Here is a 41,261-nt window from a genome sequence, read left to right as displayed (position 1 = left end):
GGAGGGGCTGATTTCCAGCCCCTCCGGCGTTTGAGGAGCGGGGGTTCGGGGGCTGGCCCCCGACGGGGTCTGGGGCGGAGCCCCAGAGGATGGGACGGGTAGGGGCGGCGGGGGCGAGGAATCCCTGCTCAGCCCGGACGAACGTCCTGCCACACCAGCCGATGATCCGACGTCGGAACAACCGTGCCGCCACCGACGAGCCGATACAGCGGATCATCCGACGTCGGCCAGAAGACCCCGTTCGCGACCGACACGAGCCCACGCGAAGGAATCACATGGTCGACCCGCAGATTCCCAGGCGCGACGTCACCGAAGTCCGCCGTGTCGAACGCGGCATCCCCGACGTGGGAGGCATTGGCCCCACCCTGAAGACGAGCCGCCTCAACCCCACCGGCACTCGAAGGAGGCGTCGAGGGCAACCGCACCCCCGCGTGGTCGAGCAGCTGACGGATCGCGTGGTCGTAGCTGTCACCGTCGTACGGATCGGCGTTCAGGTCACCCGCGATCACGAACCGCGCCCCGCCCCGCAGCCCGCCACGTACACCCCGGTCGTCGTACAGATAAGAGCCACCACGCCGCCCACCGATGTAGTCGGCCCACAACCGGATCTCGTCGTGATTGCGACGGCCGTTGCGGTCCTCGGCCCCGTCGAAGGTGGGCGGAGTGGGATGCGAGACGAGGAAGTGCACGACGGACGAGGAACCCCGGCCGAGCCGGACCGGCAGATCCCAGTGGCTCTTGGAGGAGAGCCGCAGAACAGCCTCCGCCTCCGCGCTGTAGTACCCGTCCGGCATGACGTTGCCGGGCATGTCCTTCCACAGGAACTTCTGGAAGGTGCGGGCCGCGCGGACGTCGATCGGGTACTTGGAGAGCACGACCATGCCGTACTGGCCCGGGAACCAGCCGTACCCGAACGCGTCCTGCCCGTACGCGTCGGAGCCCGGCGTGGTGACGGCACCGTTCCGTCCGTCGAGGTCCACTCCGGAGGCGACGCCCGTGTTGACGGGAGCGGTGAAGCGGTACGGGTAGCGGACCGGTTTCGCGCCGCTCTGGCCCACGGCCAGGTAGTTGCGCAGGAACAGCCGGACCGCGGTGCCGTCCTCGTCGTAGTCGAACTCGTTGATCAGCAGGACGTCGGGGTCGACTCGCTGGATGGTCTCGGCGACGTTCCGCGCCTGCTGGTTGTCCGGCGTGGAGAGGTCCGTGACGAGGGCGCCCCGGGTGCCGCGGTTCAGGGATGCGTTGAACGTGGCGAACCGGACGGCGCGTCGCGGCGTGCTCGCGGAGGCGCCGGCCGCCGTCGTGCCGGTCAGCGCGGCTCCGGCGAGACCGGCGAGCGCGGCACGGCGCGAGAACGGCGGGTGATGCGGTCTGGAGTGGTTCATCGGGGCTCCGGAAGGCGAGGGGAACACGCGAACTCCCGTAGTCTGCGCGCGTAGACGCGGGTGGCACAAGGGCCTTCCGGGGACTCGCGGGCAGGGGTGAAGCGGGCCTGTCGGGCGGTCGACGCCAGGGTGTACGCAGGCGGTCGATCAGGGCGTGCCCACCTGAAGCCGGCACTCTTTCCCGGAAACCCTCCGAGCCCTCTGGGACCTCTGAGGCCTCTGAATCCTTTCCCTGAACTCGCTCCTCCTTCCCCGAACTCCCTCCTCCCACTCATCGGTTCACGCGATGGTGCGATCATGCGCCGCCGTACGGATGCCCCCGCGGAACCGCGGGTAGGGCCCGGCCATGACGCAGCCGTTCGAACTGCCGCACTTCTACATGCCGTATCCCGCGCGGCTGAACCCGCATCTCGATGAGGCCCGTGCCCACTCGGCCGAGTGGGCACGCGAGATGGGCATGCTGGAGGGCTCCGGCATCTGGGAGCAGTCCGACCTCGACGCGCACGACTACGGACTGTTGTGCGCGTACACCCACCCGGAATGCGACGGGCCGGCCCTCTCCCTCATCACCGACTGGTACGTGTGGGTCTTCTTCTTCGACGACCACTTCCTGGAAACCTTCAAGCGCACCCAGGACCGGGCCGGCGGCAAGGCCTACCTGGACCGCCTGCCGCTCTTCATGCCGCTGGACCTCTCCGACACCGTCCCGGAGCCGCGGAATCCGGTCGAGGCGGGACTCGCCGACCTGTGGGCGCGCACGGTGCCCTCGATGTCCCTGGGCTGGCGCAGGCGGTTCGCCGAGTCCACCGAGCATCTGCTCAACGAGTCGATGTGGGAGCTGTCCAACATCAACGAGGGGCGGATCGCCAACCCCGTCGAGTACATCGAGATGCGCCGCAAGGTGGGCGGCGCCCCCTGGTCGGCCGGACTCGTCGAGTACGCGACCGCCGAGGTCCCCGAACAGGTCGCGGGTACCCGGCCGTTGCGCGTGCTGATGGAGACGTTCTCCGACGCCGTGCACCTGCGCAACGACCTGTTCTCCTACCAGCGGGAGGTCGAGGACGAGGGCGAGCTGAGCAACGGCGTGCTCGTCCTGGAGACCTTCTTCGGCTGTACGACCCAGCAGGCCGCCGACACCGTCAACGACATCCTCACCTCACGCCTGCACCAGTTCGAGCACACGGCACTCACCGAAGTGCCCGCGCTGGCCCTGGAGAAGGGCCTCACCCCGGACGAGGTCGGCGCCGTCGCCGCGTACACCCAGGGGCTGCAGGACTGGCAGTCGGGCGGCCACGAGTGGCACCTGCGGTCGAGCCGCTACATGAACGAGGGGGCCCGCCCGACCTCTCCCCTGGACGGGCTCACCGGTCCCGGCACCTCCGCCGCGGACGTCGGGGCGCTGCTCGCCGCCGCCGGTGCCGAGCGGCTGCGCGCGTACACGCACGTGCCCTTCCAGAAGGTGGGCCCCTCCCGGATCCCCGACATCTACATGCCGTTCCAGCTCCGGCTGAACGCGGGTCTCGACGGGGCACGGCAGCGCATCACTCCGTGGGCCCACAGCATGGGCATCCTGGCGGAGGGCGTCTGGGACGAGGACAAGCTCGCCGCCTACGACCTGCCGCTGTGCTCGGCGGGCCTCGACCCGGACGGCACCCCGGAGGCCCTGGACCTCAGCTCGCAGTGGCTCGTGTGGGGGACGTACGGGGACGACTACTACCCGATGGTCTTCGGGCACCGCCGCGACTTCGCCGCGGCGAAGCTGTGCACCGCGCGGCTCTCGGCCTGCATGCCCGTCGACGGCGAGGAGATCCCGCCCCCGGCGAACGCCATGGAGCGCGCCCTCGCCGACCTGTGGCAGCGCACGACGGCCGCGATGACCCCGGACGCGCGCCGCACCCTGCGGGCCGCGATCGACGTGATGACGGAGGGCTGGGTGTGGGAGCTGGCCAACCAGGCGCAGCACCGCATCCCCGACCCCGTCGACTACCTGGAGATGCGCCGCGCCACCTTCGGGTCCGAACTCACCATGAGTCTGTGCCGCCTGGGCCACGGCCCGAAGGTGCCGCCGGAGGTCTACCGCAGCGGTCCCGTCCGGTCGTTGGAGAACGCCGCCATGGACTACGCGATGCTTCTCAACGACGTTTTTTCCTATCAGAAGGAGATCGAATACGAAGGTGAGGTGCACAACGGGATCCTGGTCGTGCAGAACTTCTTCGGCTGCGACTATCCGACGGCTCTCGGCGTCATCAACGACCTCATGACCCAGCGTATGCAGCAGTTCGAGCATGTCGCCGCACATGAATTCCCCGTCCTGTACGAGGATTTCGCGCTCTCGGACGAGGCCCGCGAGATCATGGAGGGTTATGTGGTCGAACTGCAGAACTGGATGGCCGGCATCCTGAACTGGCACAGCGGCTGCCGTCGCTACGGAGCCGCCGACCTGGCCCGCCGCGCCCACGGCTTCGTACCTGGTCAGATCCCGTCACTGCCCTTCACCACCCGGCACGGAGCCCCGATCGCGGCTCTCTGAACCGGCCGGCCGGGCCCAGCGCACACGGAGGCTGGGCCCCGCCACGCAAAAGGAGTCCGCACACAAAAGGACTTTCACCTTCCATATCCGGTTTCCGAAACTTCTCGTCCGGAATGGGGCATTCAGGGAACTTCGATGCGATGCGAGGAGTCTTTTGAGGTAAGAGAACGCATTACGGAACACGGGGGTGTTCGAGCCTTGTCAGACATCATTGAAAGGATCACCGAGGAGCTCACGAGCGAGGTCGACGCGGTACGGGCGCCGGGGGAACTGGAGCCGTACGTAAGCCCGTTACCGGTACCGCCGGTGCTCCGGCCCGACACGAGCGACGCGCTCCGGGAGACCGAGATCGCGCTGCGGCCGACATGGGTGCGACTGCACCCGCAGCTGCCGCCGACCCTGATGTGGGGGTACGAGGGCCAGGTGCCGGGCCCGACCATCGAGGTGCGCCGCGGGCAGCGGGTCCGCATCGCCTGGACCAACCGCATTCCCAGGGAGAGCGAGTACCCGGTCACCGCCGTCGAGGTGCCCGTCCGCGCGCCGGGCACACCGCCCGCCACGACGGAGCCCGGCCGCGAGGGCGTCGAGCCCAACAAGGACGTGGCCGCGCTGCCCGCCTGGTCGGTGACCCACCTGCACGGCGCCCAGACGGGCGGCGGCAACGACGGCTGGGCCGACAACGCCGTGGGCTTCGGCGACGCCCAGCTCTCCGAGTACCCGAACGACCACCAGGCGGTGCAGTGGTGGTACCACGACCACGCGATGAACATCACGCGGTGGAACGTGCTGGCGGGGCTGTACGGAACCTACCTCGTCCGTGACGACGAGGAGGACGCCCTCCATCTCCCCTGCGGGGAGCGGGAGATACCGCTGCTGCTCGCCGACCGGAACCTGGACACGGACGAGGACGGCCGTCTCAACGGCCGGCTGCTGCACAAGACCGTGGTCGTGAACCCGGCGGACCCGGAGACGGGCAAGCCGGTCACCACGCCGTTCACCGGCCCGTACACCACGGTCAACGGCCGCATCTGGCCGTACGCCGACGTGGACGACGGCTGGTACCGCTTCCGGCTGGTCAACGCGTCCAACGCGCGCATCTACAACCTCGTCCTGGTCGACGAGGACAACAACCCGGTCCCGGGAGTCATCCACCAGATCGGCAGTGACGGCGGGCTGCTGCCGCGTGCCGTCCCGATCGACTTCGACGACGCGCTGCCCACGCTGACCGCGGCCCCGGCCGAGCGCTTCGACCTGCTCGTCGACTTCCGCGGCCTCGCGGGCCGCAGGCTCCGGCTGGTCGACAAGGGCCGCGCCCAGCCGCCGGGCGTGCCCGACCCGGTGAACGACGTGCCGTATCCGGCGGTGCTGGAGTTCCGGGTGTGCGGTAGCGGCCACGAGGACACCTTCGAACTGCCCGAGGTGCTCTCCGGCTCCTTCCGCCGGCTCACGCACGACATCGGACACGGGCACCGGCTGATCGTGCTCACCCCGCCCGGCATCTCGGGCAGCGGGGGACACCCGGAGATGTGGGAGATGACGGAGGTCGAGGACCCGAGCGGCATCGAGTTCCCCACGCACGGCGTCATCCAGCTGACCGGCCCGGACGGCACGACCAAGACCTACCGGCGTACGTCACGGACGTTCAACGACGGGCTCGGCTTCACCATCGCCGAGGGCAGCCACGAGCAGTGGAGTTTCCTCAACCTGTCGGGCATCGTCCACCCCATGCACATCCACCTGGCCGACTTCCAGCTGCTCGGCCGGGACGCGTACGACGTCTCGGGCTTCAAGCCCGAGGAGGGCGGCACGCTCACCCCGGTCGCGTACAACCCGGGCACGTCGATACCGCTGGCGCCCAACGAGCTCGGTCACAAGGACGTCTTCCGGGTTCCCGGACGTCAGATGCTGCGTGTCATGGGCAGGTTCGACGGCGCGTACGGCCGGTTCATGTACCACTGCCACCTCCTCGAACACGAGGACATGGGCATGATGCGGCCCTTCGTCGTCATGCCGAAGGAGGCGCTGAAGTTCGACCACGGCACCGGGCACGGCGGCCACGGGGACCACACGGCCTGAGCCCACGCCCTGCGGCAGCTTCACCATGGCTCGCGCCATCGCCCGCCCACACGATCGGGCGCGGCGCGAGCCGTCGCCGCGCCCGCGCTGAACGGGAACGGGCCGGACGGGAGCGACCCGAGCGGAAATTACTCGAACGGGAACGACTCGAACGGGAATGAAGCGCATCACTCGTTCGGGGATCGTCGTGCGCCGCTGCGGAGGGTAGAGCTCTGGCCGGAGGCGATCCATGGAACAGACTGCGCTGCGTCCCAAGCCGATGCCGGGTCAGGAGCCGGGCGGCGGCCCCAAGTCCGGTACGGTCCGTCGACCGCACGCCGCACGTAGGCGCGGGCGACGGCTCATGACCTTGCTTTTCGGCCTTTTCGTCGGCACGGTCCTCGTGCTGTCGGGGGTCGGACTCGGCACCGTGGGGGCCACGGTGATCGGGATGAGCAAGCTCGCCGACCTCCAGAAGCAGGCGAGTGCTTCCGGGGCGTCCGCCCTGTCTCCGGGGCCCAGCGGCGCAAAGCCGGCCCCGAGTGCGGGGAGTTCGGCCTCACCCCGGGACCGGGCACAGCACCGGCCCAAGAGCCTGCCCAAGGAGCGGCCGTCCCTGGGTGTGGAGGCCGTGGACGCCACCGGCGGTCCCGGCGCGCTCCTGGTCGGCGTGCACGTCCCCGGGCCCGCCCACACCGCGGGCCTCGTACGGGGCGATGTGCTGCTCGTCGTCGGCGGAACCCGTATCGACTCGGCCGCCGACCTCGCGCGGGCCGTCGCCACCGCACGCCCCGGCAGGACGGTGACCCTCACGGTGCGGCACGCGAGCGGCGGCTACCAGCAGCTGACCGCGACCCCCGGCGTCATCACGTGACACGACCGTCCGTACCGACCGCCGAGACGAACGTCCGCCGACACGACCGTCCTCAGACAGCCACCCTGAAGTGGCTCGTCAACCGCCCCTCGTCGTCCAGCACATGAAACGCGAACCCGGGAGGCGCGTCCCGGTCCGCCGCGCCCTCGCCCTCCCACGGCAGCCGCAGCGTCCAGGTCACCCCCGGGCCGACGACCAGCGGCCGCCCGGCGAACGTCGTGGCCGCCGGCGTGTGCGCGTGTCCCGTGATGATCCCGGCGATCTCGCTCCTGCGCTCCAACAGGGCGGCCAGCGCCGGGGCCCGACGCAGTTGGTAGGCGTCCGGCAGGGGGTGGTGCAGGGCGACGGGAGGGTGGTGGAAGGCGAGCAGTGCCGGCATCGCGCCGTCGAGTTCGCCGAGCGTCGCCTCGATCCAGGCGTACGTCTCCTCGTCCAGCTCGCCTTCGTCACTGCCCGGGACGCTGGAGTCGCACATCAGGACGGCCGCGTCGTCGAAGACCTGGACGCTGTTGACCGGCCCGTCGCCGGCCGGTTCGCCGAGCAGCGCCTTGCGGTAGGGGGCGCGGCTGTCGTGGTTGCCGGGACAGGTCAGCACGGGGAAGGGCGTGGCCGGGTCCCGCAGTCCCAGGATGCGTGCGGCCTCCTCGTACTCGGCCTCCGTCCCGTGGTCCGCGATGTCCCCGGTGACCAGCAGGGCGTCCACCCGCCCCGGCAGCTGCCACAGCCGGTCCCGCACCCGCTCGGCACGCTCCGTCGCCCGCTCGGTTCCGTCGAGATGCAGGTCGCTGATGTGGGCCAGCACGAGCATGGTTTTCCGCCTCCCCTGGATGGCCGTTTAATGCCGTGAGCGCATCTAAGCATTAGTTCTAATGCTTGAGCAATCTTCATTCATTAGGGATGAGCTGAGGGAAAAGTATTGGCCACGCCCGCCGCCGCGGGCCACGATGGGCCCATGCTGAGCACCCTCCTCGCCTTCCTCGGCGCCTGCACGCTGATCGCCGCCTCGCCCGGTCCGAGCACCGTGCTGATCATCAAGCGGTCGTTGCACAGCAGGCGCGCCGGGTTCCTGACGGTGCTCGGCAACGAGACCGGCGTCTTCGTGTGGGGAGTCGTCGCCGCGTTCGGCCTGACCGCGCTGCTCGCCGCCTCCGAAGTGGCGTACGACGTGATGCGGGTCGTCGGTGCCGTCGTACTCGTCGTCTTCGGCGTACAGATGCTGTGGCAGGCACGACACGCCAAGGGCACGGTGGACGACGACGGAGGGCGGGACGGCGAGAAGAGCGGCTGGATCGCCTACCGGGGCGGGCTGCTGATCAATCTCGCCAATCCCAAGGCGGCGATCTTCGCGATGTCCTTCCTCCCGCAGTTCGTGCCGGAGGGCGCGCCGCACCTGCCCACCATGGTCGGGCTCGCCGCCCTCTGGGCGGTCTACGAGATCGGCTACTACAGCGTGTACGTGTGGTTCGTCGGCCGGATGAGGACGGTGCTGTCCCGGGCCGGAGTGCGGCGCAGGCTGGAGCAGGTCTCCGGAGGGGTGCTGCTCCTCCTGGGCGCCCGCCTCGCCCTGGAGAGCTGATGCGACGCCATGAGAAGCCGCTCGTCCGAACATCAGAAACAAGCGGCGACCGGCTCGCGCCGCCCCCGCTGTCCGGGCAGGATGCTGCCCGTAGCCCTTTTTGACCTACGGAGGCCCGGATGACCGGCACGCCCGCGCCCTTCACCGCCGACGACTACCAGGCGCGGATGGCGCGCGCCGCGCGGGCGGCCGCCGACGCCGGGCTCGCCGGGGTGCTGGTCGCGCCGGGACCCGACCTCGTGTGGCTCACCGGCTACGCGCCGCCCGCGGCCACCGAGCGGCTCACCCTGCTGGTCCTCGCCGCCGGACAGGACCCCGTCCTGGTCGTGCCCACCCTGGAGGCCCCGGACGCCGAGAAGGCCGCCGGCGCGCCCGCGCTGACGCTGCGCGACTGGACCGACGGCAAGGACCCGTACGCGGTGACGGCCCCGCTCCTCGACACCTCGGGCCGGTTCGGCGTCAGCGACAACGCCTGGGCGCTGCACCTGCTGGGCCTCCAGAAGGAACTGCCCGGCGCCTCGTACGTCTCCCTCACCGAGGGACTGCCGATGCTGCGGGCCGTCAAGGACGCCGCCGAACTGGAGCGCCTGGCCGCCGCGGGCGCGGCCGCGGACGAGACGTACGAGGAGATCCTGAACGTTCCCTTCGCGGGCCGCCGTGAGACGGACGTCGCCGGTGATCTGGCCGGCCTGCTGCGGCGGTTCGGGCACACGCAGGTGGACTTCACGGTCGTCGGCTCAGGACCGAACGGCGCCAGCCCGCACCACGAGGCCGGCGAGCGCGTCATCGAGCGCGGCGACATGGTCGTCCTCGACTTCGGCGGACTGAAGCACGGCTACGGCTCCGACACCTCCCGCACGGTGCACGTGGGCGAGCCGACCGACGAGGAGCGACGGGTCCACGACATCGTCCGCGAGGCCCAGGAGGCCGCGTTCCGGGCCGTGCGCCCCGGAATCGCCTGCCAGGACGTCGACCGGGTGGCCCGCGCGCACATCACCGAGGCCGGGTACGGCGACCACTTCATCCACCGCACCGGGCACGGCATCGGCGTCACCACCCACGAACCGCCCTACATGATCGAGGGCGAGAGGCAGCCGCTCGTACCCGGGATGTGCTTCTCCGTAGAGCCCGGAATCTATCTGCCGGGCCGTTTCGGAGTACGTATCGAGGACATCGTGACGGTCACGGAGGACGGCGGACGCCGCCTCAACAACACCCCCCGAGAGATGGCCGTCGTCCACTGACCGACCCTCAGGAGACCCCGGCCCCGGAACGGCGGACGGCGCGACCATGACCCAGGCAGCGACACCCACCGCGGACACCGTGCGACGCCTCGTCCGCGCCCTGCTCCCGGACGGCCCCCCGGATGGCGACGGACTCGAGATCCGGCCCGTCGCCCAGGGCGGCGAGCGCTCCACCTGGTTCGTCGGCGCACGCCATGTGCTGCGGCTCGCCCCGGACCGCGAGGCCTCCCGGCGGCAGCGCCGCGAACTGCGGCTGCGCGACCTGGTGCGCCCGCACATCGGGGTCGCCGTCCCGGTCAGCATCGCGCACGGCGAGTGGGCGAGCGGTCTCACGTACACGCTCGACACCCTGATCCCGGGCGGCTCCGGCGAGCACCAGGACGTCTCCGCCGTGGGCGAGGCCGACCTGGCCGGACTTCTCACCGGACTGCGCGAGGTACCCGCACGCCAGGCCGAGACACTCGGCGTGCCCCGCGTCGCGCCCCGGTCCCTCGAAGCGCTCAGGGCCGCCGCCGCGCGCGCCGCCGAACAGCTCGGCGCGGCCGACGAGTTCGACCCCGCCCGGCTCCACCAGCTCACCGCGCCCGCCGCCGTCCAACTCGCCGCACAGTCCGGCGCCGTCGTCCTCGTCCACCACGACCTCAGGGGCGAGCACCTGGTGGTGAGCGCCGACGGGCGGGTACGCGGCGTCCTCGGCTGGACCGACGCGGTGGTCGGCGATCCCGCCGAGGACATCGCAGGCCTGGCCCTCGCCGTCGGAGCCCCCGCCGCCGTCCGCGCGGCCACCCTCGCCGGCTACGGCGCCCGCCCCTGCCTGCGCGGCCTGTGGCTCGCCCGCTGCGACACCCTGACCCGCCTCGCCGACCGCCTCCGGAACCACGACAACAGCCCGTTGCCGCTGCTCCGTGCCCAACTGGTGCGCTCCTGGGAGGCGATCCTGCTGGAGCGGGTCACGGAGTTCCGGGACGGGACGGGCGATACGTTTCAGGAATGAGGGAGGGACGAGCCGCACCGGACGGGTGACCCGCCCCCACCCCGGGTCCCCGGTCACGCCCCGTCACGTCTGCAGGAGCACCACGCACGACTCGCCCGGCAGGCCCAACAACCCGTCCGCCCCCGGCAGTTCCACCTGATCCGGCTCCCACGCGGCCAGCACGCGCGCGTGCCGGGTGCCGAGGGGGATCGCCGCGCGCTCCTTGCCGAGGTTCACCGCCACCCGGACGTCACCGCGGCGGAAGGCGAGCCAGCGGGCGTTCTCGTCGTAGGCGACCTTGACGTCCGAGAGGTCGGGGTCCGAGAGGTCAGGCTGGGCGTGCCGGAGCGCGACGAGTTCGCGGTACCAGGCCAGCACGCGCGCGTGGAGCCCGTCTGCCGGCTCGGACCAGTCGAGGCAGGAGCGGTCGCGGGTGGCCGGGTCCTGCGGGTCCGGGATGTCCTCCTCGGCCCACCCGTGCGACGCGAACTCCCGTCGCCTGCCCCGGCGTACGGCCTCCGCGAGCTCGGGGTCCGTGTGGTCCGTGAAGAACTGCCAGGGCGTGCCCGCCGCCCACTCCTCGCCCATGAACAGCATCGGGGTGAACGGCCCGGTCAGCGTCAGCGCGGCCGCGCAGGCCAGCAGGCCGGGGGAGAGGGAGGCAGCCAGCCGGTCGCCCTGGGCGCGGTTGCCGATCTGGTCGTGGGTCTGCGTGTAGCCCAGGAGGCGGTGCGCGGCGATCCGCGCGAGGTCCAGCGGGCGGCCGTGCCTGCGGCCGCGGAAGGTCGAGTACGTGCCGTCGTGGAAGAAACCGGCGGTCAGCGTCTTCGCGACCGCCGCCATCGGAGCCCGGGCGAAGTCCGCGTAGTAGCCCTGCCCTTCACCGGTCAGCGCGGTGTGCAGCGCGTGATGGAAGTCGTCGTTCCACTGCGCGTGCAGCCCGAGCCCGTTCTCCTTGCGGGGGGTGATGAGCCGCGGGTCGGCCAGGTCCGACTCGGCGACGAGGAAGAGCGGGCGGCCCTGCTCCCCGGAGAGCGTGTCCACGGCGGCCGACAGCTCCTCCAGGAAGTGGCACGCGCGCGTGTCGTGCAGCGCGTGCACGGCGTCAAGACGCAGCCCGTCGATCCGGTAGTCCCGCAGCCACGCCAGAGCGCTGCCGAGCAGAAACTCGCGCACCTCGTCCGAACCGGGCGCGTCCAGGTTCACGGCCGAACCCCAGGGCGTGTGATGCGTCTCCGTGAAGTACGGCCCGAAGGCGGGCAGGTAGTTGCCGGAAGGACCCAGATGGTTGTGCACGACGTCCAGGACGACACCGAGCCCGAGTCCGTGCGCCCGGTCGACAAAGCGCTTCAGCGCCTCGGGACCGCCGTACGGTTCGTGCACGGCCCACAGCGACACACCCTCGTACCCCCAGCCGTGCCGCCCCGGGAACGGGCACAGCGGCATCAACTCGACGTGTGTGACGCCCAGTTCCACGAGATGCCCGAGCCGCTCGGCGGCCGCGTCCAGGGTGCCCTCACGGGTGTACGTCCCCACGTGCAGCTCGTACAGCACCGCGCCCGGCAGCCCGCGTCCCGCCCACTCGGCACGCCACTCGTACCGCTCGTGGTCGACCACCGAGCTCAGCCCGTCGGGCCCGCTCGGCTGGCGGCGCGAACGGGGATCGGGCAGCACAGGGCCGTCGTCCACCGCGAACCCGTACAACGTCCCGTCGTCCGCCTCGGCCTGCCCCGTCCACCACCCCGCCCGGTCCGGATCGGGCTCCAGCGCGCGCGTGGTGTCCGCGCAGTGGAGCGTCATGCGGTCGGCCTGTGGTGCCCACACCTCGAACTGCACGGACGGTTCTCCCTCGTCTGCTCACCGTGACGTCGCCGGTCCCATGGTGCGCCACACGAGATCAATCCACCGTCGAATCCTCCCGATCGGAGGACTGAAAACGACCGAACCGGACGGGGTACTCCTCTGAAGTGCTGCGTTTCCTGGACACTCCGGCCGTGCTGCCAGACAATCACCTGCGTGACGTCGTCCTCCGAGTTCCACACCTATCCCGCGCGGTTGTCGGACGCCGAGCGTGACAGGGCGCTGAAAGCGCTCCGGGAAGGCGCTGCCCTGGGGCGGATCTCGCACGACACGTTCGTCCTGCGGATGGAGCTCGCGTTCGCCGCCCGTTCCGCCGCCGAACTCGCCGCGCTCACCGCCGACCTGCGGACCGAGAGCCGCTGGTCGCGGCTGCTGTTCGGCACGGTCGAGGCGGTCTCCGGCTTCCCCGTGCGGCTGCGCAGGGCCTGGCAGGCCGAGCGGCTCCCCAAGCTGCTGCTGCCCCGCCCCGACAGCCGCTATCCGCTGCGCATCGGCCGTGACCCGGCCAGCGGCCTCAGGCTCAGTCACGAGACGGTGTCCCGGGTGCACGCCGAACTCACCCTGCAGGGCGGCCTGTGGGTGCTGCGCGACTTGGGCTCGACCAACGGCACGTCAGTGAACGGGCGGCGCGTGATCGGTGCCGCCGTGGTCCAGGTCGGCGATCAGGTCAGCTTCGGCCGGATGGCGTTCCGGCTCGCGGCGGACCGGTGACCGTCGCCATGTCGGATTGCCGTCGGCGAGCCCGGTCGGACAGGAAACCCGCATGCTGAGGGGCAACAAGGTCGGGCTCAGGGCCCGGCACGAAGACGACATCCCGGTCCTGCAGGAGGAGCTCCACGACGACGTGGTGAACGCCTCGCGGGCCCAAGGCAGGCCGTGGCGGCCGATCACGCCCGGCTCCAAGGTCTCGCAGTTCGTGGTGGACGACACGGAGCAGGGGCATGTCCCGTTCTCCGTGGTGGAGCTGGACGGCGGCACGCTGGTCGGCACCGCGTCGCTGTGGGGCATCGACAACCACAGCCGGTCCGCGCACATCGGCCTCGGACTGCTGCCGTCCTGCCGCGGCAAGGGCTACGGCACCGACGTCGTCGCGGTGCTGTGCCACTACGGCTTCGTCGTGCGCGGCCTGCAACGGCTGCAGATCGAGACGCTCTCGGACAACGCCGCGATGCTGCGCTCCGCCGAGCGCAACGGCTTCGTCCGGGAGGGCGTGCTGCGCTCCTCGGCCTGGGTGCTGGGCGAGTTCATGGACGAGGTGCTGCTCGGGCTCCTCGTCCAGGAATGGAAGCCGGACTCGAAGGTCTAGCCGGACTCGAAGCTCCAGCCGGGGCCACACCCGACCGGGACCACCCCGACCCGACGGAACCGCGGCCTCCGCCGAGCGCTCACCCTGCGGGCGAAGTTCCTGTACACGCAGCGGTGTTGACGTACCTCCAAAGCCATGACTCACTGTGTACACCCCATACACACCAAGTGAACCCACGGGCCACTCGCAGCGGAGGTAAGACCCTGCCCGCACTCCTCCGTTACCCGTCCGTGGACGAGCTCGGCGTCCGGGCGGCCGCGCTCGTCGGCCGCCGCCCACGGGACGCCCGACTGCGCCAGGTGGGCACGTCACGGGCCGGGCTCCCGCTGTGGCTGCTGTCCGTCGGACACGGCAGCCGGCAGGCCCTCGTCGTCGCCGGCCCGCATGCCAACGAGCCCGTGGGCGGCGCCACCGCCCTGCGGCTGGCGGAACGGCTGCTCGCCGACCCCCGGCTGTGCGACGGCGCCGACGTGACGTGGAACCTGCTGCTCTGCGTCGACCCCGACGGCTCGCGCCGCAACGAGGGCTGGCTGTCGGGCCCGTACAGCCTCGGCCACTACTTCCGGAACTTCTTCCGCCCCGGCTTCCTGGAACAGCCCGAGTGGCTGCCCGACGGCGCGGACGGGGCCCAACTGCCGGAGACCCGCGCCCTGCTCGCCCTCCAGGAGGAACTGCGGCCCTTCTTCCAGTGCTCCCTGCACGGCGTCGACGTGGGCGGCGGCTTCGTCGAGCTGACCCGCGACGTGCCAGGACTCGCGCCCCGCCTCGCGCACATCGCGGCGCGTCTGGAGATCCCGCTCGAACTCGGGCCGTACGACACGCTGTACTGGCCCACCCTGGGGCCCGCGGTCTACCGCATCCCGCCCCCGCGGCGGGGCGATCTGGTCGCGGCCATAACGGAGGCGGCGGTCGAGTCCACCTGGTTCCACCCGCACCGGTACGGCACGGTGACGGCGGTCGTCGAGGCGCCCATGTGGGGCGTGGCGGCCGTGGCGGACGGCTCGGCGCCCGCGGACGCCGACGGGGTCCTCCGGGCGGTCAGCCGCACACTGCGGCGCGACACGGAGCTGCTGGAGGGTCTGCTGGCGCGTATCCGCCCCGGCCTGGCGGCGATCCCGGACGTGGACCGCCTCCTCGCACCCGTGGACGACTATTTACTGGTCTGCCCCGGCCTCGCCGACTCCTGGGACCCCGACACGGCCCCGGACACGGACGCCGACGGCGGCCCGCGCCCGCTGCCGCCGCTCAACACCGCCCGGTTGGCCGCCCTGCGCATCTCCGGGCGGCGGATAGCGCTGCGCACGGCCGGGCTGCTGCACCAGCTGGTGACCGGCGCCGGTCACGACCCGTCCGGCGCGGCGGCGGACCTCGACCGGCTGATCGACGAGTGGTGCGCGGACTACCACGAAGGGCACGAGGCGCGCTGGATCCCGGTCGCCAGGCAGGTCGAGTACCAGGCGCGGGTGGTGCTGGCCGCCTTCGAACTGGTGCTGCGGCAGGCGCCCGCACCGCTCTCCGGCGCGCGTCCGGTCGGCACGCCCCCGGTGCGGGCCGAAGTGCCGTTCGAGTGAGTCCGGTGGGTTTCCGGCCTCTCCGTGCCGATGCATGGGGAATGACGAAAACCACCAAAGCGGTACGCGACGTTCTGCTGACGGCGTGCGCCCTGCTCGCCGCGGCAGCGGTCCCGGTCCAGGCTCAGGCCCTGGCCGCACCCCACGGGGAGATCCCGGGCAACTGGCTCTACGTCACGGTCACCCGTGGCGACGCCCGCTCCAGCGACACACGCGGGACGCTGCTGCTGTGCGACCCGCCCCAGGGACACGCGCACGCGGTACGTGCCTGCGAGGAGCTCCGCGCCGCGAACGGTGACGTCGGGCGTATCCCGCCCAAGGACGTCTTCTGCCCGATGATCTACGCACCGGTGACCGCCTCGGCGCGCGGCGAGTGGGGCGGCCGACCGGTCACCTACAAGGACACCTTCTCCAACTCCTGTGTGATGGCGGCGCGGACGGGAGCGGTCTTCGCACTGTCCGGCTGAGTGTCACGCCGCCCGGTCCCGCGCGTGCCGCGCCGCCGCGACCACCGTGCGGCTCTGGTGCTCGACCTGGTGCTCCAGAGGCACCCAGCGGGCCCGGAAGCGTTCGGCGAAGGCCTCGCTCCAGGACGCGACCAGGCGTTCCAGATGGGGCGCGGCCCGGTCGTCGGCCTCCCTCAGGACCCGCAGGAGCATCGCCGCCGCCCGCAGCGGGAGCCGGCGGCCGAACGCGTCCACGCTGCCGACGTACGCCATCGTCGTGTCCGCGGGCGGCGTCCGGGCCCAGTCGACGGCCAGCCCCGGCACCAGCTCCAGAGCCCACTTGGCGGCGCGCATCAGGGGGCCGTCGGGCCCGGGAAGGCGTGGCAGCACCTCGGCGAGGACGCGCTCCACCAGGAGCGCGTCCCGCAGGAGCCGGCGTGCCAGCCGTCGCATCGCGGCCGCCGGGGCGGGATGCGGCGCGGGGTCGTCCACCAGGTCGCTCGCCCACATCGGCACCTCGACGACCGCGGTCAGACCGCCGTACCGGTGGGCGTGGTACCAGGTGCTGTGCCGGGCGTCGTCCGGCATGCTCGGGCACGCCGCGTCCGAGCCGGGCGCGGGCATCACATGCACACCCGGCCCGGAGGCCGGCCAGCCGGCGGCGTCCGAGGCACCCGTCTCGACCGGGATGCGCAGCTCCGCCGCGGACTTGGCGAACGGTTCGGCGAGACCCGGGATGTCCTTCGTCAGCTGCACCCAGCTGCCGCCCAGATCGGTCCCGTGCAGGGTCACCTGGAGATAGGGGCGGAGCTCGTCGATGACCCGGGTGAGGGCCCGCGTCTCGGGCGGCAGCCGGTCGGGCGGCAGCACGGACGGGGACCACTCGGGCTGTTCGGGGCCCGCCGGGCGGAAGAAGCCGAGGTGGTAGTCGAGCAGGGTGCGCGGCGCCGGCGTCACATGGAGACTGGCGCCGTCCGGGTCCGCGCAGAGCAGGAAGTGCCAGGAGGTGTCGGTCCGCAACCGCCGGTCGCGCAGGACCCGTTCGGCCAGCGACAACAGCGTGGAGCCACCGGTGGGCTCGTTGGCGTGGGCGCCCGCGACGACCAGTACCGAGCGCTCGGCGTGGCCCACGGAGAGCAGGTGCAGGGGCCGGCCGGCGCGCGAGGTGCCGACCTGCCGGAGGGAGCACAGGCCCGGCCGGTGAGCGGCCAGCGCCCGGGCGGAGGAGACGATTTCGGTCACACTGGGGTAGCGCAGCTCCGGCAGGAGACTCACCCCCGTCTTGGTCCTTCCCGGCGTCGCATCCGCAGTACTCCACGGTCTCGTTGCACTGTCAAGGATGTGAAGGGGCGCCTCCGGGGGGCGCCCAGCAGCATTTACCGCCAGCCGTAGGACATTTCAGGCCGCTCGGTCCGCTTCAGTGCTCGGTGTCGTCACCGACCCGCTCCAGGAGCGCCACGGGCAGCCGCTCGAAAAGCGTCTCCACGCGCGCGTGCCCCGTGAACTCCCGTCCCGGAGTGAGCAGATCGGCCCACCGCCCGGCGGGCAGCGGCAGCGCCGTGTCGTGCCAGCCACCCGCCTCGGCCAGGCGCAGCGACAGCCGCGTGACGGCCGTGATCACCTCTCCGGAGCGGACGAACGCCACACAGTGCGCGGCGCCCCGACCCTCCGCGAGGACGGGCGCGTACGCGGCCGCCTCGCCGAACAGGGCGGGCCGCCGCCGACGCAGCCGCAGCGCGGCCGTGGTGAGCGCGGCCTTCTCGGCGGACAGGCCGGCCGGGTCCTCCGGGTCCTCCGGGGCCTTCGGCGGGAAGTGCGCGAGCCGCCGGTTGTCCGGGTCCACCAGGGCCCGGTACTCGACCTCCGTGCCCTGGTAGAGGTCCGGCACGCCCGGCATCGTGAGGTGGACGAGCGCGGCCCCCAGGACGTTCGCGCGCACGTACGGCTCCAGGGAGCTCCTGAACTCGGCCACGCGCTGTCCCGGCGCCCCGCACGGCCCCGCCTTCAGGAAGGCCGCCACAGAGGCCTCGTACGCGGGATCCTGCTCGGTCCACGCCGTGGCCAGACCGGCCTCCCTGACATGCTTCAGCAACGCGCCCTGGAGCCGTTCCCCGGTGGCGGGACCGAGTCCGACCGCGGTCTGCCACGCGGCCCAGGCCACCTGCGGATCGGGCGCCGCCACCCCGTCGACCGCGGTCCGTCCGGTCACCTCGGCCAGCAGGTCGGCCCAGCGCCGCGGGACCTCCGTGAGCACCGAGACCGCCGCCCGTACGTCGGCGCTGCGTTTCGTGTCGTGCGTGGACAGGACGGTGCCGGTGGCCGGCCAGTCGCGCTGCACGCGCGCGCAGTACGCGTGGAAGTCCTCCGGGGACACGGCCGGGGACCCCGGTTCGCCGCCCACTTCGTTCGCCGACAGCAGCGGCACGTACCGGTAGAACGCCGTGTCCTCCACGGACTTGGCCCGCAGCGCCGACGAGGTCTGTGCGAACCGGGCGCGGAACCCCTCGTACTCGGGTCCGTCGCCGGCCCGGCCGAGCACCAGGTCCCGTACGAGATCCACCGCGCGGGCCTCCTCGGGCACCCGGAAGGCCTGCCGGGCCTCGTCCGCGGCCTCCTCGGTGACGACCGACGCGGCGTCGGTGGAGGCGTAGGGCCGGTAGACCTCCAGGCGGACCAGGAGTTCCCGCAGCGCGGTGCGCAGCGCCCAGGGGGCGAGGTCGCGCAGCGCCGGGTCCGGCGCCGTGCGGCACAGCCGGTCCGCCTCGCGCGTGAGGCGGTCGACCTCGGCGGCCAGCTCGTGATGGACCACCTTGTACGCGGCTCGCCGCACGGTCGCCTCCCAGACGCCCCCGCGGTCGGCCTGCGGGGCCGCGAACCGCCGGTACTGGCCGAGGAGTTCCCCGGCGCCCGCCGGGTCCGTGAAGAGGCCGTCCACGTGCCGCAGCGCGTCGTAGCCGGTGGTGCCCGCGACCGGCCACGCGGCGGGCAGTGGTTCGCCGTCCGCGAGGATCTTCTCGACCACCGTCCAGCGGCCGCCCGTCGCCTCGTGGAGGCGGCGGAGGTACGTGTCCGGGTCGGCGAGGCCGTCCGGGTGGTCGATCCGCAGCCCGTCGAGCACGCCTTCGTCGAGCAGCTCCAGGATCTTCGCGTGGGTGGCCGTGAACACCTCCGGGTCCTCGACGCGCACCCCGATGAGCTCCGAAATGCTGAAGAAACGGCGGTAGTTGAGCTCCGTACGGGCCAGCCGCCACCACGCCAGGCGGTACCACTGCGCGTCCAGCAGCTCGGGCAGGGGCAGCCGCTCGGTGCCGGCCCGCAGCGGGAACGCGTGGTCGTAGTAGCGCAGGACGTCGCCGTCGACCTCCAGGGCGCCGATCTCCGTACCGAGCGGCCCGCCGAGCACCGGTAGCAGCAGCCGCCCGTCCTGGGCCCGCCAGTCGATGTCGAACCAGCGCGCGTACGGCGAGTCCGGGCCCTCGCGCAGTACCTCCCACAGCGGGCGGTTGTGACGCGGGGCCATCGCCATGTGGTTCGGGACGATGTCCACCACCAGGCCCAGACCGTGCTCCCGCGCGGTGCGCGACAGGGACCGCAGCCCCGTCTCGCCGCCCAGTTCGTCCCGCACGCGCGCGTGGTCCACGACGTCGTAGCCGTGCCCCGACCCCGGCACGGCCTCCAGGACCGGCGACAGATGCAGATGCGAGACCCCGAGCGAGGCCAGATACGGCACGGCCGCCTCGGCGGCCCCGAACGGGAACTCCGGCCGCAGCTGAAGCCGGTACGTGGCGGTGGGCGCGGCCGGGGCCACCGGGTCGGGACGCTCAGGTGTCATGGGAACCTACGTACCCGCCCGGCGGCCTTTCGTGTCACCGACACGCCCGCCGGTGCGACAGGGGCCTAGGCCGGCCGTTGCAGCACCATCATGCTCCGGTCCACCAGGGACAGCCGGTCGCCTGCCTTCACCTTCGGGGCCGTGGTGGGGTCCAGCCCTTCCGAGCGGGCCGTGTCGACCACCACCTGCCACTGACGTCCGTGGTTGACCGGCACCACGAACTCGGTCGTCTTCGCCGAGGCGTTGAACATCAGCAGGAACGAGTCGTCGCTGATGCGCTCGCCGCGCGGGCCCGGCTCGGAGATCGCGTTGCCGTTGAGGAACACGGACAGCGCGCGCGCCTGGGTGGAGTTCCAGTCGCGCTGGGTCATCTCCTCACCCCCGGGGGTGAACCAGGCGATGTCCGACAGCTCGTCGTGGGTGCCCTGCACGGGCCGGCCGTGGAAGAACCGCCGCCGCCGGAACACCGGGTGCTCGCGGCGCAGCCGCACCATCGCGCGCGTGAACTCCAGCAGCTCGCTGCCGTCCTCGGGCCAGGGCACCCAGGCCAGCTCGTTGTCCTGGCAGTACGCGTTGTTGTTGCCGCCCTGCGTGCGCGCGAACTCGTCGCCGTGGCTGAGCATCGGCACGCCCTGGGAGAGCAGCAGCGTCGCGGTGAAGTTCCGCCTCTGACGCGCCCGCAACTCCAGGATGTCGGGATCGTCCGTCTCGCCCTCGGCCCCGCAGTTCCACGACCGGTTGTGGCTCTCGCCGTCGCGGTTGTCCTCGCCGTTCGCCGAGTTGCGCTTCTCGTTGTACGACACCAGGTCGTTCAGCGTGAACCCGTCATGGCAGGTCACGAAGTTGATCGAGGCCAGCGGGCGCCGCCCGTCGTCCTGGTAGAGGTCCGAGGACCCCGTCAGCCGGGACGCGAACTCCGCGAGCGTGCGCGGTTCGCCCCGCCACAGGTCCCGTACGGTGTCGCGGTACTTCCCGTTCCACTCGGTCCACAGCGGCGGGAAGTTGCCCACCTGGTAGCCGCCCTCGCCGACGTCCCAGGGCTCGGCGATCAGCTTCACCTGGGAGACCACCGGGTCCTGCTGCACCAGGTCGAAGAACGACGACAGCCGGTCCACCTCGTGGAACTGGCGGGCCAGCGTCGCCGCGAGGTCGAAGCGGAACCCGTCCACATGCATCTCGGTGACCCAGTAGCGCAGCGAGTCCATGATCAGCTGGAGCACGTGCGGGGAGCGCATGAGCAGCGAGTTGCCCGTCCCCGTGGTGTCCATGTAGTAGCGGGGATCGTCGGTGAGCCGGTAGTAGGAGGCGTTGTCGAGGCCCCTGAAGGACAGCGTCGGCCCCAGGTGGTTGCCCTCGGCCGTGTGGTTGTAGACGACGTCCAGGATGACCTCGATACCGGCCTCGTGCAGCGCCCGGACGGCCGACTTGAACTCCAGGACCTGCTGTCCGCGGTCGCCCCAGGAGGCGTACGCGTTGTGCGGTGCGAAGAAACCGATGGTGTTGTAGCCCCAGTAGTTGTTGAGGCCCATGTCCACCAGACGGTGGTCGTTCACGAACTGGTGAACGGGCATCAGCTCCAGTGCCGTGACGCCCAGTTCCGTCAGGTGGTCGATGATCGCCGGATGGGCGAGCGCCGCGTACGTGCCGCGCAGCTCGTCGGGCAGCCCCGGGTGCCGCATCGTCAGACCCTTCACATGGGCCTCGTAGAGCAGCGTGTGGTGGTACTCCGTGCGCGGGCGCCGGTCGTCGCCCCAGTCGAAGTACGGGTTGACGACCACCGAAGTCATCGTGTGGGGCGCCGAGTCCAGGTCGTTGCGCTTGTTCGGCGTCCCGAAGTGATAGCCGTACACCTCCTCGCCCCACTCGATGGAACCGCTTATGGCGCGCGCGTACGGGTCGAGCAGCAGCTTCGCGGAGTTGCAGCGCTGGCCGCGCTCCGGCGCGTACGGGCCGTGTACGCGGAAGCCGTACCGCTGGCCCGGCATGATGCCGGGCAGGTACGCGTGCCGTACGAACGCGTCGCTCTCGCGCAGCTCTATGGCCGTCTCGGAGCCGTCGTCGTGCAGCAGACACAGCTCGATTCGGTCCGCGGCCTCCGAGAAGACCGCGAAGTTGGTACCGGCGCCGTCGTATGTGGCACCGAGTGGGTACGCCTGTCCAGGCCAGACCTGCATGGATGCAACTCTTCCAGTTGTGCGATGCCGCGTGGGGCGACTCCCGCCCGAGTCTCCCCGAAACTGATGGAACCACCTATGACTTACCTCCCTCTTACCGGGAGACCAGTGCATACGCGGTATGCCGAACCAGCGGGATCCAAGCGACTCCTGGGGCTATGGGAGGAGTAGGGGGAGAATGTGCGCAAGATAGTGCACCGCCATTTGGGCAAGGTCGTGGCGGGGGCGGGCATCGCGGTGGCGGGGACCGCCGTGATGGTCGCGATCACTCTGCCGGGGTCGGCGGGCGCCGACGACTCGGGCAGTGGCCAGGCGGCCGGCCAGACCTCGCAGCAGGCGGGGCAGGACCAGGGCCAAGGTCAGGGCAAGGGGCAGGGCCAGGCCGCGGTACAGCCGGGCGTCGTCGAGCGGGCTCCGGCCGACGGCGACACGGGCAAGGGGCGCGACCCGCTCACCGACGACGAGACGAAGCGCGTCGAGCAGCTAGCCCTGGACCAGCAGCTCTTCCGTACCAGCCAGGACGTCGAGGGGGACCGGGGCCCGCAGCGGATCACCGTCGACCTCGCCGAGCCCGAGGTGGACGAGCTGGACGACCCGGACGCGCCGCGCCGCGCCGACGTGTCGTTCTACGACTACAAGGACGACTCGCTCGTCACCAAGACCGTCAACCTGGACACCGGCAAGGTCGAGCAGACCGGCACCCAGCAGGGCGTGCAGCCGCCGCTCAGCCGCGCCGAGACCGTCGAGGCCGCGCAGCTCCTGATCGCCGACCCGCTCGGCGCCGGCCTGAAGGCGGACTACAAGGACGCCACCGGCAAGGAGCTCACGACTCCGGACCAGCTGCTGCTCAACGGCATGATCTTCCGCGCGAGCCCGGGTGGGCCCGCCGCGGTCGCCGACTGCGGTGAACACCGCTGCACACGGCTCTTCGTGAAGGTCAAGAACGGGTCCTGGATCGACAGCCGTGACGTGGTGATCGACCTGAGCGCCCGCAAGGTCGCCAAGCTCGGCTGAGCCGCTCCGCGCTCAGAGACCTCGCTTCACCGGCATCAGTTCGCTTTCCCAACTCATGCTCCTCCGTAAGGGAGTCATTTCTTCATGCGTGTGAACAGCATCAGCCGCGCCCGCAGGCTGACGGCGGTGGGCCTCTCGGTGGCCGCGCTGACCGTCGGCGCGACGACGGTCGCCGGACCGGCCGGCGCCCAGTCGAAGGCCGCACCGAAGGCGGCCCCCGCGGCGGCCGCCGACTGCAGCGCGGCCTACCGGATCGAGCAGAAGCTCTCCACCGGCACCACCTGGAAGATGTGCTGGCACTACGAGAGCGAGGCCGGGCTCGTCCTGGAGAACATCTCGTACCAGCCCAAGGGCGAGACCAAGCCCATACGCGTGCTGACCAGCGCCAAGCTCGGCCAGATACATGTCCCGTACGACGACGGCTCGGTCGAGTACGACGACCTCACCGGCTTCGGCTTCGGCCAGGGCCTGATGAACATGGCTCCGGGCGAGTGCCCCGGCGGCACCATCAAGACCGTCAAGGTCCCGGACGCCTGGGACCCGGCGCACCCGAACGTCAAGGGCCTGTGCACCACGACCCGTTCGCGCGGTCACGCCTACCGGATGCAGGGCAACTCGGCGAACAAGGTCTACCAGGCCCAGGGCAAGGACCTGCTCGTCTACACGGTCAACCAGGTCGGCTGGTACGAGTACATGACCGAGTGGCGCTTCCAGGACGACGGCACCATCAACATGAACGTCGGCGCCACCGGCAGCCTCGCCCCCGAGGACTACGACGCCGGTGACGGCCGCGGCTGGCCGATCGGCAAGGGTGCCAAGGACTACGCCACCAGCCACAGCCACAACGTCTTCTGGCGGCTCAACTTCGGCCTCGACGGCTCCTCCAAGAGCAAGGTCGAGCAGTACGACTCCGTCGTCAGCCCGCCCGCGCAGGGTGGCCAGGCCCCGCGCAACAAGACCACCCGCACGCAGATCACCAAGGAACTCGCGGGCGACGCCAAGAACATGCGCTGGTGGCGCATGGTCAGCACGGCCGGCAAGAACAAGGACGGCCACGCCCGTTCGTACGAGTTCGTCCCGGGGGCCTCCAGCAAGTACCCGGGCCGCGGCTACACCAAGCACGACATCTACTTCACCCAGTACAAGAAGTGCGAGCAGTTCGCCAGCCACAACCTGCGCAACTGCGGTACCGGAGCCGGCAAGTCCGTCGACAAGTGGGTCAACGGACAGACCCTCACGCACCCCGTGGCCTGGGTCAACGTGGGCTTCCACCACATCGCCCGGGACGAGGACCAGCAGCCCATGCCGGTCCACTGGCAGGGCTTCTCGATCGCCCCGCGGGACGTCACCGCTATGAATCCGCTCACTCCGGCGGAGCTCGCCAACCAGAACGGCCATGTAGAAAACGGTAGTTGAGAAACTACCTGTCCATCCGGCTGCACCGCCGACCGCTCCCGGAGTACCCTTCCTTGATCGTTGGCTGGGGGAGTGCTCGGGGGAGCGGAAGGCGGTGCGCGGGTGGGGTCCGGAGGGCTGGAGTTGCCCCCTGGTGACGGAGGTCACGAGGGGAACTCCTCGGATGCCCCGCCCGGAGCGGTGTCCCTGGCACGCCCGATGGAGATCGGAGCGGAGCTGGACTGGGGCGCCGACGCCTGGCGCGAGGTGCGCACACGCGCCCAGCGCGCCGGGCGGGCCTACATCTGGCTGAACCTGGTCGAACAGCGGCTGCGCGCCGTCGTGGCCGCTGTTCTGCGCCCGATCTACGAACCGGTCCACGGCGAGGACGACTGGGTCGTCGCCGCCGCCGGACCCGCCGGCCAGGAGTGGGTGCAGCGCGCCGTCGCGGTACGCGAGGTCAGCCGCCGCAAGGGCTACTTGCTGGACCCCGCCGACGACAACGTGCTCAGCTTCCTCACCCTGCCCCAGCTGCGCGAGCTCATGGTGCAGCACTGGCCCTGCTTCGAGCCGTACTTCGACGAGCGCCGGGACGTCGAACTCGCCCTGGACGAACTGGAAGTCACCCGGAACGTCGTCTCACGCAACAGGGCCCTCTCCGAGGCCGTCCTTGCCCAGGCCGAGCGTGCCTCGGCGAAGCTGCTGGAGATACTCGGCGCGGGCAGCGATGTGCCGTCCGCGCGGCGGCTGCCCGTCGACGCCGTCGAGAACCTGGTCGGCGACCGGTACGCGGACGTGGTGGCCGTGCACTCGGACCGGGTGCGGCTGATGCGGCAGTTCCCCGCCGAGGACCTCTTCGGCGGCGCCCGCCGCCTCGACGCCATCGGCATCGGCCTGAACCTCCTCGTGCAGAACTTCTCCGGACGGCGGCTCGTGCGGCTGGCCGAGTCCGGCTGCCGGGTGCGGCTGCTGTTCCTGAACCCCGCCTCCAGCGCGGTGAAGCGCCGCGAGCGTGAACTCGGCATAAAACGGGGCGAGTTGAGCCGTTCCGTCGAGATGAACATCCTGCACATGCGCCGGGTCCGCGCCCGGCTGCGCGATCCCGGCGCCTTCGAGATCCAGGTCTACGACGAGACGCCCCGCTTCACCGCGTACCTGGTCGACGGGGACGGTTCGGACGGCATAGCGGTCGTCCAGTCCTATCTGCGCCGGACCCGCGGGATGGAGGCGCCGGTGCTCGTGCTGCGCGGCGGCGGCCGGGTGCTCAAGCCGGACGACGCCGGTGAGGAAGGGCTCTTCGGGACGTACCGCGAGGAGTTCGAGGTGGCTTGGGCCGATTCACGGCCTGTGTCCTGAGGGCTCCCGCGGCTTCTCCCCTCACCGCCAAGCGGAATGCGGTCCTCGGATTGTCAGTGGCTCATGGGATCGTGGTGGTCACTGGGGGAACGCACCATGAAGAAGGGGGCCGGCATGGGCTGGCACGGGGAGCTGCTGATCGGCTTCGACCTGGAGACGACCGGGACGGATCCGCGCGAGGCGCGCATCGTCACGGCGGCGGTGATCGAGGTCAGGGGCGGAGAGCCGGCCGGGCACCGCGAGTGGCTGGCCGATCCGGGAGTCGAGATCCCGGCGGACGCGGTGGCGGTGCACGGGATCAGCAACGAACGGGCGACGGCCGACGGCAGGCCCGCCGACGAGGTGGCCGACGCGATCGCCTCGGTCCTCGTCTCGTACTGGCAGACGGGCGTGCCGGTCGTCGCCTACAACGCGACCTTCGACCTGACCCTGCTCTCCGCGGAACTGCTGCGGTACGGACTGCCGTCGCTGCGTGAGCGGCTCGGCGGCCTGGACCCCGCGCCGGTCATCGATCCGTACACGATCGACCGCTCGGTGGACCGCTACCGCCGCGGAAAGCGGAACCTCGAAGCGGTCTGCGCGGAGTACGGGGTCGCGCTCGACGCCGCCCACGACGCCTCGGCGGACGCCCTGGCCGCGGCCCGCCTCGCCCACGCTATAGCCGGCCGCCACCCCAAGATCGCGGCGCTCGGCCCGGCGGAGCTGCACCGCCGCCAGATCGAGTGGTACGCGGAATGGGCCGCCGACTTCCAGAGTTTCCTGCGCCGCAAGGGCGACCCGGCCGCGGTGGTGGACGGGACCTGGCCGGTACGGGACTTGGCGGACGAGCGGGTCTGAGCCCGTCCCCGTCGGTCAGGCCGAGACGGGACTCGGGCTCCGGCTCGAACCTGGACCGGAGTCCGGGCTCGCGATGCGCTCGACGCGGGGTTGGGCGAGCCGGGCGTAGTCGGGGCCCGAGATGACCAGCGAGCGGTCGAGGCGGGCGGCGTTGAAGTAGAGGCGCGGCCGGCCGACGACGTCCGGGTCGGCGACGAGTTCCAGACCGGGATCGAAGCTGAACGGGAGGACGGTGCCGGGTACGGCACGGGCGAGCCGCTCGGCGGTGGCCGCGTCCGTGAATCCGGCGTAGCGGGCGCTGTAGAGCGTGCGGATGGCGTCGAGGTCCACGCGCCGGTCCCCGGGGACCACCGCGAGGACGTGGCGCGTGGTCTTCCGGTCGACCTTGACCCTGAGCACGATGCACTTCGCGGCCTCGGACTCCGGGTGGCCGCGGAGCGCGGAGACCGCTTCGGTACCGCCTTCGGGCTCGTGGTCGATGAGTTCGTAGGGGATGGAGGCGGTGTCCAGGAGGGTGATCAGACGGCCGTAGGTGTCGTGGTCGGCGGTGTCGTGGTCGTGGTCGTGGTCGTAAGCGGCGTGGTCGGCGGTGTCCTGCTCGGGCATGCGGGGTCCTCTTCGTCCTTTTCGGGGTGCTGCGGGTTGTCCGGGCTCTTCAACGGGTCGCGGTGGGCACGGTGGGCGCGCTCGATGGCCTGGCCCCAGTACGTTCCGGCGACCATCAGGGCCGCGCCGAGACCGGTGAGCACGGTGAGGCGTTCGCCGGCGATGCCGATGCCGATCAGCACGGCCCAGACCGGTTCGGTGCCCAGCAGGAGGCTGGCCCGGCTGGCCGAGGTGCGCTGGACGGCCCAGGTCTGGGCGAGGAAGGCGAACACGCTGCAGAACAGGGCGAGATAGAGCAGCTGCGCCCAGCCCGCGGCGCCGACATGGGCGAGGGTCGGCAGGTCGCCGGCGGCGGGCCCGACGAACAGCGCCGAGCCGACGAGGGTCTGCACGGTGGTCAGCCGCAGCGGGCGGATCGCGCGGCCCGCGGTGAGGCGGCCGACGAGAGCGACGTGCACCGCCCGTACCAGCGCGGCGACGAGCATCAGCAGGTCGCCGAGGCGGGGAGCGTGGAAGCCGTTGCCCGACATGAGGAGTCCGACGGCCAGCAGGCACACGCCCGCGGCCGCGTAGAAGGAGAGGGGCAGACCGCCGCGGTGTCCCGTGCGGTCGAGGAGGGGGGTGAGCACGATGGTCAGGCTGATGATCAGGCCCGCGTTGGCGGCGCTCGTGTGGGCGACGCCGTACGTCTCCACGAGCAGGACGGCCGCCTGCGTGACCCCGAGAGGCACGCCGACCCGGATCTCGTCACGGGTCCACCTGCCGGAGCCCCGGCCCGACCGCCCCCGGCCCGCGGCGACCAGGCCGAGACACGCGAGCGCGGACAGGGCGTACCGGGCGAAGAGCACCACCAGCACGGGGAGCACAGCGGTGGCCGTCTGGGCGGAGAGATAGCTGGAGCCCCACACGAGGGCGACGAGGAGAAGTACCGCATCGGTACGGCGGGCATCAGGCACGCGCCCACCCTGCCCTCTTCCCATCCCTGAAGCCCAGTGCCAGCTTCTTAAGCAACCATGTAGCTTCCCTACATCGACCTCTAGGCTGAGGGCATGGACGAACGGCAGCTGCGCATCCTCCGTGAGCTGGGCGACCTGGGCAGCGTCACGGCGGTCGCCGAGGCGCTGCTGGTGACGCCCTCGGCGATTTCCCAGCAGCTGCGGCTGCTGCAACGCGCGATTCCCGTCCCGCTCACCGAGCGCCAGGGGCGGCGGCTGGTGCTCACCGACGCCGGGCAGGCGCTGGCCGGCGCGGCGATCGAGGTGGAGACGGCACTGGAGCGGGCGCGGCACACCGTCGCCGAGTTCGTCGACCGGCCGGACGGCGAGGTGTCGGTGGCGGCCTTCCACAGCGCGGGTTCGGCGTTCTTTCCCTTGTTGCTACGGGGGCTGGCCGCGTCCGGCGGGCCTCGGCTGGCCCTCGCCGACGAGGATGTCGCGCAGGACGACTTCCCGCCCTTGACCCGGGAGTACGACCTCGTGCTGGCCCACCGCCTGGAACACGCCCCGCCGTGGCCGCGGACTGTGACCGCCACCACGCTCCTGCGTGAACCGCTCGATGTGGCCATGCCCGCCGGCCACCCCCTGGCGGCCAAGCGGCGGCTCGTACCACGTGATGTGGCCGACGAGCCCTGGATCACCGTGCACGACGGCTTTCCCCTGATGGCGACCATCGAGGCCATCGCCACCGCGGCGGGCCGCAGGCTCCATCTCGCCCACCGCATCAACGAGTTCGCCGTGGTCGCCGAGGCCGTGGCCGCCGGTGGGGGCGTTGCCCTGATGCCCCGTTGGACCACCCGCCCGCATCCCGCGCTGGTCCTCAAACCGCTCAGCGGCGTCCAGGCCCGACGGCACATCGACGCGCTCCACCGCCCCGAGCGCACGGCGCGCAGGGCCGTACGCACGGTTCTCGCGGAGCTGCACCGGGCGGCCGGGACGATTCGGGGGCGAGGCTGACCGCTCCGCGGGAAGCGCGGTTCGATGACTGCGGGCCGTCCGTGGCTGGTCGCGCAGTTCCCCGCGCCCCTTACGGGGCACCGGTTGCGCTCAGAACGGATACCAGCGAACCGTTTCGTCGCCGTCCCGCAAAGATGCCACCCGGCGCTTGAACTCCGCCAGTGCCTTCGGGTTGCTGGGCGCGTGCTGGGCGACCCAGGCGCAGCTGGCCGTCTCGCGCGCTCCGCGCAGCACACCGCAGCCGTCCCACTCGCGCACATCCCAGCCGTACGTCTCCGTGAACGCGTCGTAGGCCTCGGCCGGCAGCCCGTACCGGTCGCGGGACAGTGCCATGACCACCAGGTCGTGCTCGCGCAGGTCGGCGGAGAAGGTCTCCAGGTCGACCAGGACCGGTCCGCCGGGGCCGACATGGACGTTGCGGGGCAGGGCGTCGCCATGGATCGGGCCGGGCGGAAGGTGCGGGGTCAGCGCGGCGGCGGCCACCGCGAAACCGTCCCGGCGCTCGCGCAGATACGCGGCGTCCGCCGGGTCGACCGTGTCGCCCGCGAGCCGCAGCCAGCGCTCGACACCGTTCAGCAGTTCGCGGGGCGGCAACGCGAAGGGAGGAGGCGCGAGCGCGTGCACCGCCCGCAGGAGTTCGGCCAAATCGCGCGGTTCGGCGGGGCGTACGGGATCGGGCAGCCGGTGCCACACCGTCACCGGGTGACCGTTCACCAACAGTGGCTCGGGTTCGGAGGCCCGCACGGCGGGAACATCGGCGTCGGCGAGCCAGAGCGCGATGTCCAGCTCCCGGCGCGCGCGGTCGAGGAGTTCGGCGCTGCGGCCCACCTTGACCACCAGGTCACCGGCGGCGAACACCGCGTTCTCGCCCAGGGCGAGGAGCTGTGCGTCCCGGGCCGGACCGGGCAGCGCACCCGCCACGGCCAGCACGTCCCGCGCCTGTGCCTCGTCCATCCTTCGCCTCCGTGTCTCGCGCGTACGGCGCGCTAACGGCGTCGTGTTCACGCCATCCGTCGGCCAGTGTCGCATTCGCACAGGTCGGACCGTGTGCGCGGTGCCTTGACGAGGTAGTCCGGCTTCACGACCATGACGGGGGCCGCCGGGACGGCCGGACCCCCACGCGCCGCCCGAAGGAGCCGATTCCGTGACATTGGCGACCGCGAGGACGCGGTCAAGGAAGCGCGCGCCGGGATCCGGTGCCGCCGGAGCGGGCGGCCGTCCCGTCGACCACGGTGCCTGGTTCCTGGTGCTGCCTGCGCTGATCCCGATCCTGGTGCTCAGCGTGGGGCCGCTCCTCTACGGGATCTCGTTGGCGTTCACCGACTCCCAGTCGGGCCGCACCGAGCCCACGGAGTGGATCGGCACCCTCAACTTCCAGGACCTGCTGCACGACACGCTGTTCTGGGACTCGTTCCGGATCGGTCTGCTGTGGGCGGTGGGTGTCACCGTCCCCCAGTTCCTGCTCGCCCTCGGGCTCGCGCTCCTGCTCAACCAGGAGTTGAAGCTGCGCTGGCTCGCACGGGCACTGGCGATCATCCCGTGGGCCATGCCCGAGGTCGTCGTCGGCATCATGTGGCGGCTCGTCTACAACGCGGACGCGGGCATCCTCAACGAGACGATCCGCGACCTGGGCCTCGGTGACGGCCGTGACTGGCTGAGCGGGCTGGCCACGGCACTGCCCGCGGTGATCGTCGTCGGCGTCTGGGCGGGCATGCCCCAGACGACGGTCGCCCTGCTCGCCGGACTGCAGAACACCCCGCGCGAACTCCACGAGGCGGCCGCGATGGACGGCGCCGGCGCCTGGCGCCGCTTCCGCACGGTCACCTGGCCCGCCCTCAAACCGGTCGCGCTCGCCATCACCGCGCTCAACTTCATCTGGAACTTCAATTCATTCGCCCTGGTCTACGTGCTGACCAACGGCGGTCCCGGCGGCCGCACCCGGCTGCCGATGCTGTTCGCGTACGAAGAGGCGTTCCGCTACGGCCAGTTCGGCTACGCGGCGGCGATGGGCTGTGTGATGGTCGCGGTGATCTCGGTGATCCTGGCCTTCTACCTGGTCGGCCGGCTGAAGGGCGGCGAGGACGCGTGAAGACAGGAAAAGCGGCCCGTACGGGTCAGTACCTCGCCCTCCTCGGGTATCTCGTCTTCCTGGCCTTCCCCTTCCTCTGGCTGATCTCCACCGCCTTCAAGCCGCCGCGCGAACTGGGCAGCCTGCACCCCACCTGGATCCCCAAGGACCCCACCTTCGCCAACTTCCGGCAGGCCTTCGACGAGCAGCCGCTCCTGGACGCCGCGCTCAACTCCCTGATCGCGGCGCTCGGCGCGGCCGTGATCGCCGTACTGATCGCGACCCCGATGGCGTTCGTCATGGCCCGGCACCGCACCCGGCTCGCGAAGGCGGCGACGGGATGGGTCGTGGTCAGCCAGGCGTTTCCGTTCGTGCTGGTGATCATTCCGCTGTTCCTGGTCCTGAAGAACCTCCGGCTGATCAACTCCGTACCGGGACTGGTGATGGTGTACGTGGTGTGGGCGCTGCCGTTCGCGCTGTGGATGCTCGTGGGGTACGTACGGGCCGTGCCGGCCGAGCTGGAGGAGGCCGCGGCGGTGGACGGCGCGGGCAAGGTGCGCACGCTCGTCTCCATCACCGCGCCGCTGCTCGTGCCCGGCATCGTGGCCACGGCACTGTTCGCGTTCATCAGTGCGTGGAACGAGTTCTTCTTCGCCCTCGTGCTGCTCAAGACGCCGGAGAAACAGACCTTGCCGGTCGTACTCACCCACTTCCTCGGCGCGGAGGGCGTCGCGGACCTCGGACCGCTGGCCGCGGCCGCGTTCCTGGCGACCCTGCCGTCGCTGGTCGTCTTCGCGATCATCCAGAAGCGGATCACGGGCGGGATGCTCGCCGGGGCGGTGAAGAGCTGATGCGGACGAGGATGGTGCACACGAGGCTGATGCGTACGAGGTTGTTCAGCGTGCTGGTCGTGGGGCTCCTGCTCACCGGCGGCTGTACGGGCGACGACAGCGGTTCGGAGGACGGCCGTGTCACCCTCCGCTTCCAGTCCCTGGCCTGGCAGGAGGAGTCCGTCGATGTCAACAAGGAGCTGGTGAAGGAGTGGAACGCCCGCCATCCGGACGTGCGGGTCGAGTACGTACAAGGGAGTTGGGACAGCGTCCACGACCAGCTGCTGACCTCCTTTGAAGGTGGAGAGGCGCCGGACATCATCCATGACGCGTCCGACGACCTCGCGGACTTCGCGTACGGCGGCTATCTCGCGGACCTCCGCGACCTGCTGCCCGGGCGGCTCAAGTCCGATATCCCGCAGCGGAGTTGGGAGACAGCGACGTTCGGGGACGGGATCTACGGGGTGCCGTTCCTCCAGGAGCCGCGCGTCCTGATCGCCAACGCCAGCTGGCTCAAGGAGTCCGGGGTGCGCGTGCCGACGCCCGAAAAGCCGTGGAGTTGGGGCGAGTTCAGGAGGATCACCGGTGAACTGAGCGGCGGGGACGGGAAATACGGCGTTGCCTGGCCGCTCAAGGACCCCGTCTCGGCCACGCTCAACCTGTCGATGTCGACCGGCGGGCAGCTGTTCCACCGGAGCGCGGACGGCAAGGTGAGGATCCGCTTCGACAAGACGGACGAGGTGGTGCCGCGCACCATCCACGACCAGGTCAACACCGATGGGAGCGCGTCGGGTTCGACCCTCGGAAGTGGTGGCTCCGACACGCTGCCCGGCTTCTTCGGCGGGAAGTACGCGATGATCCCGCTCGGGTTCTCCTACCGGCAGCAGATCGTGCAGCAGGCGCCCAAGGGGTTCGACTGGCAGGTGCTGCCCGCGCCGGCCGGCGCCGACGGGCTCACTCAGGGCGTGAGTCCGCAGACACTGTCCGTCGCGGAGGACAGCCCGCACAAGAAGGAGGCCGTCGAGTTCATCGACTTCCTGCTCCGGCCGGAGAACATGGTGCGGCTCGCGCTCGGCGACTGGATGCTGCCCACCGGCACCGAGGCCCTCAGGGACCCGGCACTCCACACGGACGAGAACGACTGGGCGACCGGCACCGCCCTCGCCGAGCATCTGCGGTCGGCGCCCGCACAGTCCGTACGGGGCTATCCGGAGTGGAAGGACAAGGTGGCGACACCCGCGCTCCAGGAGTACTACAGCGGGGCGATCGGGCTTGACGAACTACGCGAACGCCTCGTGGAGGACGGGAACTTGGTGCTGGCCCGCTACCAGCGCTGAGAGCCGCCTGCCCTGGGTGCCCCTGCCCGACATCCGGATGACTGTCGCCGAAATTAGGTTGCACGAGACGTCTCGTCTCGTCTAGGGTCAACGTCATGACCACACCACGCCCCGCCCACATCGCCATGTTCTCCATCGCCGCCCACGGGCATGTGAACCCGAGCATCGAGGTGATCCGGGAACTCGTCGCCCGCGGTCACCGGGTCACTTACGCGATTCCGCCCACCTTCGCCGAGAAGGTCGCGGAGACGGGTGCCGAGCCGAAGCTGTGGAACTCGACGCTGCCCACCGACGACGACCCGGACGCGTGGGGGACCGAGCTGATCGACAACATCGAGCCGTTCCTCGCCGACGCCCTCCAGGCGGAGCCGCAGCTCGCCGCCGCGTACGAGGGCGATGAGCCGGACCTGGTGCTCTACGACATCACGGCCTACCCGGCCAGGACCCTGGCCCACCGCTGGGGCGTACCCATCGTGCAGCTGTCGCCGAACCTGGTGGCCTGGGAGGGCTACGAGGAGGAGGTCGGCAAGCCGACGTTCGAGCCGCTGAAGCAGACGCCGCGCGGCAAGGCCTTCTACGAGACCTTCGCGCGCTGGATCGCCGACAGCGGCATGGACCTGAGTGTCGAGGACTTCATGGGCCGCCCCGACCGCTGCCTCGTCCTCATCCCCAAGGCGCTCCAGCCGAACGCCGACCGGGTCGACGAGAACCGCTACACCTTCGTCGGCGCCTGCCAGGGTGACCGCAAGGCGCAGGGAGACTGGCAGCGGCCGGCCGCCGCCGAGCGCGTACTCCTCGTGTCCCTGGGGTCGACCTTCACGAAACAGCCCGGCTTCTACCGGGAGTGCGTCAAGGCGTTCGGTGATCTCCCCGGCTGGCATGTGGTGCTCCAGATCGGCAAGCACGTCGACCCGGCCGAACTCGGCGAGGTCCCGGGGAACGTGGAAGTCCGCGACTGGGTACCGCAGTTGGCGATCCTGAAGCAGGCCGACGCGTTCATCACGCACGCCGGCGCGGGCAGCAGCCAGGAAGGGCTGGCCACCGCCACGCCCATGGTCTGCGTACCCCAGGCCGTCGACCAGTTCGGCAACGCGGACATGCTTCAGGCCCTCGGGGTCGCCCGCCACGTACCGATGGAGGAGGCGACGGCCGAGACCCTGCGCGAGGCCGTCCTCGCGATGACCGCCGACCCGGAGGCGGCCCGACGGCTCAAGGAGATCCAGGAGGGAATGGCGACGGAGGGCGGCACGAAGGGGGCGGCGGATCTGATCGAGGCGGAACTCCGACGCTGACCCGGATTCGCTCGGAAGGGCTCGGAAGAGCACCGATTGCGTGACCGTCAGCGAACTGCGAATGCCCGCGCGTCACGGTTGTACGCGAATAGTGAAGCCATGGCGCACTTTGGATAACGGGAAGGTCATTCGGTAACGCTCGGATAACGCGGTCTCGGCCCGGGCGGCTCATTGACAGGGTTACTGAGTGAGACCGTTACCCCGGAGAAAGGTTGTACGGATCACTCCTTGTCACTTCCCTGAACAACTTCTTAGCGTGCGGTGAACTCGATACGAACTTTGGGAAGTTGACCTATGCGCCGAGACATACCGCCCCTCGCAGAAGTGCGCCGTATCACCCAGAAGAAGCGTGACGCCTGGTGGACCGTGCTGCTCGTCGACCCGGTCGCCACGCCGCTGGTGAGGCTCACCGCGATGCGTACGAAGGTCACGCCGAACCAGATCACCTGGGGCGCGTTCCTGCTCGGGCTGGCCTCGGCGGCGTGTTTCGCGCTCGGTGACTGGCGGTGGCTGATCGCCGGTGCGGTCGTCTACCACCTGAGTTTCATTCTCGACTGCATGGACGGGAAGGTGGCCCGGCTCACCGGCCAGGGCTCCGTGTTCGGGGCCTGGCTGGACTTCGTCTTCGACCGTATCCGCGTCATGGTCTGCGCGATCGCGCTGATGGCCGGGCAGTTCCAGCGCACCGGAGACACCACCTACATCTGGCTCGCGGCCGTCGTCGTCTTCCTCGACGGCCTGCGGTACATCAACTCGCTGGAGATCTTCAAGACCCGGCACACCATGCGCAAGCAGATCAAGGCCCGTATCCGGGAGGCCCGCCGGGCCGAGGACGACGCGGGCGTCGCCTTCATGGAGGACCTGCTGCGCAACAACCCCGAGGCGGACATCGAGCAGGATCTGCGCAAGGCGGCGGCGCTCGGGCAGGAGCTGGAGCAGGAGCCGGGTCAGGGTCAGGGGCAGGGCTTGCCCGAGGCGGAGGCGGAGGACGAGGCGGGGCCCCAGGCGCAGCCGTCGGCCAAGGTCATCGACCTGCACCAGGAGTTCAGGCACCGCTTCCCGACCTATCTCCGGCTCCGCTCCTTCCTGTTGCGCCACCGCATCCGCGCCCACCTGATCAGTGGCATCGAGTTCCAGATGGGTGTCTTCATCGTCGGCCCGCTCATCGACCAGGTGATCGCCGTGACGCTCGTCTCCGGCGCTCTGCTCCTGGTCTTCGAACTCGCCATCGTCTACAAGCTGTTGCTCTCCACCCGCGACTTCACCCGCACGATCGACTCCTTCGAACGGGACGAGGTGGCCGCAGCGGCGTGAGCGCTCCGCTGGAGGCGCGGTGATGCTTGATGTATCGACGTGCGGCTCCGCCGCGGGTGCGGGCCGGTGGGGGCTGGTCGCGCCGTTCCCCGCGCCCCTTACGGGGCATGCGGCGGCGGGGCGGGGTGTTGAGCACACCCCGCCCCGCCGCCGTCCTCGTCCCCGATCGGATCGGTCAGACTCCGACCTTCTCGCCCTCGACCGCCGGAGGCTGCGGCGTGGCGACCGCCTCGGCGGCCTCGTCGTGCGTGAGGTCCGGCAGGCGGTTCAGCCACTTCGGGAAGTACCAGTTGCGCTCGCCGAGCAGGGCCATGACCGCCGGGAGCAGCACCCCGCGGATGATCGTGGCGTCGATGAGCACCGCGGCCGCGAGGCCCACACCCATCTGCTTCATGGACTGCATGGACAGCGTGCCGAAGATCGCGAAGACGGCGACCATGATGACGGCGGCGCTGGTGACGACACCCGCCGTGGTGACCACCCCGTGCTGGATGGCGTCCCGTGTGGACAGACCCCGCAACCGCGCCTCACGGATCCGCGAGACCACGAACACGTGGTAGTCCATCGAGAGCCCGAAGAGGATCACGAAGAGGAACAGCGGCAGCCAGGTGATGATGGCGCCCACCCCCTCCGCGCCCACCAGCGACGCGCCCCAGCCGTGCTGGAAGACGCCGACCAGGATGCCGTAGGCCGCTCCCACCGAAAGGAGGTTGAGGACGATCGAGGTGATCGCGATCGTCAGCGAGCGGAACGACAGGAGCATCAGCAGGAAGGCGAAGACCACGACGAACACGAAGACCGGGGCCACCGAGCCGGCGAGCTGGTCGTTGAAGTCCTTCGAGCCCGCGACCTGACCGGTCACCGGCGCCTCGACCCCGTCGACCTTGCCGAGCGTCGCGGGACGGACCTCGTCGCGGATGGTCTCCAGGCTCTTCTCGGCCTTGTCGAGATCCGAGCCGCCCACCAGGGGCACGTACACGAAGGCCAGGTTCTGGCTGTCGTGCACCTTGACCTCGACCGGACCGCGTGAGGCACCCGAACTGACCGCCTGCGCACGGAAGTCGGCGATCGCCGACTTCACCTCGGCGGAGTTGATGTCGTCGGCCTTGACGACCACCTCGGCCGGGTCGGACCCGCCGGGGAAGGCCTCGTTCACCCGCTCGTACGTCGCCACGATCGGCAGTGAGTCCCCGAACTCCTGGTCCAGCGTGAGGTTCTGGGTCTTCATACCGAGCGCGGGAGCCGCGATCGCCAGCAGCGCACCCGCCGCGACCACCAGCGAGATCCCCGGCTTCGCCAGCACCACCCGCAGCACGCTCGTCCAGAACCGGCTCTCACCGTTGACGGGCTTCCCCGAACGGGCGTTGCGCGCTCGCCGCTTGTCCGGGTGCAGGAACGGAATCCGCCCCTTCTCGACCCGGTGACCGAGCAGCGAGAGCAGCGCGGGCAGCACCGTCACCGAGCCGACCATGGCGACCGCCACGACCATCAGCGAGGCCAGACCCATGGCCTGGAAGGTGGCGAGCCCGGTGAACAGCATGCCCGCCATCGCCACGCACACCGTGACACCGGAGACGATGATGGCGCGGCCACTGGTCGCCGCGGCGATCCGCAGCGCCGTCTCGGGGTCCCGGCCCGCCGCCCGCTCCTCACGCTCACGGCGCAGGTAGAACAGGCAGTAGTCGACGCCGACCGCCAGGCCGACCAGCAGCATCACGGAGCTTGCGGTGTCGTCCATCGGCTGCAGATGGCTGACGAGCCCCATCAGGCCCATCGTCGCCACGATCGCGGTGATCGCGAGCGCCACCGGCACCAGCGCCGCCACCACCGCGCCGAACGCGACCAGCAGAATCCCGAGGGCCACCGGCACGGCGGAGTACTCGGCCTGCTTGAAGTCGTCGCCGAACGCGTCGTCGAACGTCTTGTTCATGCTGGCGCTGCCGATCTCCTCGATCCGCAGCGAGCCGTGGTCCTTCTGTACGTCCTCAACGGCCTTGAGCACGGGCTCCACCCGCTCGCCCGCCGTGTCCGCCGAACCGCGCATGTCGAACTGCACGAGCGCGCTGCGGCCGTCCTTCGATATCGAGTCCGTGTCGTACGGCGAGGTCACGTCCGTCACCTTGCCGGTGGCCTCGACCGCCTTCATCACGGCGTCGACCGCGGTGCGGACCTCGGTGTCCGTCGCCTTGACGCCCGAGTCCCTGCCCTGGATGAGCACGGTCTCCCCGGCCGGTTCCTCGATCCCCGCGTCCTCGGCGATGGCCGCGGCGCGGCTCGTCTCGCCGCTGAGCTGCTCGCTGTCCTTGACCTCGACCGTGCCCGCCGCAGAGCCGAGCCCCATCGCCAGGACGACGAAAAGTATCCATATCCCGACGGCCGCCCAGCGGTGCCTGGCGCTCCAGCCGCCGGCCCGCGCGGCCAGACCCCGCACCCGTGTGTCTCCGTTCCCCATGACGGGCTTGCCCCCTCGTCTTCGGTGACGGCCCCCTGCCGGCACCACTGTTTCGAAGGTATGGGGCGGATAAGGACCTATCGTCGTGCTGCCCGGTGAGGTAGGGCGGGCGTGACTCCTCCGCTCGGACCGCGTGACGTCAGCACTGAGGAGGATGTGCGCCCCCTACATGTAAGGGGGCTTCTCGGGGTCACTATGAGGGGCCCGATGTCAAGCCCACGACGCCCGCACGGCCGTCGTGCTCACCCCACCGGGCGCCACGGCCGCTCTATGGTGTGCGGATGACGACGTATGCGGCGCTGTTGCGCGGGATCAACGTGGGCGGCACCAAGAAGGTGCCGATGGCCGAGCTGCGCACCCTGATGGAGAGCCTCGGGTACAGCGACGTAGGCACGTACCTCCAGAGCGGGAACGCCGTCTTCGCCTGCGATCACGGGGACGAGGAGTCACTCGCCGCGGAGCTGACACAGGCGATGGAGAAGCACTTCGGCTTCACGGTCGACGTGCTGGTCCGCGACCACGCGTATCTCCGGGCCGTCCTCGACGCCTGCCCGTTCCCGGCCGCCGACCTGGAGGCCAAACAGCTGCACGCCACCTACTTCTCGGCGCCCGTCGACCCCGCACGTTTCGCGTCGATCGACCAACAGGCCTTCCTGCCCGAGGAGTTCCGCCTCGGCGACCGCGTCCTCTACCTCTACGCACCCGACGGCCTCGGCCGCTCCAAACTGGCCGAGAACCTGTCGAAGCCCCGGCTGCTGAAGGGGATCATCGCGACCACGCGCAACTGGAACACGGTCGTCAAACTCGCGGAGTTGACGCGTGGTCCGGCCGACGGCTCCTCGGGCGCAGAGTGATCTTCCGCGTGCCGGTGTAGGCGGTGTACGAGACGATCTCGTCCGGAACGGTGAGCCGCGGGTCCTGGTACAGCCGTCGTAGCTCGTCCTCGGACCCGTCCGCCGCCGAGACGGTGTCGATCAGGGCGAGTTGGTCCTCGGTGAGCGCCCCGTCGTCGCGGATCTCCGGGCCCCAGCCGTCCCAGGGCAGTACCTCCACGCCGTTGAACGCGGCTAGGTCGTGCAGGACGTTGGAGCGGATGTACCACAGGCCCTTGAAGGCCGGGAGCCAGCTGACACCGAAGGTGCCGGGATCGGCCCGGCCGGCCCGGCACTCCCGCCAGGCCTGCCCCGCGACGACAAAGCTGTCCCTCGGTACGTTCAGCGGATCGAAGGACACGTCGTACGGGCCGGACGCGATCTGCGCGTCCACGAGCCGCCAACTGCCGTCCGGCAGGCGGTACTCGGTCACCCAGTGGTCCTCGTGGAAGCCCTCGACGAAGTAGGTGGCGAAGCCGCAGCGGATACGGGCCGGCGTTCCCGTGGCCCGCAGCAGCGAGCACAGCAGCAGGGAGAAGTCCCGGCAGGTGCCGACGAACCGCTCCTCGAACGCGCGCGGCTCGGTGAGCGGCCGGTCGGAGCGCTCCCGAAGAACGCGCAGTATCTCCGTCACGTACCGTGACTCGGCGTCCCGGTGAAGCGGGCCCGGCGGAATCGCGTACCCGAGACGCTCGCCCTCGCCCCGATGGATGATCAGATCTCGTACCACACGGGCGAGTTGGGCCGGATCCCGAGGAAGTCCGGCGGTCGAGAGGTCACCGGAATCGCTGTACGGGCTCTGCTTCAGGTGGAAGTCCATGGATCCGGAGTCTCGGCTCTGCCCCAGGGGCAAGGTCAACCCGGTGCGGCGGCAACCGGGCCGGGGCGATCCGGCGTACACACGACTGTGGCAGGCTCGGACACATGCGCTACATCATCATCGGAGCAGGGGCGGTGGGCGGAGCCATCGGCGGCCGCCTCGCGGAGTCGGGGCACGACGTGGTCCTGGTCGCGCGCGGCGGGCAGTACGAGGCGCTGCGCGACCGGGGACTGCGCCTGGTCACCCCGGACGGGCCGCACACCCACCGGCTGCCCACGGTCGACGGGCCCGGGGCACTCGGCGAACTGCGCGCGGACGACGTACTCCTGCTCGCCGTCAAGACGCAGGACAGCGAGGCGGCCCTGGCGGCCTGGGGCCCGGTGCCGGTCGCGGGCGGCGGTACGGCGGCCGAGCGGCTGCCGCTGGTCTGCGCGCAGAACGGTGTGGAGAGCCAGCGGCTCGCGCTGCGCCGCTTCCGGCGGGTGTACGGGGTCTGCGTGTGGCTGCCCGCCACGTTCGTCGAGCCGGGGGTGGTGTCCGCCGCCGGGATGCCGCTCACCGGCATCCTGCACATCGGCCGCTATCCGCACGGCACGGACGAGACCGCCCGGCTCATCGCCGCCGACCTGGAGCGGTCCCGCTTCGAGGCGCCGGTCGTGACCGATGTGACGCGCTGGCAGTACGCCAAGCTGCTCGGCAATCTCGCCAACGCGATTGAGGCGGTCAGTGGGGTGCTCACCAGTGAGGAGGGCATCGCGCTCTACGGCCGCGTCCGTGCAGAGGGCGAGGCGGCCCTCGACGCGGCGGGCCTCGCGTATGCCTCCGACGAGGAGCAGAAGCAGGCCCGCGCCGACAAGATCCGGTTTGAGCCCTTCGACGGCTCCGAGCGTGGCGCCGGCTCGTCCTGGCAGTCGCTGAACCGGGGTACGGGGACGATCGAGGCGGACTATCTCAACGGGGAGGTCGCGTTGCTGGGCCGGTTGCACGGCGTACCGACCCCGCTCAACGACCTCCTGCAACGGCTCGCGAACGAGTTCGCGCGCGAGCGCCGGGCGGCGGGTTCGATGAAGATGGCCGAGCTGGTGCACCTGGCAGACGAGGCCGTCGCGTCCGTTCAGGACACCCCGGCGCTCCGCCCCTAGCACGACGCGCGACCGGCTCCTCTCGCCCCCGCCGCCCCTACCCGTCCCATCCCTGGGGGCCCGGGACGCAAAGCGATCGCGATCGCCGGTGACGACGAGCACGACCTCGCCACCGTCACACGCCTCGTCGACGCCCTCGGCTTCGACC

At 70.8% G+C, this 41,261-nt stretch carries 33 protein-coding genes; 22 read left to right on the top strand and 11 right to left on the bottom strand.

All coding sequences use genetic code 11. The annotated features are described in order from the left end of the window. Positions 1-128 precede the first annotated feature (128 nt). Positions 129-1,385: an endonuclease/exonuclease/phosphatase family protein gene (locus AB0I18_RS38140; protein ID WP_363110298.1), complete on the bottom strand. Its 1,257-nt coding sequence runs from the start codon at positions 1,383-1,385 to the stop codon at positions 129-131. A 346-nt stretch (positions 1,386-1,731) separates the two neighbouring features. Between AB0I18_RS38140 and cyc2 the strand changes: the two genes are divergently transcribed. The 3 genes from cyc2 to AB0I18_RS38125 all read left to right on the top strand — a co-directional run bounded on the left by cyc2 (position 1,732) and on the right by AB0I18_RS38125 (position 6,844). Beyond that, positions 1,732-3,915 (top strand): germacradienol/geosmin synthase Cyc2, encoded by a 2,184-nt coding sequence (gene cyc2, locus AB0I18_RS38135; RefSeq protein ID WP_363110297.1) that lies wholly within the window; start codon positions 1,732-1,734, stop codon positions 3,913-3,915. A 198-nt stretch (positions 3,916-4,113) separates the two neighbouring features. Further along, positions 4,114-5,991, top strand: a complete 1,878-nt coding sequence (phsA, locus tag AB0I18_RS38130) for an O-aminophenol oxidase PhsA (RefSeq protein WP_363110296.1) — start codon at positions 4,114-4,116, stop codon at positions 5,989-5,991. A 229-nt stretch (positions 5,992-6,220) separates the two neighbouring features. Beyond that, complete coding sequence (locus AB0I18_RS38125; protein ID WP_363110295.1) at positions 6,221-6,844, top strand: PDZ domain-containing protein; 624 nt, start codon at positions 6,221-6,223, stop codon at positions 6,842-6,844. 52 nt (positions 6,845-6,896) lie between these two features. On the opposite strand, the gene AB0I18_RS38120 is transcribed toward AB0I18_RS38125, so the two are convergent. After that, positions 6,897-7,652, bottom strand: a complete 756-nt coding sequence (locus tag AB0I18_RS38120; RefSeq protein WP_363110294.1) for a phosphodiesterase — start codon at positions 7,650-7,652, stop codon at positions 6,897-6,899. 144 nt (positions 7,653-7,796) lie between these two features. Here AB0I18_RS38120 and AB0I18_RS38115 point away from each other — a divergent pair, with 144 nt between their 5' ends. From AB0I18_RS38115 to AB0I18_RS38105, 3 genes are all read left to right on the top strand, one after another. Continuing rightward, positions 7,797-8,420 (top strand): LysE family translocator, encoded by a 624-nt coding sequence (locus AB0I18_RS38115; RefSeq protein WP_363110293.1) that lies wholly within the window; start codon positions 7,797-7,799, stop codon positions 8,418-8,420. Positions 8,421-8,539: 119 nt separating this feature from the next. Continuing rightward, the gene (locus AB0I18_RS38110; RefSeq protein WP_363110292.1) at positions 8,540-9,664 is read left to right on the top strand and encodes an aminopeptidase P family protein; all 1,125 of its coding nucleotides are present in this window, start codon (positions 8,540-8,542) and stop codon (positions 9,662-9,664) included. Between the two features lie 46 nt (positions 9,665-9,710). Then, entirely contained in the window at positions 9,711-10,658 is a 948-nt protein-coding gene (locus AB0I18_RS38105) for an aminoglycoside phosphotransferase family protein (RefSeq protein WP_363110291.1), read from the top strand. 63 nt (positions 10,659-10,721) lie between these two features. Here AB0I18_RS38105 and treZ read toward each other — a convergent pair whose 3' ends face one another. After that, the gene (gene treZ / locus AB0I18_RS38100) at positions 10,722-12,473 is read right to left on the bottom strand and encodes a malto-oligosyltrehalose trehalohydrolase (RefSeq protein ID WP_363110290.1); all 1,752 of its coding nucleotides are present in this window, start codon (positions 12,471-12,473) and stop codon (positions 10,722-10,724) included. Positions 12,474-12,653: 180 nt separating this feature from the next. Between treZ and AB0I18_RS38095 the strand changes: the two genes are divergently transcribed. From AB0I18_RS38095 to AB0I18_RS38080, 4 genes are all read left to right on the top strand, one after another. Next, complete coding sequence (locus tag AB0I18_RS38095) at positions 12,654-13,208, top strand: DUF1707 and FHA domain-containing protein (protein WP_363110289.1); 555 nt, start codon at positions 12,654-12,656, stop codon at positions 13,206-13,208. 52 nt (positions 13,209-13,260) lie between these two features. Continuing rightward, entirely contained in the window at positions 13,261-13,803 is a 543-nt protein-coding gene (locus tag AB0I18_RS38090) for a GNAT family protein (protein WP_363110288.1), read from the top strand. Positions 13,804-14,033: 230 nt separating this feature from the next. After that, on the top strand, positions 14,034-15,374 hold the full coding sequence (locus AB0I18_RS38085; RefSeq protein WP_363110300.1) for a M14 family zinc carboxypeptidase: 1,341 nt from the start codon (positions 14,034-14,036) through the stop codon (positions 15,372-15,374). Positions 15,375-15,415: 41 nt separating this feature from the next. Then, the gene (locus AB0I18_RS38080; protein ID WP_363110287.1) at positions 15,416-15,841 is read left to right on the top strand and encodes an SSI family serine proteinase inhibitor; all 426 of its coding nucleotides are present in this window, start codon (positions 15,416-15,418) and stop codon (positions 15,839-15,841) included. A 3-nt stretch (positions 15,842-15,844) separates the two neighbouring features. Here AB0I18_RS38080 and AB0I18_RS38075 read toward each other — a convergent pair whose 3' ends face one another. The 3 genes from AB0I18_RS38075 to glgX form a co-directional block, all read right to left on the bottom strand. After that, positions 15,845-17,095 (bottom strand): M14 family zinc carboxypeptidase, encoded by a 1,251-nt coding sequence (locus tag AB0I18_RS38075; RefSeq protein WP_363110286.1) that lies wholly within the window; start codon positions 17,093-17,095, stop codon positions 15,845-15,847. Between the two features lie 142 nt (positions 17,096-17,237). Next, positions 17,238-19,652 carry a malto-oligosyltrehalose synthase gene (treY, locus tag AB0I18_RS38070; RefSeq protein ID WP_363110285.1) on the bottom strand — a complete coding sequence of 805 codons (2,415 nt, stop codon included), beginning with the start codon at positions 19,650-19,652 and terminating at the stop codon, positions 17,238-17,240. 65 nt (positions 19,653-19,717) lie between these two features. After that, the gene (gene glgX, locus AB0I18_RS38065; protein WP_363110284.1) at positions 19,718-21,826 is read right to left on the bottom strand and encodes a glycogen debranching protein GlgX; all 2,109 of its coding nucleotides are present in this window, start codon (positions 21,824-21,826) and stop codon (positions 19,718-19,720) included. Positions 21,827-22,006: 180 nt separating this feature from the next. Between glgX and AB0I18_RS38060 the strand changes: the two genes are divergently transcribed. The 4 genes from AB0I18_RS38060 (at position 22,007) to AB0I18_RS38045 (ending at position 26,428) form a co-directional block, all read left to right on the top strand. Next, entirely contained in the window at positions 22,007-22,840 is an 834-nt protein-coding gene (locus AB0I18_RS38060; protein ID WP_363110283.1) for a Tat pathway signal sequence domain protein, read from the top strand. 84 nt (positions 22,841-22,924) lie between these two features. Further along, entirely contained in the window at positions 22,925-24,256 is a 1,332-nt protein-coding gene (locus tag AB0I18_RS38055; protein ID WP_363110282.1) for a copper amine oxidase, read from the top strand. Positions 24,257-24,358: 102 nt separating this feature from the next. Then, positions 24,359-25,591 carry an SAV2148 family HEPN domain-containing protein gene (locus AB0I18_RS38050; RefSeq protein ID WP_363110281.1) on the top strand — a complete coding sequence of 411 codons (1,233 nt, stop codon included), beginning with the start codon at positions 24,359-24,361 and terminating at the stop codon, positions 25,589-25,591. A 114-nt stretch (positions 25,592-25,705) separates the two neighbouring features. Beyond that, entirely contained in the window at positions 25,706-26,428 is a 723-nt protein-coding gene (locus tag AB0I18_RS38045; RefSeq protein WP_363110299.1) for a 3'-5' exonuclease, read from the top strand. Positions 26,429-26,443: 15 nt separating this feature from the next. Here the strand turns inward: AB0I18_RS38045 and AB0I18_RS38040 are convergent, their stop codons facing one another. Continuing rightward, complete coding sequence (locus AB0I18_RS38040; RefSeq protein WP_363110280.1) at positions 26,444-27,034, bottom strand: YbaK/EbsC family protein; 591 nt, start codon at positions 27,032-27,034, stop codon at positions 26,444-26,446. Next, on the bottom strand, positions 26,947-27,990 hold the full coding sequence (locus AB0I18_RS38035) for a DMT family transporter (RefSeq protein ID WP_363110279.1): 1,044 nt from the start codon (positions 27,988-27,990) through the stop codon (positions 26,947-26,949). Before AB0I18_RS38035 ends, AB0I18_RS38040 begins: the two co-directional genes overlap by 88 nt. Positions 27,991-28,083: 93 nt before the next feature. Here AB0I18_RS38035 and AB0I18_RS38030 point away from each other — a divergent pair, with 93 nt between their 5' ends. Next, positions 28,084-28,986 (top strand): LysR family transcriptional regulator, encoded by a 903-nt coding sequence (locus AB0I18_RS38030; RefSeq protein WP_363110278.1) that lies wholly within the window; start codon positions 28,084-28,086, stop codon positions 28,984-28,986. Positions 28,987-29,076: 90 nt separating this feature from the next. Here AB0I18_RS38030 and AB0I18_RS38025 read toward each other — a convergent pair whose 3' ends face one another. After that, positions 29,077-29,940, bottom strand: a complete 864-nt coding sequence (locus AB0I18_RS38025; RefSeq protein ID WP_363110277.1) for an aminoglycoside phosphotransferase family protein — start codon at positions 29,938-29,940, stop codon at positions 29,077-29,079. Between the two features lie 190 nt (positions 29,941-30,130). On the opposite strand from AB0I18_RS38025, the gene AB0I18_RS38020 reads away from it, so the two are divergent. The 5 genes from AB0I18_RS38020 to AB0I18_RS38000 all read left to right on the top strand — a co-directional run bounded on the left by AB0I18_RS38020 (position 30,131) and on the right by AB0I18_RS38000 (position 35,827). After that, entirely contained in the window at positions 30,131-31,075 is a 945-nt protein-coding gene (locus AB0I18_RS38020) for a sugar ABC transporter permease (RefSeq protein WP_363110276.1), read from the top strand. After that, a complete protein-coding gene (locus AB0I18_RS38015; RefSeq protein ID WP_363110275.1) occupies positions 31,072-31,905 on the top strand; it encodes a carbohydrate ABC transporter permease in 834 nt (277 codons plus the stop codon). Before AB0I18_RS38020 ends, AB0I18_RS38015 begins: the two co-directional genes overlap by 4 nt. Positions 31,906-31,934: 29 nt before the next feature. After that, the gene (locus tag AB0I18_RS38010) at positions 31,935-33,221 is read left to right on the top strand and encodes an extracellular solute-binding protein (RefSeq protein WP_363110274.1); all 1,287 of its coding nucleotides are present in this window, start codon (positions 31,935-31,937) and stop codon (positions 33,219-33,221) included. 95 nt (positions 33,222-33,316) lie between these two features. Continuing rightward, complete coding sequence (gene mgt / locus AB0I18_RS38005; RefSeq protein WP_363110273.1) at positions 33,317-34,513, top strand: macrolide-inactivating glycosyltransferase; 1,197 nt, start codon at positions 33,317-33,319, stop codon at positions 34,511-34,513. A gap of 294 nt (positions 34,514-34,807) precedes the next feature. Beyond that, complete coding sequence (locus AB0I18_RS38000; protein WP_363110272.1) at positions 34,808-35,827, top strand: CDP-alcohol phosphatidyltransferase family protein; 1,020 nt, start codon at positions 34,808-34,810, stop codon at positions 35,825-35,827. Positions 35,828-36,002: 175 nt separating this feature from the next. On the opposite strand, the gene AB0I18_RS37995 is transcribed toward AB0I18_RS38000, so the two are convergent. Further along, positions 36,003-38,279, bottom strand: coding sequence for an MMPL family transporter (locus AB0I18_RS37995; RefSeq protein ID WP_363110271.1), 2,277 nt, complete (start codon positions 38,277-38,279; stop codon positions 36,003-36,005). Between the two features lie 281 nt (positions 38,280-38,560). Here AB0I18_RS37995 and AB0I18_RS37990 point away from each other — a divergent pair, with 281 nt between their 5' ends. Then, entirely contained in the window at positions 38,561-39,133 is a 573-nt protein-coding gene (locus tag AB0I18_RS37990) for a DUF1697 domain-containing protein (RefSeq protein WP_363110270.1), read from the top strand. Here AB0I18_RS37990 and AB0I18_RS37985 read toward each other — a convergent pair. Further along, entirely contained in the window at positions 39,078-39,971 is an 894-nt protein-coding gene (locus AB0I18_RS37985; protein ID WP_363110269.1) for a transglutaminase-like domain-containing protein, read from the bottom strand. The two genes, AB0I18_RS37990 and AB0I18_RS37985, sit on opposite strands and share 56 nt — an antisense overlap. A 104-nt stretch (positions 39,972-40,075) precedes the next feature. Between AB0I18_RS37985 and AB0I18_RS37980 the strand changes: the two genes are divergently transcribed. Beyond that, positions 40,076-41,113, top strand: a complete 1,038-nt coding sequence (locus AB0I18_RS37980) for a 2-dehydropantoate 2-reductase N-terminal domain-containing protein (protein ID WP_363110268.1) — start codon at positions 40,076-40,078, stop codon at positions 41,111-41,113. The last annotated feature ends 148 nt before the right edge of the window (positions 41,114-41,261 follow it).

It is taken from the genome of Streptomyces sp. NPDC050704 (assembly GCF_040654355.1).
Taxonomy (GTDB): Bacteria; Actinomycetota; Actinomycetes; order Streptomycetales; family Streptomycetaceae; genus Streptomyces.
Note: the sequence above shows the minus strand (reverse complement) of the source record. Positions and strands in the feature narration are given on the sequence as shown.

Excerpts from the sequence above, each read along its gene's own strand:
- AB0I18_RS38140 (WP_363110298.1), bottom strand. The coding sequence starts at position 1,385 with ATGAACCACTCCAGACCGCATCACCCGCCGTTCTCGCGCCGTGCCGCG.
- cyc2 (WP_363110297.1), top strand. The coding sequence starts at position 1,732 with ATGACGCAGCCGTTCGAACTGCCGCACTTCTACATGCCGTATCCCGCG.
- AB0I18_RS38125 (WP_363110295.1), top strand. The coding sequence starts at position 6,221 with ATGGAACAGACTGCGCTGCGTCCCAAGCCGATGCCGGGTCAGGAGCCG.
- AB0I18_RS38120 (WP_363110294.1), bottom strand. The coding sequence starts at position 7,652 with ATGCTCGTGCTGGCCCACATCAGCGACCTGCATCTCGACGGAACCGAG.
- AB0I18_RS38115 (WP_363110293.1), top strand. The coding sequence starts at position 7,797 with ATGCTGAGCACCCTCCTCGCCTTCCTCGGCGCCTGCACGCTGATCGCC.
- AB0I18_RS38110 (WP_363110292.1), top strand. The coding sequence starts at position 8,540 with ATGACCGGCACGCCCGCGCCCTTCACCGCCGACGACTACCAGGCGCGG.
- AB0I18_RS38105 (WP_363110291.1), top strand. The coding sequence starts at position 9,711 with ATGACCCAGGCAGCGACACCCACCGCGGACACCGTGCGACGCCTCGTC.
- AB0I18_RS38090 (WP_363110288.1), top strand. The coding sequence starts at position 13,261 with ATGCTGAGGGGCAACAAGGTCGGGCTCAGGGCCCGGCACGAAGACGAC.
- AB0I18_RS38080 (WP_363110287.1), top strand. The coding sequence starts at position 15,416 with ATGACGAAAACCACCAAAGCGGTACGCGACGTTCTGCTGACGGCGTGC.
- treY (WP_363110285.1), bottom strand. The coding sequence starts at position 19,652 with ATGACACCTGAGCGTCCCGACCCGGTGGCCCCGGCCGCGCCCACCGCC.
- glgX (WP_363110284.1), bottom strand. The coding sequence starts at position 21,826 with ATGCAGGTCTGGCCTGGACAGGCGTACCCACTCGGTGCCACATACGAC.
- AB0I18_RS38055 (WP_363110282.1), top strand. The coding sequence starts at position 22,925 with ATGCGTGTGAACAGCATCAGCCGCGCCCGCAGGCTGACGGCGGTGGGC.
- AB0I18_RS38045 (WP_363110299.1), top strand. The coding sequence starts at position 25,706 with ATGGGCTGGCACGGGGAGCTGCTGATCGGCTTCGACCTGGAGACGACC.
- AB0I18_RS38040 (WP_363110280.1), bottom strand. The coding sequence starts at position 27,034 with ATGCCCGAGCAGGACACCGCCGACCACGCCGCTTACGACCACGACCAC.
- AB0I18_RS38030 (WP_363110278.1), top strand. The coding sequence starts at position 28,084 with ATGGACGAACGGCAGCTGCGCATCCTCCGTGAGCTGGGCGACCTGGGC.
- AB0I18_RS38025 (WP_363110277.1), bottom strand. The coding sequence starts at position 29,940 with ATGGACGAGGCACAGGCGCGGGACGTGCTGGCCGTGGCGGGTGCGCTG.
- AB0I18_RS38010 (WP_363110274.1), top strand. The coding sequence starts at position 31,935 with ATGCGTACGAGGTTGTTCAGCGTGCTGGTCGTGGGGCTCCTGCTCACC.
- mgt (WP_363110273.1), top strand. The coding sequence starts at position 33,317 with ATGACCACACCACGCCCCGCCCACATCGCCATGTTCTCCATCGCCGCC.
- AB0I18_RS38000 (WP_363110272.1), top strand. The coding sequence starts at position 34,808 with ATGCGCCGAGACATACCGCCCCTCGCAGAAGTGCGCCGTATCACCCAG.
- AB0I18_RS37995 (WP_363110271.1), bottom strand. The coding sequence starts at position 38,279 with ATGGGGAACGGAGACACACGGGTGCGGGGTCTGGCCGCGCGGGCCGGC.
- AB0I18_RS37990 (WP_363110270.1), top strand. The coding sequence starts at position 38,561 with ATGACGACGTATGCGGCGCTGTTGCGCGGGATCAACGTGGGCGGCACC.
- AB0I18_RS37985 (WP_363110269.1), bottom strand. The coding sequence starts at position 39,971 with ATGGACTTCCACCTGAAGCAGAGCCCGTACAGCGATTCCGGTGACCTC.
- AB0I18_RS37980 (WP_363110268.1), top strand. The coding sequence starts at position 40,076 with ATGCGCTACATCATCATCGGAGCAGGGGCGGTGGGCGGAGCCATCGGC.